The following is a 56,772-nucleotide window of genomic DNA, read 5'->3' as shown; positions in this document are numbered from 1 at the left end:
ACCAGCCAGCCCTTTTCCATGCCCACATGGCCGGCGGTGACCACAGTACCCTGACTGTCGACGAGGAAGCCGCTGCCGGAGGCGACGGGCTCCGGCAACTCGTCCTTCTTGCGCTGGTTCTTCGTCGGCGCGTTGTGCACCACCAGCGTCACGTAAGTGGTGTTGGTCTGGTCGACGAGATGCTGGATCGAGCCGGCGATCTGGGCCGAAGCGGGGGAAGGGGTTGCCGCTATGTTGATGATGCGAGGCTTCAGCGGCTGAGACGAAGTGCAGCCGGCAAGGGTCAATAACCCAAGTATGGTGAAAGCTAGCCGCTTCATTCTTCCCCTTCCCTCAGGGCTTCGATCAATGGTGCGAGTTCGCGCTCGTAACGCCGCCACTTGCCGATGGCACCGGCATTGATAGGCTGGCGAACCTGCCACACGCTGGCGGTGTCAATCGGCCGATCACGATGCTCGGTGCTGAGGCATTCCGCATCCCAGGGCAGCCCGACATAATCAACCAGCGCGCGGGCGTGAGGCTCGGGTTCGCGCACCAGAGCTTCGTAGGCGACGGTGTGGATCGGCACCGGAGAGGCCCTGAACCAGTGGCTCATGAGCCGCTCATGCAGCCGGTAGGCATGGGCGAAGGCGCGAAGATCGGTGGAAAAGCTAATGTCCAGCTCAAAATTCTGCTCGAAGCAGGACAGGCCGTTATCGAGCGGATCGCGCTTGCAATAGATGATGCGGGCCCGTGGGAACAGCCAGGCGATGAGCCCGATGAACATGTAGTTGCCGGGCGCCTTGTTGGTGGCGAAGGGCTTTTCCGGCGCCTCGGCGCGCATATCGGCGAAGATCTCAAGCGCGTTGCCGCGCGCCCAGTCGGAGGCCACGATGCCGGCCTGCTCGGGATAGCCGGACATGCTCCGCGCCAGCCTGTTCAGGTCGTTGCGCTCGCCACCCGGATGGACTTGGGGGTAGGCGGCGAGGATCTGCTCGACCAGGGTGGTGCCGGACCTGGGCATGCCGAGAATGAATATGGGGCCGGGCTCGTCCATGCCCTCGCCGAAGCGCGAGGCGAGGAAATCCCGGTCGAAGGTGGCCATCACCCGATTGGCCAGCTGCTCGTGGTAGTCCGGCTTGTAGGGCCGCTGCTCCGCACGCAGGGCATTGGCTTGCGACAGGGCGGTGAAGGCAGCGGGATAATCGCCGCGCCGGTCGAGCAGCGCATAGAGGGCGAAGCCGGCCGTGGCGCGCTGCTCCGGCGGTAAGCTCTTATCGCCGAGGATACGCCGGAGAGGCTCCATGGCATCCTCACCCAGCCGCCGCATGGTGGCGAGCCTTTGATAGCTGTCGGCATGGCGCGGATCGAGCTTGATGATGGCGCGGGCCACCTGCTCCGCCTCGTCGAAATGGCCCTTGCGCTGCAGGACCGTCGCCTTGACATTGAGAGCAGTCAGCTCCCGCGGGTCCTTGCGCAGGGCCTCCTCGGCAATGCTGGCGGCATCTTCCCTGCGGCGCAGCGAAAGCAGGATATTGGCCCAGCGGCCCAGCATCACGGCCGGCAGGGCGGCGCGATCGCTCTCGGCGAACAGACGGTCGGCCGCCTGGTAATCCTGCCGCTCCGCCAGCAGCGCCGCCAGGTTGCAGCGCGCGTCCTGGTAGCGGGGATCGGCTGCCAGTGCCCGGCGGAAGGCCTGCTCCGCATCATCCTGATGCCCGTTTTCCTCCAGCGAGATGCCGAGGCAGTTGAGGATTTCCGGATCCTGAGGCGCCAGCTCGTGGGCCCGGATCAGAAAGGGCAGGGCCTCCTCCTTGCGGCCGAGCAAGCGGAGCGACTCGCCCAGGCCGTAATGGGCATCGGCATGGTCGGGCGATGCCGCAATGGCCCGGCGGTAGTGCCGCTCGGCCAGAGCGATGGCGCCGGCCTGGCGGGCGAGCTCCGCGAGGTTGTAGTGGATATCGGGATTGCTGGGGCTGAGCTTCAGCGCCTTTTCCAGATGGCGCCGCGCCGCAGCAGCGTTTCCGGCGGAGGCCTCGAACACCCCCACCTCGGTGAGCAAGGCAGCATCCCGCTGGGCTTGGGCCAGCAGCGCCTTGTAGGCCTCGCGCGCGGCCGCGACATCGCCACGCGCGGCAAGCGCCCTGGCGCGGCCGAGATCACGGGATGTGGAGGTCGACAGAAGTGCCATTACGCCCGCAGGGATCGCTATCGGGTCATTCCATTCGCGATCTCTGGCCGGCAGCTCTCTTCAAGTGCCGGACCGGGTCGCAACAACGGATATAGCAACTCTCCCCGCAACGCTCCACCACCCTTTAGGCTGAAGGACGGTCAGGGCAATGTGTCGGTTGCATAAAGGGCACAGCGCCAAGCGGCCGAGGCCCGCCGGCCTGTGCGGGCGGGCTGCTCGATCTGCCCGTGAACGCCTTCCGGCCGAGGATCAGAAATAGAACCAGGCGCCGAATTGGGCGCGCCAGACGTCGGCCTTCTCGATATCGCTGACCGGCCCGTCGACCTCGAGGAACTTGCGGTCGGCCCACATGACTTCCCAGCCAAGCCGCAACTGCTCGACCGGCTGCCACAGGATGTTGGCATGGGCCGACATCACGTCGATGGTGGTGTTATTGGCGTTAGCACGCAAGACCTCGCTTTTCTTCATATCCGCATAGCCCCAGGAGAGGTTCAGCGAGGTTGCGTCCGTGAGCTCGAAGCTGATGCCGGCATAGAGGCCCAACGCTTCCGTGGTGTGGATATCGCCATCAATATCCACATAGGCGCCGATGGTGTTGCCGAACAGGAAGCTGCCGATGCCGTCGCCATACATGACCGATGTGGTCAGCAGCGCGACATCGGCCAGATTGATATTGACCGCGCCCTGCACGCCCCAGCCGACTGCGCTTTCGCTCTCGCCGCCCAGCTCGGAATCCGTGTGATAGTTCTGGACCACGCCGGACACCAGGAACTGGTGCCCGCCAGGCGCGTCATACTGCCAGCGCGCGGTGAAGTTCGGGACGTTGTTCGAGGAATTGAACGCGGCAACAAACGCCTCGCCGCCCTGGTCGATCAAGTCGCCGGCGTCACCTAGCGGGTTCTCGACGGCCAGGGCGAAAAGCATCGGCCCGGTCGTATAGGTGACGCGGACCTGGTCGGTACGGGACGTGCCGATCAGGCCCACGTCGCCGTTGAAGTCGACCGTGGTCGTGCCGGTAAACGGCGACATGAAGTTGGTGTCGTAACGACCTGCGCCGAAAGTCCAATTCGGCATGAAGTCCCACTCGCCCCAGGCATAGCGGAGGCGGAAATCGGTGTTGCCGAAGCTGCCGCCGGAGAGGAAGTCGCCCTCGATCACCGTGCGGATCTGACCGATCGCGGTGTCGGACTTGGACTTGATATTGAAACGGGTCTGGCGGGCATGCAGGCGCACATGCTCCTGGTTCTCGCGCCCGGTGATCGCGGTATAGCTGAAGAAATCGCCGAGATCCTCGTCGAAGTCGTAGATCACGTCGCCCTTGACGTAACCGGCAACGGTGACCTCGTGCACCGGCGCGGGAAGATCGGCCGTGGGCGTGATCGAGATGGTCATCCCCCCTGTGGTCGGGATGTCATCGCGCAGCCGGCCGACCCGCCAGTCGGCGGTCGCTTCCGTGCCGCGCCGGAAGGTAATCCAGCTGGTGCCCTCCGACACCACTGGCAGGGAGGGCTGAGCCTCGAGCTGGTCGACACGCGCCTGAAGCTGCTCGAGCTGCGCCTTGAGGGCGGCCAGCTCATCGGCGTGGCCGGCGGACGCCATGGCTGTCAACGCAATGCCGGCCAACAGCGACTGACCCAACCCCTTCGTCCGCATGCTCGATCTCCCCTCAACTGACACGGCCGCCTCGGGCAGCCGGCATCTCCGCGAGATCTATTCACAGTCAGAATTGAAGGAAAAGAGTCAAAATTGAACAGTCGCATAACTTGCAATACGAACGAAAAAGGGTGTGTTTTCTCAGCAACATCTAGGGCGTTTCGCCTAGTGCTTTCTGGTCAAAAGATGAGCAGCTGAATGAGAAATGGACAAGCCCAGTACACCACAGTTATCCGGGTGTTGCGAAAGGGCGCGCCCCGCGCGCTGTGTCGCGACACAGGCGAATCGCCCGGGGACTCCGATGTCCATCGGTCCCCGGGGCCGTGCGGACTTGCGTCCACAGATGGTCAGGCTGCCTCACCCTGATTGTGCGCCCGCGTGTCGAAGAACAGCGCCTGGCTGATCATGGCCTTCACCATGTCCGGCTGGAACGGCTTGGTGATCAGGAATGTGGGTTCGGGGCGGTTGCCGGTCAGAAGCCGCTCGGGATAGGCGGTTATGAAGATCACCGGGACCTCGACGCCGCCGAGGATCTCGTTGACCGCCTCCAGGCCGGAGCTGCCGTCGGCAAGCTGAATGTCAGCGAGGATCAGGCCCGGGCGCTTCTGCTTGACCGCGGTGACCGCTTCCCGATGGGTGCGGGCGATGGCAGAGACGGAATGGCCGAGGCCCTCGACCAGCGCCTCCAAATCCATCGCGATGATCGGCTCGTCCTCGATGATGAGGATATCGGTTGCGACCTGCCGCGCGATCTCGCGGCCGGCGGCGTCGAGCAGACGGTCCAACTCGTCCGGCGAGACATCGAGAATGGCCTGGACCTGGTCCGGCGAAAAGCTTTCGACCGCGGTCAGGAGAAAGGCCTGGCGCGGGCGCGGCGGCAGGCGCTCGAGCCGACGCTCGGCCGCTGCGGCGGGATTGGCGCTCGGCGCTTCCTCGCGCTGGTTGATCTCGAGCGACTGCCAGATCTTGAGGAAGGTCTTGAACAGAGCCACCCGCGGATCCTGGTTGGATGAAAACGACTCCGGATCGGCAACGATCGCTTCCAGGGTCGCTGCGACGTAAGCATCACCGCTGCTCTGATTGCCACAAAGCGCCCGCGCGAAGCGTCGCAAGAACGGAATATTGGGGGCAATCTTCTCGGATAGCGGCATTGGTTCCCTCTCTGATACCAAGGAAGTGGAAGCCACGGGCGGCAGCCCACGCGAGACCAAGGCAGCCACCCCGACTCTAAACCGGCAACCCCTAAACTGGCGAGCCCTCAAAAAGTTCCCGAAGATCGTGGAACCGCTTCGGCAGACCCGGCGTTTAGTTCTACCAGTGGGGCGGGTGAACCCAGGCCTGGATATCAGGGGGCCCTTACGACAATGGACGAAGATGGTGACAAGGGAAAATGATGAGATGGGGGCAAACGTCGATCCCTCTACCACCCTCGACCGGCGCGGCGGCGAAGAAGGGCTGCCCGGCGTGGACAAGAAGATACAGGAGCGGCTCGGACGCCAGCTCAAGGCACTTTACGACGATGTCGTCAAGCAACCGATCCCGGACCGTCTGCTGAGCCTGATCGCTCAGCTGGAAAAACAGAAAAATGGGCCGGAGGAAGAATGACGGTGTCGGGTAACTTACGGTCGCTGTTGATTGGCCAGATCCCCAATCTGCGCGCCTTTGCCTATTCGCTATGCGGCAATGGCGACGAGGCGGACGATCTGGTCCAGGAAACGCTGATGCGCTCGTGGGCCAATATCGAGAGCTTCGAGGAGGGGACCAATCTCCGCGCCTGGCTGTTCACGATCCTGCGCAATGCGTTCTATTCGGAGCGGCGGCGACGCCGCAATGAGGTCGACAACGGCGAGGGGGAGGCCGAGGCGCGCCTGGTCGATATTCCACGCCAGGACAGCCATATGGACTTCCAGGACTTCCGCGAGGCGCTCGCCGACTTGCCGGAGGAGCAGCGCGAGGCGCTCATCCTGGTGGGGGCATCCGGCTTCTCCTATGAAGAGGCGGCGGAGATCTGCGGCTGCCGGGTGGGCACCGTCAAGAGCCGCGTCAGCCGCGCCCGACGGCGGCTCATCGAGCTTCTGGCGCTGGAAAGCGCCGGCGAGTTCAGCAACAATCCAACGGCCGAGGCGGTGCTCGGCCTTTCCGAAAACGCGACCTCCCAGTTCCAGCGGCGGTGACATCGCCCTTTTCCGCCGGCGACTTCTTCCGATCCTGACGCAAGCGACCACCGACCAAGCGGAGCCGGGTGCAGATCAGAGCGCCTTTCGCTGAGGCATGCTTGTGCTAAGTTGCGCGGCTCGCGAACAGGAGAGGGTATGCCGATGGTCGAATGGAACAGGGATGCAGACGGCATGATCGTTCTCCGGGCGCTTGTCGGCTATGAGACCGCCGTGGTGGCGGAGACCGCCTGCGCGCTGCGGCTCGAGCATGCTTCGGGGGAGAAGGTCGCGTCCGATCTCGAAGCGCTGCAGCTGGTATTGACGTCGGCGCAAGCGCGGGCGCTTGCCGGCGCGCTCCTCCGCATGGCGGAACGGGCGGAGCAGCCACCGCCACCCGGAACCCGCACGAACTAGGCGCGCGCTGAAGCGGCTGCCGTCCTGTTGCGCTTTCTTTGCTGATCGTGCCTTCGTTTCGTGACACTATGCGAGCGTGGAGAATCAGGGGCAGGTGTTGCGGGCATCGGGCGTTCGCGGGGAAACACGAGGCATGAGACACTATGTTCTGGCGCTGGCCTTGGTGCTGGGCACTTCAGGGCTGAGCGGCTGTGGACCGTCGCTGCGCGACGAGGCCCCGGCGCACAGCTGGGTGGCCAAGCGCAGCTTTGAGAGAAGCATTGCCTGCGTGGCGGAGGCGCTGGACCGCAGCTTCGGGGTGACATCGCCATTGGGCAAGCCGATCGCCCACAGGATCGTGGTCCAGGAGCCGGACGTGATCGTCAAGATCGAACCTGAGGCGACCGTGAGCCAGGGGCCCTTGGGGCGGCACAAGCCTTATCGGGTGCGCCTCATGGTTCTGGCGCAGTATGAGACGGTGATCGATCTCTACAGCTATCCGGAGTGGGACGGCCTGGTGCTGGAGGCGCTGCGGCCCTGTATGTGAACGGAGCCTGCTCCAGCCTTTGCAACCGGCGCGAGGCAATGATAGAACCCCGCGAGCCTGACCGGCTCTCGCGGGTTCGCTTCGCCGGTCCCATATACCCGTCGACATCGCCTTTGGAGGGGTGGCCGAGTGGTTTAAGGCAGCGGTCTTGAAAACCGCCGTGCGTGCAAGCGCACCGTGGGTTCGAATCCCACCCCCTCCGCCACACCTTGTTCTTTAGAGGGCTGACTTTACTGGGCCAATCGCGATCAGCTTGACGTTGTTGTTTCGCCCGTGCCCGCAGTCTTTTGCGCAGCATACCGGTTCCGCACGAGTGGAGATGTACTGCCGCCGTTGGTGATGGTCACCGAGGCGCCTGAACCCGATTGAGGAAGTCGCGGATCAGCCCGACCACCTCCTCGAGATTGGTCTCAAGCAGCCAGTGGCCGCCATCGAGCAGGTGGAGCTCAGCATCGGGAAGGTCGCGAAGATAGGCGCGAGCCGACGCTTCCGGCATGTACCCGTCCTGCGGCCCCCACACGATCAGCGTCGGCGGCCGGTTTTCGGCGAGATAGTTCCGATGGTGCGGGAACCAGGCTCGGTTCGCCTTCAGGCCCGCAAGGAGGTCAACCGCGATCTCCTTGCGTTTCGGCGTCATCAGCGACCAGTGCAGCTTCCAGAGGTCTGGAGGGATGCGCTGCGCGAGCTCCCGGCTCACGTCGTTCAGGAACTCCTCCTTGAACGTCTCCTCGCTCACGGCTTCAGCCAACTTCTCTCTCATCCGGGAGTGCGGCAGCTCCCATGTCTGCTCGATCTCAGCGTATTTCGCGCCGAGCGCGTCCTCGTAGGGCACGTCGCCGTTTTGGATGATGAGGGCCGTTACGCGCTCCGGCGCCTTGATTGCCAAGCGCACGCCGATGGGCGAGCCGAAGTCGTGAAGATAGAGCGCGAAACTTACGATGCCGAGTGCCTCCACGAAGCCATCGAGGAAGTCGGCATAGCCGTCAAAACTGTAGTCGAAGTCGTCGGGCGTGGCGCTGTAGCCGAAGCCGGGATAGTCGGGCGCGAGTAGCCGCCAGCGGTCGGCCAATCGCGGCATGAGGTTCCGGAACTCGTATGACGAGCAAGGATAGCCATGTGGAAGCAGGACCACGGGCGCGTCGTCCGGTCCTGCCTCGCGGTAGAACGTGTCGACCTCACCGACCACGATGCGACGGTGCCTCACGCGTGCGTCCATGCCGATCTCCTTGCTTGCTCCTCCAGGGCATGCCCTTCGCAGGTCCTGGACTGCGTGAACCATCCGCCCGCGACCCATAACACTCTGGTGGCCCAAAAGTTGAACCGGGGGTTCTTTTTTCTTCCATGTCCATGGCAAGAGCCGCGGTTCCACTCCCGGCCCAATGAGGGCCGTAGGCACTTGCGACCTAGCAGATTTGAGCGCTGCCTTCCCTCACGCAAATCAGCCAAGCCCCATCGCGTAACCTGCTATTTGACTTGCACCGTTGATATTGGCAGGCAAAGAGAGAGTGCATGGACCCGACCTCTCTCAGGATCTTGATCATTGACGAAAACCGCATTCGTGCGGCCATCATCGAGGAGGGATTGCGCGAGGCTGGTCACGCGCAGGTAACAGCGATCCACGATGTTACCGGCATCGCACGGCGCATTGCCGAGACAGAGCCGGACGTGATCGTCATCGATCTGGAGAATCCTAATCGCGACATGCTCGAAAGCATGTTCCAGCTCACCCGGGCCGTAAAGCGCCCGATTGCCATGTTCGTCGACCGGTCCGACCGCGCGTCCATAGAGGCGGCGGTAGATGCGGGCGTGTCCGCCTATGTGGTCGATGGTCTGCGTAAGGAGCGCGTCAAGCCGATCCTGGACATGGCGATCAGCCGCTTCAACGCCTTCTCGCGCATGGCGCGCGAGCTCGAGGAAGCGCGCACCCAGCTGGAGAACCGCAGACTGGTCGAGCGTGCAAAGGGGATCCTCATGAAATCGCGCGGGCTCTCCGAGCAGGACGCCTATGCGCTGCTGCGCAGGACGGCGATGAACCAAAACCGCAAGATCAGCGAGATCGCGCAGAGCCTCATCATGGCGGCGGGATTGCTCGCACCGGGGGACGACACATGACGGCGAGCCATCGCGTCACGGCCGGCTTCCTACCGCTGCTCGACAGCGCGCTGCTCGTCGTCGCGCGTGAAGGAGGTTTTGCCGAAGCAGAAGGCCTCGAGCTCGTGCTCGTCCGCGAGAACTCTTGGGCGAGCATTCGCGATCGGCTCGCCGTCGGGCATTTCGATGTCGCGCATATGCTGGCGCCGATGCCGATCGCATTCAATCTCGGCCTTGCCCCTCTGGCCACACGTACCATTGCGCCCTTAGCCATGGGTCTTGGCGGGAATGCGGTCACGGTCTCGCGCGCCCTATGGGCCGCGATGAGGGACAATGGCGCCGGTCCCGGTTTCGAGGCGCTTTCGAACGGAGCGGCACTCAAGCGCGCCGTCGACGCCCGCGGGGACAGGGAACGCCTCCGCTTCGCCGTCGTCCACCCTCATTCCGGCCACAATTACGAACTGCGCTACTGGTTGGCGGGCTGCGGCATCGCCCCCGACCGCGATGTGGAGATCGTCATCGTTCCGCCGCCGCTGATGGCGGATGCGTTGGAAGCCGGCCGCATCGACGGCTACTGCGTCGGCGAACCCTGGAACACGGCCGCCGTCGCAAGGAGGGTCGGGCGCATTGCAACGGTCAAGGCGGCCATCTGGCGATCGAGCCCCGAAAAAGTGCTCGGTGTCTCAGCCTCCTGGGCAGATGCGAACCCGGATGCCCTCGCCGCGCTGCTCAGAGCGCTCTACCGCGCCGCCCAGTGGTGTGGTGACGCGGCGAACCACCAGGCGCTAGCGGAGCTTCTTTCACGACCCGACTATGTGGGATGCCCCGCCGAATGGCTTCGCCCGGCGCTCTCCGGCGAGATCGAGGCGGGCGATGACAGCACCGTGATCGCGGCCGACTTCTTCATACCGCACGCGCGCGCGGCGACCTTTCCGTGGAAGAGCCACGCTCTTTGGTTCTACAGCCAGATGGTGCGCTGGGGGCAGATTGAGGCAAGCGCCGCGCATGAGGCGGTCGCGCGCGACACGTATCGGCCGGAGATCTATCGCACAGTGCTCAAGTCGCTCGGCGTGGCGCTGCCCGGCGCCAACGCCAAGGTCGAGGGCGCGCTGCAAACCCCCATGCCCGTCGGTTCCGCCGGCGCGAGCCTCCTTCTCGGTCCCGACGGTTTCTTCGACGGCAAGACCTTCGATCCAGACCGGCTGGACGATTATTTAGCGATGTGACGCAGCGGCTGAATGTTCCGCGTACCCTGCCGCCCTATGGTGCGCTGCACAAATATTGTGCGCGCATTGCGAGAAAAACTGGCAGGCTTTTGGCTGCGCAGGCGAGGCCTACGAGGTTCTTACCTGATAAACGCCTGATTTCAAAGACTATTCGTCTCCACGCCGGAGCTGGCACGGTTTCTGCGTGGTAATCGCTGGGCCCAACGATGGGCCATCATATTCGCGTCCAAGGGCGGGCGCTCCAGGCAAAGCTGCCGATCAGGTCAATTCGCGATCCCGCTTGCGTGGGATGCGGGCGACCTGGCCGGCGGCTTTTTCTTTTCAGCCAAGCGCAGCGCCGCCTCGTGCCGCTCAAGGAGCCAGCGATGAGCCAAATCACCGAAGCCGTGCCTGTTCCCGAACCTTCCGCAACGCGCACCCTCTCGCTGTCCACCATCGCCTTCACCGTGTGCTTCGCCGTGTGGACGATCTTCTCCATTATCGGCGTTCGCATCAAAGATGCGCTCGGCCTGACCGACACCGAATTCGGTGTCCTGGTCGGCACGCCGATCCTGACCGGGTCACTGGTGCGCATCCTGCTCGGCGTCTGGACGGACCGGCTGGGCGGCCGGCTGGTCTATACCGGCACCATGCTGGCCGCCGCGCTCGCGACCTTTTTGCTCGCCTTCGCCAGCACGTTCGCGGAGCTGCTGCTAGCGGCACTTGGCGTGGGTCTCGCCGGCGGGTCTTTCGCCGTCGGTGTCGCCTATGTCTCGCGGTTCTATACCGCCGAAAGACAGGGGACGGCGCTCGGGATCTTCGGCGTCGGCAATGTCGGCGCCGCCGTCACCAAGTTTGCAGCGCCTTTCGTGCTCCTCGCCTGGGGCTGGCAGACCGTGGCGCTGATCTGGGCGGCCGCGCTGGCGATCATGGCCATCGTGTTCTGGTTCACCACCGAAGACGATCCGGTGATCCGCCGCCGGCGGCTATCGGGCACGGGGCAAACACGTAGCTTCGCTGGCGAGTTCGCGCCACTCGCCGACATGCGGGTGTGGCGCTTTGCTTTCTACTACTTCTTCGCGTTCGGCGCCTTCGTCGCACTGGCGCTCTGGCTGCCGCGCTACCTCGTCGGCGTATACGGCTTCGATCTCGCCACCGCCGGCATGATCGGGGCGGCCTACTCGGTTCCCGCCTCCATCTTTCGCGCCTATGGCGGCGTCCTGTCGGACCGCATCGGGGCGCGAACGGTTCTCTACTGGACCTTCTCGGTCTGCGCGGTCTGCTGCGCGTTGCTGTCCCTGCCGGCGGCCGACTATACGGTCCAGGGCATCAACGGCGCGATCAGCTTCCGCTTCGCGATAGGCCCCACGGCCTTCGTCATCATCGCCTTCGTGCTCGGCTTGTTCATGAGCCTCGGCAAGGCCGCGGTCTACAAGCACATTCCCGTCTACTACCCCGACAATGTCGGTGCGGTGGGCGGCCTCGTCGGCATGATCGGCGGTCTCGGCGGCTTCGTTCTGCCGATCCTGTTTGGCGCGCTCAACGACCTGACAGGCATCTGGTCGAGCTGCTTCCTGCTGCTGTTCCTCATCACCGCCGCTTGCCTGGCCTGGATGCATGGCGCGATCCGGCGGATGGAACGAAGGACCGCCGCCGATCGGACCGACATGCTCGCCCCCGCAGCGGAATGAGAGAGAAGGACCACGCCCATGACCGAACGACTCGTCATCATCGGCAACGGCATGGCCCCCGGTCGCATGCTGGAGCACCTGCTGGATGCCGCACCCGACCGCTACGCCATAACCATCTTCAACGCTGAGCCGCGCGTAAACTACGACCGCATCATGCTGTCGCCGGTCCTCTCGGGCGAGAAGGCCTTTGAGGAAATCGTCATTCACGGCGACGGGTGGTACATCGCCAACGGCATTACCCTGTATAAGGGGCACCGCATCGTCGCGATCGACCGCGCCGCCAAGACGGTGACCTCCGACCAGGGCGTGACCGAAGCCTATGACAGGCTCGTCATTGCCACGGGCTCGGTGCCGTTCATTCTGCCGGTGCCGGGGAAGGATCTGCCCGGCGTGTTGACCTACCGCGATCTCGACGATGTCAACGCGATGCTGCTCGCAGCGCAATCGCGCGAGAAGGCCGTAGTGATCGGCGGCGGACTGCTCGGGCTCGAAGCCGCTGCGGGCCTCAAGGAGCGCGGCATGGACGTGACCGTGCTGCACGTCATGCCAACGCTGATGGAACGTCAACTCGACCCGGCGGCCGGCTACCTCCTTCAGAAAGCCATAGAGGCACGCGGCATCAAGGTCGTGACCAAGGCCGACACGAAAGCCATATTCGGCAACGGCCGGGTCGAGGGCGTGCAGCTGGCCGACGGTTCCGTCATTCCGGCAACCCTCGTGGTCATGGCGGTGGGCATCCGGCCGAACGTCGCGCTCGCCCAGGAGGCGGCTCTCGAGGTCAATCGCGGCATTGTCACCGATGACCGTATGCAGACCTCCGATCCGGACATCCTGGCCATCGGAGAATGTGCCGAAGTAGGCGGCAACGTCTACGGTCTCGTCGCCCCTCTATACGAAATGGCGCGCGTAGCAGCGGCCACACTTGCGGGCTCAGGGGATCGTCGCTTCGTCCATGTGGAGACGCCGACCAGGCTCAAGGTCACCGGCATAGACCTGTTTTCGCTTGGCGACTTCGCCGACGGCGATAACCGCGAGGAGATCGTGCTGCGCGACGCCTCGGCCGGGGTCTACAAGCGCGTGGTCCTTCAGGAGAACCGCATCATCGGCGCGGTGCTGTTCGGAGACACGTCTGACGGCGCCTGGTTCACCGATCTGCAGAAGAAGCAGACGGACATATCCGAGATGCGCGAGACGCTGATCTTCGGTCAGGCATTTCAGGGGAGCGCCTCGCCGGACCCTTTGGCCGCCGTTGCGGCCTTGGCGGATGACGCGGAAATCTGCGGCTGCAACGGCGTATGCAAGGGCAAGATTGTCTCGACCATCACGGGCAAGGGCCTGACGACCCTGGACGATGTGCGCGCACACACGAAGGCCTCGGCATCCTGCGGCTCATGCACCGGCCTGGTCGAAAAGCTGATGTCGCTGACGCTCGGCGCGAGCTACAGTCCGGCAGCGATCCAGCCGATGTGCTCGTGCACTAGTTTGGGCCATGACGAGGTTCGCCGGCTCATCAAGGCGCGGCGTCTCAAGTCCATCCCCGCCGTCATGCAGGAGCTGGAGTGGACGACCTCGTGCGGCTGCGCTAAATGCCGGCCGGCGCTCAACTATTACCTCATGGCGGAATGGCCGGACGAGTACGCGGATGACTACCAGTCCCGCTTCGTCAATGAGCGCGTGCACGCGAACATCCAGAAGGACGGCACCTATTCCGTCGTCCCACGGATGTGGGGTGGGGTCACGTCCGCGAAGGAGCTGCGTGCCATTGCCGATGTGGTCGACAAGTTCGCCATCCCGACCGTGAAGGTGACCGGCGGGCAGCGCATCGATATGTTGGGCATTCGCAAGGAGGACCTGCCTGCCGTCTGGGCCGATCTCGGCAAAGCGGGATTCGTCTCGGGCCATGCTTATGCCAAAGGACTGCGCACGGTGAAGACCTGTGTCGGCTCGGATTGGTGCCGCTTCGGGACGCAGGACTCCACCGGTCTCGGCATCCGCCTGGAGAAGTTCATGTGGGGGTCCTGGACCCCCGCCAAGGTCAAGATGGCGGTGTCGGGCTGTCCGCGAAACTGCGCCGAGGCGACCTGCAAGGACATCGGTGTGGTTTGCGTCGAGTCCGGTTTCGAAATCCATTTCGCGGGTGCCGCCGGCCTCGACATCAAGGGTACCGAGGTGCTCGGCCAAGTGAAGACGGAGGACGAGGCGGTTGAGGTGATCGTGGCACTGACCCAGATGTATCGCGAGCAGGCCCGCTATCTCGAGCGCATCTACAAATGGGCGAAGCGCGTCGGTTACGACGAGATTCGCCGTCAGATCATGGACGACACCTCCCGTCGCAGGGCGTTCTACGAGCGGTTCGTCTTCAGCCAGAAGTTTGCCCAGGTCGATCCGTGGGCCGAGCGCGTCTCGGGCAAGGACCAGCACGAATTCAGGCCGCTCGCCAGGATCCCCGCTCAAAAGGCGGCAGAGTGAAGAGCATGACCTGGTTCGATGTTGGCATGCTCGAGGATATTCCGCGGCGGGGTGCGCGGTGCGTGATCACGCCGCTGGGCCGCATCGGCGTTTTCCGCACGGCTGACGACAGGGTCTTCGCCATCGAGGATCACTGTCCACACCGCGGCGGGCCGCTCAGCCAGGGGATCGTCCATGGCGCTTCTGTGACCTGTCCCCTGCACAATTGGGTGATCTCGCTCGAAACCGGCGAGGTGCAAGGCGCGGATCAAGGCTCGGTCAACACCATTCCGGTGCGGGTCGAGAACGGCCGGATCTCGGTCGCGCTGGAACCGAACGCCGTGGCGGAGTGATGGTGATGGGCATGGAGCCGGCAATCGAGACGAGGACCACCTGCCCCTATTGCGGCGTGGGTTGCGGCCTGCTGACCCGTGTGGCGGCGGATGGTTCGGTGTCCGTCCGCGGAGACCCCGACCATCCTGCGAATTTCGGCAGGTTGTGCTCGAAAGGTGCAGCGCTCGGCGAGACGACCGGCCTGGAAGGACGCGTGCTTTTCCCGGAAATCGGCGGGTGGCAGGCGAGCTGGGACGAGTCGCTCGATCTGGTGGCGAGACGTTTCAGCGAAGCCATCGCTCGGCATGGTCCGGACGCCGTCGCCTTCTACGTCTCCGGGCAACTGCTGACCGAGGACTACTACGTCGCCAACAAGCTGATGAAGGGGTTCATCGGCTCCGCCAATATCGATACCAATTCGCGGCTCTGCATGGCATCGAGCGTGGCGGGGCACCGGCGCGCTTTCGGCGAGGACATCGTCCCAGGCATCTATGAGGATTTCGAGCAAGCCGATCTGGTCGTGCTCACCGGCTCCAACACCGCCTGGTGCCATCCAGTGCTCTACCAGCGGCTTCTTTCGGCGCGGCGCGAGCGCGGCACGAAGATAGTCGTTGTCGACCCGCGCCGGACGGCAACGACTGACGAATGCGACCTGCATCTCGCCATAGATCCGGGCATGGACGTCCTGCTGTTCAATGGGCTGCTCGTGCATCTCACGCGCAGCAACGCCATCGACCAGGACTATATCGCCCGATCGACAACGGGCTTCGCGGAGGCACTCTCCGTCGCGATGGCGGATGCGCCTTCGGTGCATGAGGTTGCAGCGCGCTGCGGGCTCGGGGCCGCCGACATACGGACCTTTTATGAGGCCTTCGCCGCGACCGAGCGCTCGATCACCGTCTACAGCCAGGGCGTGAACCAGTCGGCGCACGGTACCGACAAGGTGAACGCCATCCTCAACTGCCATCTTGCGAGCGGGCGTATCGGCCGACCTGGCTCCGGCCCATTCTCGGTCACTGGCCAGCCGAACGCCATGGGCGGGCGCGAAGTGGGCGGCCTGGCGAACCAGCTGGCAGCGCATATGGATTTCGGCGATCCTGAGGCGGTCGATCGCGTCGCGCGTTTCTGGAACGCGCCGAACATCGCCCGCTCGCCGGGACTGAAGGCTGTCGACATGTTCCGGGCCGCCGGGGACGGCCGCATCAAGGCGCTGTGGATCATGGGCACAAACCCGGTCGTCAGCATGCCCGATGCTTCACGGGTGCGTGCGGCGCTCCAGGCCTGCGACTTCGTCGTCGTCTCCGACGTCACCCGCACCGACACCACCCGTTTCGCTGATGTGCTGCTGCCCGCGGCCGCTTGGGGAGAGAAGAACGGGACGGTGACGAATTCCGAACGGCGCATCTCGCGGCAACGGCCATTCCTACCCCTGCCGGGCGTGGCCCGGCCGGACTGGCACATCATATGCGATGTCGCCCGGCGCATGGGCTTCGGCGATGCATTCGCCTATGACGGGCCCACAGCCATCTTCAGCGAACACGCCGCACTCTCGGGCTTCGAGAACGATGGGCACCGCCTCTTCGACATCGGCGCGTTCGCCGCGATGGGGGAAGCGGAATACGACCGGTTCGCGCCGCGGCACTGGCCGGCGCCCTGTGATGGCGCCCGCGCGATGCGGTTGCTCGGCGCGGGGCGTTTCCCAACCCCGGACGGCCGCGCCCGGTTCATCGCTGTGCGGCAGGAAGGGTTGGCCTGCCCGGCCGATGCACGGCACCCCATCGCGCTGAATACCGGACGCTTGCGCGACCAGTGGCATACCATGATGCGGACCGGCCGCGTGCCGCGGCTGATGTCCAATGCGCCAGAGCCGACCGTGGAGATCAGTCCTGCCGATGCCGCCCTCAACGGGCTTGCCGATTGCGATCTGGTACGACTGGAAGGCCCGTGGGGCTTTGCGCGCGCCAAGGTGGTCATCACTGATGGCCAGAAGCCGGGCACGGCATTCCTGCCCATGCATTGGAGCGGGCTTTACGCGGCGAATGCCGCAGCGGGAACGCTCGCCAGCCCGATCTGCGATCCCTTTTCCGGGCAGCCCGAGCTCAAGCACGCCCCCATCAACATCCGGCGCGAAGAGGTCGCCTGGGCTGGCGTTTTGCTAAGCCGTCGCGATATTCGGCCGACGGGCTTCGTGCACTGGAGCAAGCGATCCATCGAAGCCGGCTGGCTTTATGAGCTGTGCGGCACAGAGACGCCGGACGAGGGTATCCTGCTCTCGCAACGGCTGCTCGACGGCTTCGCGCGCAACCGCCTCGTCGAATACACCGACAGGCGGGGCCGGACCTACCGGGTCGCCGCGCTGGACGAAGATGGAGCGCTCGCCGAAGCGCTGCTTGTGGCTCCAGTCGGCCAGCTGCCGCCTTGCGACTGGCTGACCGCCCTGCTTGCATCGCGGCAGCCGCTATCCCCGAAGGACCGCCTGGCGCTGCTCGCCGGCCGTTCACCGGTGCTGCTTCCTCCCATCGGCCGCGTGGTCTGTGCTTGCTTCAATGTCGGCGTCAACCAGATCGCGGACGCCGTCGCGTCGGGTTGCGCGAGCATTGAGCAAATCGGCGCGCGCCTGCGTGCCGGAACCAACTGCGGCTCGTGCCGCGTGGAGATCAGGACCCTCATCAATGCAGATCGCCTCAACGCAGCCGAGTGAGGCCGCCCCGCAAAGGATCCGTGAGCTCAGCGTCCTTCCGGTATTTCTCGACCTGGCGGGCAAGCGTGCCGTCGTGGCCGGGGGCAGCGCGGCTGCCGCCTGGAAGGCAGAGCTTCTCTGCGCTGCCGGCGCGCGCGTGGAGGTCTACGCCCCGCCGGAAGAGGTCGCGGAAGAGCTGCTGGATCTCGTCGCGCGCGGCGTGGGTGCGACGTTGATCACTACGCCATGGGACGCCGATGGTCTCCGCGGCGCGGCCTTGGCGATCGCGGACGCTCGCTCGCAGGAGGAGGCGGCTGCCTTCAGTGCCGCGGCCAGGGACGCCGGAGTTATCTGCAACATCATCGACAGGCCTGAATTCGGCCAGTTCCAGTTCGGCACGATTGTCAACCGTTCGCCCGTGGTGGTTGGCATATCGACGTCGGGCGCCGCTCCCATTCTCGCCCAAGCGATCCGCCGGAGGATCGAAGCCCTTCTGCCGCGATCCCTGGCGCAGTGGGCCGGATTCGCGCGGGACTGGCGTGATCGCGTCGCTGCGAGGCTGCAGCTTGGTTCTGTGCGCCGCGCCTTCTGGGAACGCTTCGTCGATCTAGCCTTCGGGCCGGCACCCAACGCCTCATCGCATGCTACCCTTGATCACGTGCTGGACACCGCATCAGGAACGAAGGGACACGGGCATGTGACTTTCGTCGGCGCAGGGCCGGGCGATGCCGAGCTTCTGACGCTCAGAGCCATGCGCGCGCTCCAGGCGGCCGATGTGATCCTGTTCGATGATCTTGTCTCCGGCGAAGTCCTCGAGCTCGCGAGGCGAGAGGCCAAGCGCATCCGCGTCGGCAAACGCGCTGGGCGGCCGAGCTGCGCTCAACACGAGATCAACAGCATGATGGTCGCTCTTGCCAAATCGGGAAGACGGGTCGTACGCCTCAAGTCCGGTGACCCAATGATCTTCGGTCGAGCCGGGGAGGAAATCGAGGTGCTCGAGCAGGCTGGCATCGGCTATGATGTGGTCCCCGGCATCACGGCAGCGCTGGCGATGGCGGCAAGACTCGGCGTATCGCTGACCCACCGCGACTGCGCTCGATCGGTCCGGTTTGTGACGGGTCACGCGAAGGACGGCGGCCTGCCGCGGGACATCGACTGGTCCGCGATCGCCGACCCTTCCGTCACGACGATCTTCTATATGGCTGGCCGGAAGGGCACCGAGATTTCCGCAATGCTGCATGCGCAAGGCCTGCCGGCAGAGACGCCTGTGGCGATTGCCGCCGAGATCGGACGGGCCAACGAGACCACCATGATCACCGATTTGGCCGGATTGCCCGCGTCCATCGCTGTCCTGGACCGGGAGATGACCGTCTTGATTGGCGTTGGCAGCGTATTCGGTCGACGTGCTGGATCATCTACGCGACTCCTCGGCTCGCAGCATTATGCGCCGACGGAGCAGCCTGGCCTTCGGCCGGGAAGCGCGCGACCCGTTTTGCCGATTGTCTTGAGGGGTGGCGTAGCTCACATCTAGTCGCGAACCGCGCTCCTGAAGGCGGCCGAAAGCGCGGCGAGGGCATCGCGCGGTCGGTTCTCCTTGACCCGCGAGTGCAGTATGATCGGCAAGCGCGGCAAATCGGGAAGCCCGAGCTTGGGGCCGACATCGACCGCACCGAATGGCAGCATACGCCGCGCCAAGGCAGCGATGCCGAGTCCGGCCATCACGGCGGCAGAAACCGCCGCGACGCCGCCACCAACGAACACTTCCGTCCACGGCACGCCCGCTTCGTCGAGGATCTGCCCGGCCAAGACACGCACGCCGCAGGGCTCGGGCATCGTGGCAACCGGCAGGGACTCGCCCGCGCGATGCTGCCAGCCCGGCGCCGCATACCAGCCGAATTTCTCCTCGGCCAGAATTTCCCCGTCGCTCCTCCCGGCATGCAGGCGAACGATCACCGCGTCGAACTCGCGCCGGTCGTAGCCTTGGAGCAGGTCGCCCGAGGATCCGATCCGGATTTCGATCAACAGCTTCGGGTCTTGCGCGTTCATGCGCGCGATCAGCGCCGGCAGCTCCGGCCCGGCGACGTGATCGCTGATGCCAATGGTGAGACGCTGCCGGGCCCCGGCGAAAATGGTGAAGGCGCGATCATGAACCTCCAAGAGCTCACGGGCGTGCGCGAGGAAGGCCGCGCCCTGCACCGAAAGCTCGACATATCGCGGCGTCCGCTCGACCAGCCGGCAGCCAAGCCTCTCTTCCAGCCGCTTCAGCTTCAGGCTGACCGCGGATTGGGTGGTCCGCATGGCTTCAGCCGCGCGCGTGAAGCTGCCAAGCTCGGCGATGCGGATGAATGCCTGAACGGCATCCAGGTCGAGGGGACGGCCAATCATTTTCAAACATTATCACTGATATCGTCATCTATGGAATTCAAAAATGACGATGGCAGCGGCTATGTAACCTCGTGACCAATGGAAGGAACCTGCGATGCCGCTCTCTCACATCTCGCTGCGTGCCGGCAAGCCGGACAGCTACCGGCAGGCGATTTGCGACAGCCTTTACCGCGCGCTGCGCGATGCGCTGGATGTTCCCGAAGACGACCAGTTCATGATCATCACGGAACATGAGGGCGCGAATTTCCGCTATGGCGCCGCCTTTGGCATAGCGCGCAGCGATGATCTCGTTTTCATCCAGATCACGGTGTTCAACACGCGCACCTCAGACCAAAAGAAGGCGCTATTCCGGCAGATTGCGGAGCTTCTTGGCCAAAGCCCCGGCATTCGGCCGGAGGATGTATTCGTGACCCTTACCGAGTCCGCGAAAGAGAACTGGTCCGTCGGCCACGGACTTGCGCAATTCGCCTAATGGAAGGGCTCAACCGAGCCTCGCGAAGAATTCGCCCAGCCGGTCCGCCGTGACTTCGGGGATCTCCTCGGGGAAGAAGTGGCCGGCGTCCAGGGCCTGGCCTGAAACGTCCGCGGCCCAGGCGCGCCATATGGCCAGCGGGCCGCCGCTCTCCGCATACCACGTCTCCAGCGCCCCCTTGCCGCTCCATAGCGCGAGCACCGGACAGGCGATGTGTCGGCCCGCGTGGCGGTCCGTCGCATCATGGGCGTGGTCCAGAGTGGCCGCCGCCCGATATTCCTCGCAAATGGCGTGGATATGCACGGGATCGCTCAGCGCCGCGGTATAGGCCGCGCGCACGTCGGCGGTAAAGGCCCGCGGCGGCGAGCCCCAGGCGCTGAGCGCGTCGTCGATGATCGCATCGGGCGCGGCGGCGATCAGCCGTTCCGGCAGGGGCTGCGGCTGGGCGAGGAGCGACCACGGCCAGAACGCCAAGGCGAAGCGCTTGTCCGCGCGCTCCCATGCATCCGCAGTGGGCACGATGTCGAGCACGGCGAGCCGGTCGACCCGCTCGGGGTGGTCGAGCGCAAGCCTGTAGGCAACCCGCCCGCCGCGATCGTGGCCGGCGACGGCAAAGCGGGGAAAGCCGAGCTGCTCCATGACGGACGCCATCTCCTCAGCCATGGCCCGCTTGGCATAGGGGCCGTGATCGGGCGCCGATGGCGGACAACCACTGCGGCCGTAGCCGCGGAGATCCGGACAGACGACGGTGAAGCGCGACGCCAACAACGGCGCCACGAACCGCCACATCAGATGCGTCTGGGGGAAGCCGTGCAACAGGAGCAAAGGCGGGCCTGCGCCGTGCTGACGCAGAAAGACCGGTGTCCCCTTGGGACTGACCTCAATCGTCGCGAAATCGTCGAATGTCACGAGGTCCGCCTCCCGATGACGCCCTGGCGCCTCGATTTGCCCCCAGTTCACCGCCGCCTGGATGAATTCCCGCCGCGATCGACGCCTGAACTTGCTCCCGCACATAAACCAACGGAGGTTCACATGGGTTTCTTCGATGGCCTCATCGATTTGATACCGCGCCGGAATGGGCAATCTGATCAGTCGGATCGTGCCGAAGAGGTGCATTCCGTTCCGGCTGGACCAGACGCAGAGCGCCCGGAACCATCCGAGAGCGCGTCCGACATCGACTGGGGCTTATAGACCCCTGGCCTATGTGCTGATTTGCGACTTAATCCCGGCCGACTCGGCCGTGGTAATCTGCCGGCCTCGGCGACGGCGGGGTGCGGAGAGGGCGCCGGATCGTTTTGAACCTTCCTTGAGGAGTTCACATGGCCGACAGCCCGAACCTGGCAATGCCCTATATCGAGGCGGCCCAGGCCCAAAAGCACGTTACCCACAACGAAGCCCTCGATGTGCTGGACGCGGTGGTGCAGCTCTCGGTGCTCGACCGCCACCTGGCCACGCCGCCCGCCAGCGCCAGCGAGGGCGACCGCTACATCATCGCCTCTGGCGCGACGGGCGCCTGGGCGGGACACGACGGCAAGCTCGCCGCCTTTCAGGCCGGGGCCTGGGTGCTCCGCGTACCGCGGGAAGGCTGGCTTGCCTGGGTTCAGGACGAGGACCTGGCGCTCGTGTTCGACGGCATCGAGTGGCTGCCGTTTGCGGGCGATGCCAGCGTGCTGCAAAATGTGCAACTGCTCGGGATAGGGACGACGGCCGATCAGAACAACCCGCTCTCCGCAACTGTGAACAGTGCGCTGCTCAATGCGCTTCCTGCCGGCGCGGGCGGCACCGGTGACCTGCGTTGTATCATGAACAAGGAGACGCAGGCCAACACGGTCTCGGTGCTGTTCCAGGACAATTTCTCGGGCCGTGCCGAGATCGGCCTGATGGGGGAGGACGCTTTCGTGCTCAAAACCTCCGCGGATGGCTCGGCTTGGACGGAGGCCCTGCGTGCCGGGACCAACGGTACAGTCGCGCTTGCCGCGAACCCGAAATTCGCGGCCTTTCTCGATGCCGACCAGCTGGTTGCGGCAGACAGCTGGACCACCATCTCTTTGAACCAGACCGAATTCGACAACCGCTCGGCCTTCAATACGACCAGCCATCTGTTCACCGCTCCGGTGGCAGGCGCCTATCTCTTTGGGGCAAGCTGCCTCTACAAGATCGATGCGAGCGCGAATGCGCGCATGCGAGCGAGGCTTTGGAAGAACGGCGCCACGGTCATTCCGGGGTCGCTGGGCGGCATCACGGGCACCCACACGACGACGGTGACCGCCCTGTGGCTGAGCGTCGCGACCATGCTCGCGCAAGGCGATACAGTGGCGCTGCAAGGGTTCTTCGCGGCGGAAAGCGGTCTATTCGCCGCCATCCATACGCGGCTCTGGGGCATGCTGCTCACCTGAGACGTCCTGGCGCCACAGCAGGGGCATGTTTGGGCCGGTAAGTCGCCGCAGTTTGCCTCTCTCTGATCCGTTGTTGCACGATTGGACATTAAAGAGGCCGGTGGATGACGGATCGCCCCAATTCGCCCGAAGAAGACAGGCAAGTCACGCCAGCCGAGGGATCGGAAGCCCAGCAGGCCCTGCCGGTGGCGCATGGACAGGAGACCGGGGGCGGCATCCTTGCCGAGCTCAGCATGGCGTTGCGCTGGGTTGACTGGGAGGCGGAGCGAAGCAGGCCTCTATCGGCCATCGGTGCCCTGAAGGAGATCAATGACAGCGACCCCCATCTCCGCATCGATCCCGCGGTTCTGGGTGCCCGCATGGCCTTGGGCTCGGCCGATCTCGCCAGGATCTTCTCCCGCGGGGAGGGCCATTTCCTCGACCAGGCGGCCCTGTTGTTCAGCAGGGTGCGGCCGCAGGAGGTTTCCGCTGATCCAGACTCGCCGATTCGGCTTTCTGCGCTGCGCAAAGTCTTTCTCGAAGCGCTTGGGCGGGAGTGGCTGAAGAGCCAGATGTTCAAGCCCGCCAGCGGGCACCAGGGTGACGACACCGCTCCGCGCCTCGAGCAGGGCACGATCATCAACGCGATGGGCAAGACCATCAGTGCGCTTGCCGATGATCCCGCCCTCGCGCAGGTGCCGGGGATGGCACGGCTCGGCGTTACCGAACGTCAGCAGCTGGTGGCGGAATGGGCGGCGGAAAACCACCTCGACAGCCATTACAAGATCGGCACGCCCGCCTTCTCGCTTGCCTGCATCGTGAGGCAAAGGGCGGCAAGCCAGGCCACAGAGGCGCCGCCGGGCCTGGAGGACCGTGCCACGCTGCTGCGGGCCTTTCTGGACGAGGTGAAAAGCTGGCAGAAGAACCCGCACGGCTCTGTCAATCCTTATGTCGAGACCGCGTTCCACCTCGCCCGATCAAGCGGTTATTCGCCCAAGGGCGAGGCGCCCGACGAGATCCTACAGGACGCGCTCGCCTATTTCGGCGAGCGCTGGACGGCCAATTTCGGCCATCCGCCGCGCTTCAACCGCGTAGACGCGGCACTGGACATCCTGCAGAAGGCGACCGGGCACTCCCGGGAGGACCTGCAGTACGAGGAGCAGGTGTTCTCGAAGACCCACGCCTACGGGCTGACCGAGACCATTTCCGCCACCCCTCTGGACCGGTTCCTGCAATTGGCGGATCTGCCGGGGGTGGGACACACCTTGGCACTTCGCTGCGAACATGACGAGCGGCACCCGACGCATGTGCTCTACCCGCGCGCAGCTCTGCACGACGCGGAAGCGGCGTTCAACGAGAATTTGAGCAGACACCCGTGGGTGATCGCGCGGGCCAAGGAAAACCTTCGCGAGGTCGGACGGCCCCTCTCGCCAGAGGCCATCACGCAGGAAATCGCGCGGCTGGTCGAGCGCTATGACGCCGAAACCGAGGCCCATCGCCATTTCGTCAGCGATCTCCAGTTTCTCAAGAACTGGGTCATCAGCGAAATTCCGGTGGTGGGCGGCGTCTACAACCTCGAACAGGGCATAAGCCATCACAATGTGAAGCAGATCATCGGCGGTGCCTTGGGATTGACGGTCGACGGCGCCCTGGCGGTGGCCGCGCGGCGCGGCGGCGGGGCATTGGCGGAGATCGCGCCTGCAGGCAGAGCGGAAAGCGCTGCGCCCTCCAGCGGCATGGACATGGCGCCGCTGCTGCCGGGGCCCTCATCTGAGGAGATGCAGTCGATCAGCCCCATCCCCATGACGGCGACTTTCAGCGATGTGCCGCGCCGCTTCGCCAATCTCGAGCCGGGCGCGAAGGAGACCTGGCAGCATCCGGTAACGCAGGACACGCTGACGGTGACCAAGATCAGGAGTACCGGCGAGACCGTGGCGCTGCGCAGCGTGCCTGGTCAACAGCGTACGTTCCACACGGTGGACTGGATCAGCGGCGAAGCGCGCCGGGGCGCCGAGCTCGACGCCTATCACATGGACCCGGAAACCGGCCTCATCGAAAAAGGCGGAAAGCTCAAGGGCGGCGGACAATGCTGCTCACAGCTGCCGGGCCCGCCGGAGAACTATTATAGCCTCTATGTGCCGTTTCACCGCCGGATGGCTGGCTTGTGGGAGCGCGCGAGAGAGATTGTGATCATCAGGCACAGTGAAGAGGGTCATGTCTCGAAGCAGGCCTATCTCTACGACATGGCCGGCCTGGACCGCTTGCCCGAACGCTGGTCGGGACCTGCCGAAGATGATGCCGACAGCCAGCCGCTCGTCATCAATGGGCCCACGGCCGGGCTGATCAGAGAGCAAGGGATCGTGACTAGGGGCGACGTGCTGGGCAGGGCGTATCTCTTCGAGGGTCGCTACTGGTCGTTCGTCTTCGGGATTCACGAAGAGCTGGCGGCCTACCGGGCAAAACTAGCCGCCAACCAATGGAACGCGACTTATGGGAAGCTCAGCTTCGGCCGTGCCGATGCGCATCACCTGGGGGAGGGGCAGTATGCGATCAGCACACCACCCATTCCCGTCGCGGAGGGCTTCGCCCGCGGCAACAGCGATCCTGACGGCTATTACGTCTTACCCCCGAGCAGCGACAGCGCTTTGGTCGACCCCGAGGAAATTTTCACACCGCCCCCCGCCGAGCCGGGCGACATCGCCGATCGGGCTGTGGTGGCAACGGGCGGATATTCGGTTCATCCGGACGTCTATTGGTATGGCAACGCGTTCTGGACGTTCCAGAGCGGCATCGATCTTGGCGAACGCTATGTGCATGGTGTGGAATTCGCCAGGCAATGGGATGCCGCCTTCGCTGCGGCCGTGGACAGCAAAGCCGTCGTGAAGGTGCTGTGGGGCGACCAGTCGGTGGCTGTGCTCACCAAGCCGATCAAATCGAAGGTTCTGTCGAGGGCGCAAACGGAGGCGGAGAGCCTCAGCGGCGAGTTCCAGCAGATGGACCATGCGCCGCCCGAGGCAGAGTCGCGGCCGGAACCCAGCCGGCAAACGACGCAAGTCGAGGTCTATCTCGAGATCGAAGGAGGCAGCGTCCATGACACGGCCTATCTGCATTAGCAGCATCGATCCGACCATGATTTTCGATCCGCAAGGGCTTTGCGATCGGGGATGCCTGACGAGCCGCGGCGGTGATATATACTGCCGCTGACCACGAGCGGCATGCATTCCACATGTGATTTGTTGCTGCGGCAGCCGCGGCACGGGATGGCCTCCGGGACGGCCATGCCGATGCCCGTCGTGCGCGAAAATTTGGGAGCGCGTTCCGTTGAACAGAGGAGTGCTCATTCTCGGCAATCACCGCCCGGCGCTAACGGCTGCCCGGGCATTGCACAGGCAGGGCTACCGCGTTGTACTGAGCGCGAGCTCCAAGGCGCCGTTTGCGGAATATTCCCGGGCGGTGGACGAGCTTTGGTACGGGCCAGAGCCCGCGGCATGCGACTTTGCCACGCAACTTGCGGCATATAGTCAGCGGACGCCGGACCTGATCGCCGTCCTGCCGGTGAACGAGCCGATGCTCGAGGCTCTTGTTGCCGATCGGGATGTTCTGGCGAGGCTTGCCATGGCCGGGGTCCGGGCTGTCATGCCGAAACCCGAGCTGGTCGCGCTTTGCCACGACAAGATCGCGATGCTCGAGCTCGTCAGAGGTCTCGGGCTCGGCTGCCCTCCGTTTGCGGTGGCAGAGACGCCGCCCGCGCTGAACGCCGCAGCCGCGTCCACCGGCTTTCCCCTCGTGATCAGGCCGCTGCGGCCGGGAACCCGGATTGGCGAGCTCAAGGCCGTGACCGTGGCTTCGGAAGAGGCGCTGAAGAGGCTGCCCGCGAAGGATATCGCAGATGCCGGGCCGCTTCTGCTGCAGCGCTTCTTCGAGGGCGGGCGCTACAATGTGTGTTTTGCAGCGCGCAACGGGGAGATCATCGACAGCCTGCATATCCACAACACGCGCACCGACAGGGCCGACGGCACCGGCCTCGCCGTCGAAGGCGTGACCATAGCGCCGGTGCCGGAACTGGCCGAGGATACGGCGGAGATCGTGCGTTCGCTCAAATATACCGGCGTGGGCTGTGCCCAATACCTCTTCGACGAGGCAAGCCGCGCGCGGTGCTTTCTCGAAATCAACCCGCGCTTTGATGCGGACTATTCCGTTGTGGAGGCAGCGGGCCTGCCGCTGACGGCCCTGGCGATGCGGCTTGCCGGCGCCGTGCCTGGGGAAGATGGGCAGCAATCCGGCCCGAAGCCCAAGCGCTGCCTCCGCTTCGTATGGACCTATGGCGATCTTGCCGGGTTATGGTTCTCGCTGCGAGGCGGCCTCGTCGGGGCGGGCGGAGCTATACGGTGGCTATGCAACGCCATGGTGGCCGCCTTCCGTGCCGACGTCCACGTCACCTGGGACTGGCGCGACCCGAAGCCCACCATCATGGCCTATTTGGGACGCATCATCCGCTGGCTGAAGCCTCGCGCGGCATGAGCAGGATCGCGCTCTGGCCGAGGAGATTTCCTATGGACATGCACACTACTCTCCCGCCGAAGGTGAGAGCGTTTGTGGAAGCGTGGCGCCTGACCCCTGACGGCCCTCTATTGACCACCCGATCCAGCTGGGTTGCTCCTGTCCTGCAAGAGGGCTTGCCCGCAATGCTGAAGGTTGCGCGCATCCCCGATGAACACTCGGGCTATCGTCTCATGACATGGTGGGACGGCGAGGGCGCCGCCAAGATCTTCGCCTGCTCCACGGACGCCCTGCTCATGGAACGGGCGGCGGGCGGCCGCGACCTCGCGGCGCTTGCCCGGGCGGGCCGGGACGATGAAGCCTGCAAGATCCTGTGCGAAACGGCGGCTCGGCTGCATGCACCACGGCGCAGCCCGCTACCGGTGCTGCACCCGCTGGAGAGCTGGTTCGAGCCGCTCTTTCAACTCGCCCGACAATGTGCATTCCTTGCGCCCGCTGCTGATGCCGCATCCCAGCTCCTGAGCGCTCCACGCGCCGTCGGGCCGCTGCATGGCGACCTCCACCACGAGAACGTGCTCGATTTCGGCGAGCGAGGGTGGCTGGCGATCGATCCCCATGGACTGCTGGGCGAACGGACCTTCGACTACGCCAACATCTTCACGAACCCGGATCTCAGCGATCCGAACCGGCCGCTCGCCACCTTGCCGGGCCGGCTGGAGGCCCGACTAGAGGTCGTGATCAGCATGACGGGTATCGAACCCGAGCGGCTGCTTCGCTGGATCATCGCGTGGACGGGGCTGTCGGCGGCCTGGTTCATCGGCGACGGTGACGATAAGGGCGCTGCCATCGACCTTACAATCAACGCGATGGCTCGTCGCCTGCTCGGCTAGTACCATGTAAAGACGAAAGCATGCAGGAGCACACACCAAGAGCCCCGGCCGAGGCGTTGGCCGCGTTGAAAATCGTACGGGATCTGTTGGAGGGCTCGCTCGTGGCCGTCTATCTCCACGGATCAGCCGTATCGGGTGAACTGCGGCCGCAGAGCGATGTGGATCTGCTGGTCGTCATCGAACATCCGATGACTGATGCCGTGCGGGAGGGCCTTCTGGCCGCTCTGATGCGTATTTCCGGTCGCCACCCTGTCGATCCCAAGGGCCCGCGCTGCATCGAGCTGGTGGTGTTCCTCATGTCCGACCTCGAGGCAGCGGACTATCCGCCGCGTAGCGAGTTCGTTTACGGCGAATGGTTGCGGGACGCCTTCGAGGCAGGCGCGCTTGCAAGGCCGGTTGCGGACCCTGAACTCACACTGGTGCTGGCGCAAGCGCGGGAGGGCGCCAAGGCCCTGCTCGGTCCTGCCGCGGCGGAGCTGCTGCCCCAAATCCCTGATGACCACGTCCGTCGGGCCATGCGCGACGTGCTTCCTTCACTGCTCGACACCCTGGCGGGTGACGAACGGAACGTCCTGCTGACACTCGCCCGCATGTGGCGGACGGCAGCGACAGGAGCGTTCGTGACCAAGGACGCCGCCGCCAACTGGGCTATTCCTCGCCTGCCCAAGCAAATTGCCGAAGCTCTCATCCGCGCGCGAGATGCATATCTCGGAAAAAACACGGACGTCTGGGCAAGCCACCAGACAGAAGCACGTCGCGCGGCAGACTACTTACATCGGCAGGTCGCGGCCATGCTGTGACCATTCAGGCTCCGGGCGTACCATCCAAGGTTCGGGTTTCGCAATGGTCGAGCGGGAAAGAGATGGATAAGCCATCCGGCTGGTGCAATCGCTTCGATCTTCTGACAGCCAGAGAGGCTGTACGATGCCAGACCATGTGGAAAAGCCTGGCGGACCCTACGGGAGTCGAACCCGTCTTTTCAGATTGAAAATCTGACGTCCTAACCGATAGACGAAGGGTCCAGGCGACGGCCGCCTTCTTAAAGGCGTTCGCCGCTGAGCGCAAGCGTCCACCACGGCATTGCGTGGAAAACCGCATGCGCTTGGGACGTCACGAGCCGGACCCTTTCAGCCTGGCGAGGTCTCAGAACAGGACAGCTGTCGCGGCGTTGCCCGCATGGGTGGCGTGCGCGGTGCCAATAGCGAACAGAACAGCCGTCACGATCAGCGCGGTGGTGACCGACAGAGCGCGGGTTATGATCATTGGCCTCTCCTTGCCGTTGTCCTTTGAATCCCGCTCGGATTCATAAGTTACTAACAAAGAGCGGCAAGAATCGGGCCAATAGGGGTATTTTACCAGTGGCCGGTGTTCGGCATGGAGGCCCATGGCTCCCGCGGCGGCAACGCTCCGCCCTTCTGCAGGAGCTCAATCGATATGTTGTCCGGCGAGCGGATGAACGCCATGCGGCCGTCGCGCGGCGGGCGGTTGATGGTCACCCCTTGCGCCGCGAGGCGCTCACAGAGTTCATAGATATCGTCCACCTCGTAGGCGAGATGGCCGAAATTTCTGCCCTCCCCATAGGGTTCCGGATCCCAGTTGTAGGTCAGTTCGAGCTCGCCGCCCTGATCACCTGGGGCTGCGAGGAAAATCAGCGTAAAGCGCCCGGCGGGCACTTCCTTCCGGCGGCGTTCCTCGAGCCCCAGCTTGTTGCAATAGAAGTCGATCGACTGATCGATATCGCTGATCCGGACCATCGTATGCAGGAATTTCATCCAACGCTCTCCGTTCAGATACACTCCTGTGCCAGGATGCGACGCCAGATGAGCTCACGCAACACGGGAGGTGCAGGACTTGGAATGGGGTTTTCGTTGCCAGGCAGGAATACGTCCTCATGCGTCGAGGCCGCATGTACAACAAATCAATAACACAGCAGAACAGGGATACGGTGCCTCCAGAAGTCAATATATAAGAAGTTCATTTAGAGGTGGAAAGTGGAATTTTCCACCAGTATAGTTGTCGACGGCATCGCATATGTATCTGTTATGGGCCGGATTTCCGCACTTCTGCTGGGCAGCCGGGGTGGCGGGTTCCACTTGGCGTTGCATAAAAACGGCCATAGGACCTTTTTCTCTTCTGGTGGAGGCGAAGGGCTATACAAAGCCGCTCCACTTGTTCCAAACTATTAATCGAGGATTAAGAGTAGGGTTTGCAGCCCTTGCGCTTCTGCGAGAGCTGAGGGGCAGATCGCGGGTCGTATGGTTGCGTAGGAGCCGCCTGGATCGGCGTTGATGCCGAAGGCGCTTCATCGGGGGACTTGGGGAAACTACGATCAGCGTAGCTGCGGGCTTAGGGGGCCTTTGCCACGTGGAACGAGTGCAACAAGCAATCGAGATGAGCGGCGAGACGCCGGTCGAGGTGATCCGCATCTCGGGTTTCGTGAAATGGTTCGACATGGTCCGAGGCTACGGCTTCGTGATTCCGGACAACGGCATGCCCGATGTGCTCCTGCACCTCAGCTGCCTCAAGCGGGACGGCTATGGCGCCGTCCTGGAGGGCACTCGGGTCATTTGCGAGGCTGTCCGCCGGCAGAAGGGCTTTCAAGCGCTGCGCGTGCTCGCCATCGACACGACGACAGCCATCCAGCCGCCGCCGCGAGCGCCGCGCACGCATGTGACGGTCACGCCGACCAGCGACTGGCGCTCGGCCCGTGTCAAATGGTTCAATCGCGTGCGCGGATTTGGTTTTTTAACTTTCGGCGACGGATCTCCGGATATATTCATCCACATGGAAACCCTACGGAAGTACGAGATCACGGAACTCCACCCAGACCAGGAAATTCTCGTGAGGTTCGGCACTGGCCCGAAGGGCTTGATGGCGGCCGAAGTCTCCCTGCCCGATGCGGAAGGAGCGCCGTCCTCGTCATGAGGCGTTCGACATGTGGAACAAGCAAGCCGCGACGCCAACTCGGCTGCTCGCGGCCCTGAGCCTTCTCGCCATCGCGGGGTGGTTGCCGAGCGGGGCGATCTTCACCGGGCCTGAGGCACGCGCGCAGTCCACCGCATCGGATGCGCCCGCGCAGACCGCCGCGACGACGGAGACGCTCACCCTGGCGGCGGACGATCGGTATGTGGTCATCAACGTGGAAGTCGCCCGGACGCCGACGGAGCGCGAAAAGGGGCTCATGAACCGGAGCACGCTGCCTGAGGACCGCGGCATGCTGTTCCTTTGGGAGCAGCCGACCCAGGTGACGATGTGGATGCGGAACACGCCCATCTCGCTCGACATGATCTTCATCCGGCCGGATGGGGTGATCCACAAAATCGCTGCGAACACGGTGCCGTTTTCCGAGGATCTCATTCCGTCCAACGGAAAGGTTCTGGCGGTTCTGGAAGTGCGCGGCGGCTTGACCCGGAAGATCGGGCTCAGAGCCGGACACCGGGTGCACCATCGCGTGTTCGACGGCCCGGACTGACAGAGGCGGGTCAGCTGGCGGAAGCTCCCGCACCGGCCGCAACCGGCGCGGCGATGGTTCCCTTGGCCGAATGCAACCCGGTCCGGGTGCCGGCCGACCGAGCCTCGGACGGCAGCGCGGCATCGCCGGCCAGAGCCTCGATGAGCCACCCCGACGCGGCCTCGACCGAGGATGCGACAGCGTCAGCCGACATCTTGCGGGCCATCTCGGCCGGACGCTCCGCATCCGCCGGTGCATTCCAGATACAGGCGATGATCTTGAGCCCTGGCGAGCGCCGCCGCAGCCTGCGGCAGATCTGGCGGGCAAAAACTTGCGGCCGCTGCGAGAGATAGGAGAGGCAGACGGCGTCGATATTGTCGAGCTTCAGCTGGGGCAGGGTCTCATGGCCGATCGCCGCCGGCGACAGGACCAGCGCGGGTATCCCGTGATCGCCCAAGCGACGGGCCACCATGGTGGCGGCCGCCGAGTCGAGCTCGGTCCTGCCGCCGATGCACAGCACCCGCGCCTCGGGGGACACGGGGGATGCGTCTTCGTCCGAAAGCGGCTCGTCCTCCTCGATAAAGTCGGCGATTTCGTCCACCAGCTCGATCATACCTTGCGCAACCATGCGGCGCTGGACGAGATCGGCCGGCTGCTGGGGCCGCGTGCTCTGGGCAAGACACAGCGCCGGTATCGCGACATCGTCATAGAACTCCGGCAGCGAGTGCTCGGCCACGTAACGCTCGGCGATGTCGATCGCCTCCTCGGTGTTGCCCGACAGCAGACGCTGATAGAGGCGCTCCTCCGGTTCGAGTACCGGGTCGCTGCCCAGGAGCACGCCCAGGAATTCCAGCCGCGGCACATAGCGGCCGATGACGATCAGGCACACCGTCAGAGGGGTTGCGAGCACCAACCCGACGGGCCCCCACAGGGTCGTCCAGAAGATGGCGGCGAGGAGCACCGCAAGGGACGAGAGCCCGGTGCTCGAGCCATAGAGCCAGGGCTCCATGAAGTTGTTGCTGATGAGCTCGACCACGAGGAAGAGCGCACCGGTCCACAGCAGCATGGACCAGCCGGGGTCGACGGCAAAGGCCAGGGCCAGGGGAAACAGGGCGCCGAGAACCGGGCCGAGATAGGGAATGAAGCGCAGCACGGCTGCCAAAAGCCCCCACAGCACGGCGTTGGGCACCCCGATGAAATAGAGCCCGATGCCAATCGGGATGCCGTAAGTTATGTTGACCGTGAGCTGCATCAGGAGATAGCGGCTGACACGGCTTGCCGCTTCGTTCAGGGCTTCCGTGCTCTTGCGCAGATCGCCCTTGCCCACCAGCTTGATGAAGCGGTCGCGGAGTTCATCGCGCTCCAGCAGCACGAAGACCAGGAAGACGATGGCGATGCCGCCGGTGATCAGCGGCTCGATCAAGGGCAGCGCCACCGTCTGCAGCAGATCGAGGGGCGCGGTTTCCGTCGACTCGATGATGACCGGCACTGGCCTGGACTCGGCCGATGGCGGCTCGCCGGGCTGACCAGTGACCGTCTCCTCGGTTTCGGCGATGTCCTCGGCGATTTCCCTGAATGTTCCCGTAAGCCGCCCGATGATGCCGCCCCTGCCGTCGACGGGAAGGAAGGTGTGCAGCTTGTCTCTGATATTCGTCTGGTAGCGCGGGACATTTTCCGCGAGCTGCACCAGCTGGGCGCCGACGACGAGCGACACCGCGCCGATGACCAGGCAGGCGAAGCCGACTGCGACCAGCACCGCCGGGACGCGGGGCAAGCGCCAGCGTCTCAGCCAATTGACGATGGGCGCGAGAACAAAGGCCAGCAGAATCGCCAGGGCGAAGGGAATGAAGATGTCCTGGCCGAAATAGAGGGTGACAACGCCCAGCATGACGGCCACGGCCGTCAGCAGCGGGTTATCGGATAGCGTACCGGCCGAAGCGTTGAACTGCGGCAGCGGCGGCTCGGGCATTGGGCCTCCTGGCATATCTCAGGACTAAACGCCTGATGCAGCCGATTCGATCCGCAATGTCAGGTAGAGACGGGTTGCGCGATGCCAGGATTTGGCGCTTTTCCCCTCAGCCGGCCAGATAGTCCCCGCATCTCACCACCTCGCCACTACCGCCCCAGGGCACGATGGGCACGGTGGAGGTGGAGTTCTGAGGGCTACCCTCGATGAGCTTGTCGGTATAGGCCAGATAGACCAGCACGTTGCGCTTGGCGTCGCAGCCGCGCACGATGCGCATCTTCTTGAAGAACAGCGAACGGCGCTGACGATACATCTCATCGCCCTGCTCGAACTTGCCCTTGAAGCTGATCGGACCGGTCTGGCGACAGGCGATGGACACGTTGGACAGCTCTTCCGCAAGGCCCGCCCAGCCAATCCAGCCGCCCTTCTCAGGGACGGTGAAGTAGCAGGCAACCCCGTCCACGAGCGGATCATCCAGCGCGTAGGTGGCCAGCTTGTGGTCCGGCGAGAGGAACTTCCACACCGTCGAGCGCTTGAAGATCAGCTCCGGGTCCTCGTTCGCGGCGGCGGGCATCGCAATGGCCGTCGCAAGCATGAGGGCGGCGCCGATCAGTGACAGCCACGTCTTCAAGGGTTGGTCCTCCTCCTTCACGAGCCGGAGCAAAGGTAATGTGCTTGGGCCCGGGATCAATAGCCGCTAGCGCGGCGTATCGAGGCGGCGAAAGCCGGCGTCGAGGTCGGCCATGAGATCGTTCACCGACTCAAGTCCGACGTGGATGCGCAGCGCAGGGCCTTTCTCCCACCGGGTGGCGGTGCGATAGCCGCGCGGGTCGAAGGGGATAATGAGGCTCTCGAAGCCGCCCCAGCTATAGCCCATGCCGAACAGCTCGAGGCCATCCAGCATGGCGGCGACGGCTTCTCGAGTCACTGGCTTCAAGATCACCGACAACAGCCCGGAGGCGCCCGTGAAATCCCGCGCCCAGAGCGCATGGCCGGGGTCGCCCGGCAGGGCGGGGTAGAGCACCTGATCGACCTCCGGCCGCTGCTCGAGCCATTGGGCGAGCGCCAGCGCATTCGCCATGTGCTGCTGCAGGCGGACATCCAGGGTGCGCAGCCCGCGCAGGGCGAGATAGGCATCGTCGGGCCCGCAGCAGGCGCCAAGCGCGTGGTGGCCCAGGTCGATCTGGCGCGCCAGCGGCTCGCTCATGACGATGGCGCCGAGCATCACATCGGAATGGCCGCCATAATATTTCGTGCCGGCGGTGACCACCACGTCGGCGCCGTGGGCGAAAGCCTTGAAAAAACGTCCGGTGGCCCAGGTGTTGTCGATGACGACGAGCGCGCCGGCCCTGTGGGCGGCCGCGGCAATCGCCGGGATGTCCTGGATCTCCATGGTTTGCGAGCCCGGCTGCTCGGTATAGACGAGGCGGGTATTGGGCCGGATCAGCCGTTCTATGCCGGCGCCGACGAGCGGGTCGTAATACTCCGTCTCCACCCCGAGGCGGCGCAGGACCGTCTCGCAGAAATGGCGGGCAGGGCGATAGACGGAATCGGTCATCAGCACGTGGTCACCCGCGGAGACGAGCGACAACAAGGTGGTGGCGATCGCCGCCATTCCCGAAGGGCAGAGCAGGGCGGAATGCCCGCCCTCGATCACGGCGATGGCCTGTTCGAGGGCGCGGTGGGTGGGCGTGCCGTCACGCCCGTAGACATAAGCTTGGCTTCGGGCGGCGAGCGTCTCTACGTCAGGAAAAAGCACCGTCGACGCATGATAGACGGCCGGGTTGACGAAACCATGCTCGGCATAGCCGGCGCCAGCCCTGATCAGCTGCGTTGCCGGATCATATTGCGAGAACCGGCTATCTTTCTCTTTCATGCTGACTTTATCCAACAACTACTTGTGAGGCACGCTGAAGTTCCTAACACAGAGACATAGCAAGCTCTAGAAAGCTTCGATCACTTCGGCGCAATAAGACCATCGATCCACTTGACCCCCGATCTAAATTCAGTTCCGATTGGTTGGCAAGGTCGCGCGGGCGCTCTTGCCGATTGAGAAGAAGCCGGGTCGGGGGTATCGCTCATAGGTGCCTGGAATGGTCCGTTCAGGGGGGCGGACCACAAAGGGCGAGCGATGACCCTGGGATGCAAAAGGGACAGATCATGAAAAAAACACTGCTTTCGCTGGTCTTGGGTGCGACGTTGGGGCTGGGCGTCGCGGGGGCTGCCGCAGCGGCGACCCTTGATGACGTAAAAGCCAAGGGCTTCATTCAGTGCGGCGTCAACCCGAGCCTGCCCGGCTTCGGCTTTCCCGACGACAAGGGGCAATGGTCCGGCCTCGACGTGGATTTCTGCCGGGCGGTGGCGGCCGCTGTGTTCGGCGATCCGGAGAAGGTGAAGTATTCCCCGCTCTCCGCCAAGGAGCGGTTCACCGCGCTGCAATCGGGCGAAATCGATCTCCTGGCGCGGAATTCCACCTGGACGATGCAGCGCGACACCGCCTTGGGACTGACCTTCGCGGGCGTGAACTATTACGACGGCCAGGGCTTCATGGTACGCAAGTCGCTTGGCGTGGACAGCGCGCTGAAGCTGAACGGCGCCTCCGTATGCACGCAGACCGGCACAACCACCGAGCTCAACCTCGCGGACTATTTCCGCGCCAACAACATGACCTATCAGGTGGTCGCCTTCGAGAACAACGAGGAGGTGAACCAGGCCTATGATTCCGGCCGCTGCGACGTTCTGACCACCGACCAGTCAGGGCTCTATGCCACCCGGCTCAAGCTCACCAATCCCGACGAGCACGTGGTGCTACCGGAGATCATCTCCAAGGAGCCGCTGGGCCCGGTGGTGCGCCAGAACGATCCGCAGTGGTTCAACGTGGTCAAGTGGACGCTGTTTGCCCAGCTCAATGCCGAGGAGCTGGGTGTGAACTCCCAGAACGTGGACGAGATGAAGAACTCGACCAATCCGGAGATCCGGCGGCTGCTCGGCCTCGAGGGCGATTTTGGCACCAGCATCGGCCTCAGCAACGACTGGGCCTACAACGTCATCAAAAGCGTGGGCAACTACGGCGAAGTGTTCGACCGCAATATCGGCCCCGAGACGCCGCTGAAGATCAGCCGCGGCTTGAACGCCCTGTGGAACAAGGGCGGCATCCAATACGCACCGCCGGTCCGCTGATCGGCTGAGGTTTCGGCACTCGCGCCCGGTGATGGCGGGCGCGGGACCCCACGCGAAGGCGAGACATGACTGCAAAAAGCAGCCGCTCGCGAGGAACGGCCCCAGGGGCCGAGGGGGTGAGGAGATTGAATGAGCGTTGTCTCTGAACGGACACGCCTGCGCCGCCCCCGGGTGGCGTTCTGGAACAATCCGCGGGTTCGAGGGCTGCTCGCCCAGGCGCTGCTGCTGATCGTGGTGGGCTGGTTCGCCTGGGAAATCATCGACAACACGGTCACTAATCTGCAGCAGCGGCGCATCGCCTCGGGCTACCGGTTTCTCGAGAGCACCGCCGGCTTCAGCATCATCCAGACCCTCATCCCTTATTCCGAGGTGTCGAGCTACGGCCGGGCGTTCATCGTCGGCCTGTTAAACACACTTCTCGTGGCCGGGCTCGGCATAGCGGTGGCCACGGTGATCGGCTTTGTCGTCGGCATCATGCGGCTGTCGAGCAATTGGCTGATCTCCAGGATCGCCGCGGCCTATGTCGAGGTGATCCGCAACATCCCGCTGCTCTTGCAGCTGTTCGTCTGGTACCGGGCGGTGCTGAAGGCCATGCCTGCGCCGCGCCAGAGCATCGCGTTCGGCGAGATCGCGTTCCTGAACAACCGCGGCCTTTATCTGCCTTATCCGGTGTTCGGCGAGGGCATCGCCTGGGTGGTCGCCGCGTTGGGCGTGGGGATCGCAGGGTCGATCCTCTATTCCGCCCATGCCCGACGGGTGCAGGAAGAGACGGGGGAGCAACGGCGCAGGCTGCCGGTCTGGCTCGGTCTTCTGATCGGCTTGCCGTTGCTCGCCTTCCTGTTCACGGGCACGGATGTCAGTTTCGACTATCCGGCGTTGCAGGGCTTCAATTTCGTCGGCGGGCTCAATGTCATTCCGGAATTCGCCGCTCTGTTCCTCGGCTTGTCCATCTACACGGCCGCCTTCATCGCCGAGATCGTGCGCGCCGGCATCCAGGCGGTGAGCAGGGGCCAAACAGAGGCGGCGCGGGCGCTGGGGCTGCACAACGGGGCCACGCTGCGGCTGGTGGTGGTGCCGCAGGCCATGCGGGTGATCATTCCGCCGCTGGCCAACCAGTATCTCAACCTCACCAAGAACTCGTCGCTGGCGGTCGCCATCGGCTATCCCGACGTGGTGGCGACCGGCGGCACCATACTCAACCAGACGGGCCAGGCGGTCGAGGTGATCTCCCTGTGGATGGCCGTCTATCTCTCGCTCAGCCTTTTGACCTCGGCGTTGATGAACTGGTTCAACGCCCGCATGGCCTATATGGGACGATGAAGGCATGACCGACCAGCCGGCGGACAAAGCCGTTCTTCCCTATGTGCGGGGCGCACCCGTCGCTCCGCGGCCGGCGCCGGTTTCGGAACGGGGCATCATCGGCTGGATCCATGCCAACCTGTTCTCCACCTGGCTCGATGCCCTGCTGACCCTGGTGGGCCTCTATGTCGTCGTCTCCGTGGCATGGATGGTGATCGATTGGGCGATCCTGCGCGCCACCTGGTCCGGCGCCAACCGCGAGGCCTGCCTCAGCAGCGACCCCAACCTGCCGGCGGGGGCCTGCTGGGCCTTCGTGCGTGCCAAGTTCAGCCAGTGGGTCTACGGCCTTTATCCCATCGAGGAACGCTGGCGGGTGAACCTCGTCTACGTGATCGGCGCGCTCGCCCTGGCGCCGATGATGATCCCGCGGGTGCCCTACAAGCGCGCGAACGCCGTGTTCCTGCTGGCGGTCTATCCGGTGCTCACGCTCATCCTGCTGGACGGCGGGCGTTTCGATATCGACCTCGAGAGCTGGCTATGGCTGCTGGGGCTGCTCGCGGCAGCGCTGGTGGTGATCGTCTTCCTCGCCAAGGTGGCCGGTATCATCGACTTGGCGCCGGCTCTGCGTGGATGGGTGATCACTGCCGTCTCGCTGATCTTTCTCTATGCGGTGCTGGGCTTCGATTTCGGCTTGCGGCATGTGGAGACGGCGCTATGGGGCGGGCTGCTGGTCACCCTCGTCGTGGCGATCACCGGGATGGTGGCCTCCCTGCCGCTCGGCATTCTCCTGGCGCTGGGCCGCCGCTCGCGGCTGCCGGTGGTGCGGCTGTTCTCGGTCATGTTCATCGAGCTGTGGCGCGGGGTGCCCCTGATCACCGTGCTGTTCATGGCGAGCGTCATGCTGCCGCTGTTCATGCCCGAGGGCTCGTCGGTCGACAAGCTGCTGCGGGCGCTGATCGGGGTCGCCCTGTTCACGGCCGCCTATATGGCGGAAGTCATCCGCGGCGGGCTGCAGGCCATTCCGAAGGGGCAGTACGAGGCAGCGGAGGCACTCGGCCTGAGCTATTGGCGCAAGATGCGGCTTATCGTTCTGCCCCAGGCGCTGCGCATCGTCATTCCCGGAATCGTCAACAGCTTCATCTCGCTGTTCAAGGATACGACCCTCGTCTCGATCATCGGCATTTTCGACCTGCTCGGCATCCTGCATGCCGGGCTCGCGGACGCGAACTGGTCGACGCCGCAGACCGCTGCCACGGGTTATTTCGCGGTGGCGTTGATTTACTGGCTGTTCTGCTTTTCAATCAGCCGCTATTCCATATTCATGGAGCGCCGATTGGGCGCGGGGTTCAAACGCTAGGGATCAGTCATGGCCGAAGTTGCGCCCGCCGTTGCCGCCGATAGCCGTTCCGCCGGTAAAGCCGCTCAGCAGGATGTCGCCATCCAGATCATCGACATGAACAAGTGGTTCGGCGAGTTCCACGTGCTGCGCGATATCAACCTGACGGTCTACAAGGGTGAACGCATCGTCATTTGCGGCCCCTCGGGCTCCGGCAAATCGACGCTGATCCGCTGCATCAACCGGCTGGAGAGCCACCAGAGCGGCACCATCATCGTCGATGGCATCGAGCTTACCGACGACTTGAAGAAGGTGGACGAGATCCGGCGGGAAGTGGGCATGGTGTTCCAGCACTTCAACCTGTTCCCGCACCTCACCATTCTTGAGAACCTGACGCTCGCGCCGATCTGGGTGCGCAAGATGCCGAAGAAGGATGCGGCCGAGCTGGCCATGAAGTATCTGGAGCGGGTGAAGATCCCGGAACAGGCGCACAAATATCCCGGGCAGCTTTCCGGCGGACAGCAGCAGCGGGTGGCGATCGCGCGGGCCCTGTGCATGAACCCGCGCATCATGCTGTTCGACGAGCCGACCTCGGCTCTCGATCCGGAAATGATCAAGGAAGTGCTCGACGTGATGGTGGACCTGGCCCAGTCCGGCATGACCATGCTGTGCGTGACCCACGAGATGGGCTTTGCGCGCCAGGTCGCGGACCGGGTTATCTTCATGGACGAGGGCCAGATCGTCGAGCAGAACGAGCCCAAGGAGTTCTTCACCAATCCGCGCAGCGAGCGCACCAAGCTGTTCCTGAGCCAGATCCTGCACTAGCTCGCCCGTTACCGAGGAATGGACAATCGCGCCGGCGGTGATCGACTGCGCAGATGGCGATCTTTCTGAAACGGCGCAATCCCTACTATGCCGGCCCTCGAAGCGCGGAGTTCGACGGCCTGCGGTTCCGCGCGCCCGTACAGGGCCGGGACAAGTCGCTGGCCGAGACCTATCAGCTGCTGTTCCGCACCGAGCGCGCCGCTTGGCCCGTGCACTTTCCGAGCCCGTTTCGCGACCGGCCACCCGAACGGGTGGACGACTTGCGGGTGACGCTGATCGGCCATGCCTCCTTTCTCATCCAGATCGCCGGCCGGAACATCCTGGTCGATCCCGTGTGGTCAGAGCGGGCAAGTCCCTTCCGCCGGTGGGGGCCGAAGCGGGTGAACCCGCCCGGCATCGCCTGGGAGGATCTGCCGCCCATCGATCTCGTGCTGATCACCCACAATCACTACGATCATCTCGACCGGCACACCCTGGTGGCGCTGCACGACCGGTATCAGCCTCGCATCATCGCGCCGCTGGGCAACGACACCATCATTCGGCGCTTCGGTGATGATCTCGCCGTGGAGGCCTATGGCTGGGATGTGTGTGTGGACTGCGGGGCAGGCTTGCGGGTGCATCTGAGGCCCGCCTATCACTGGTCGGCGCGCGGCCTGTTCGACAAGCGCATGGCGCAATGGTGCGCCTATGTGCTGCAGTCCGACGCCGGGACCGTCTACCACATCGGCGATACGGCCTATGGGGACGGCGAGATCTTTCGTGCGGTCGCGCGCGAGTTCGGGCCGCCGCGGCTGGCGCTGATCCCGATCGGCGCCTACGAGCCGCGCTGGTTCATGAAGGATGTTCACGTCTGCCCGGAGGAATCGGTGCAGATCATGCTGGATTGCGGGGCCCGCCAGGCGGTCGGGCACCACTGGGGCACGTTTCAGCTCACGGCAGAGCCGATCGACGAGCCGGCACAGCGGTTGGCAGCAGCCCTTGCCGCGGCGCGCATTGCGCCGGAGCGGTTCCCGAGCTTCCGGCCGGGCCAGGTGCTGGTGCCGGACAACCAGCCCGTCCAGGCTCTCGCGGCACGCGCCTTTCCTCTTGGCCCCGGATCACCGGCTCGAGGCCGGTGATGATGTAAGCTGCTGAGGATACTAGTCAACTAATCCAAAAGCTCCATGACCTTGTGCTTCTGCGCATAGGGCACGAAGCCAAGCTTCTGGTAGAGGGGCAGGGCGCGCGGATGATCGAGCGTGCAGGTCTCGACCCTGACGACATCCGGCCCCTTGGCCCAGGCGGCGGCAATCGCCTCGGACAGAAGCCATTTGCCGACCCCGATGCCGAGGAAGTCCGGGATGACGCCGAAATAGGCGAGCCAGACCTCCTGGGGATCACGGGCGTTGAGCTCGAAATAGCCGGCCGGGCAGCCGTTCACATAGGCAACGAAGATCTCGACGCCATCGGCATGGATCTGCTGCGCGAGCTCGTCATCGCTCATCTTACGGCGATCGACCCAGGCGTGGTTCGCGCCCACCACGTCGTAGAGGTAGCGGTAGAAGTGCATCGGCGGCCGTACCGCCTCCATCAGGGCGATCTTGAAATTGCTGGGCGGATGCACCGTGTGGCGAGGAGGCGCCGTCATCTCCAGGAAGGTGACTGTAGTCTCGACCGTGCTCGGCATCGCGTGTTTCATTCCTTTGCAATCGGAAGCTCGTGGCGGGAGCCCCATTCCGCCCAAGAGCCGTCGTAAAGGCCGCTTTCCGGCGCGCCGAGAACCGAGAGCCCCAGGCTCAATATGGCGGCGGTGACGCCTGAACCGCAGGTGGTGATGACGGGCCGGTCCGCGTCAATGCCTGCGGCCGAGAAAGCCTCGCGCAGCCGGCTCGGGGATTTGAGCGTGCCATCCGGGTTGAGCAGACTGGCATAGTGGACATTGCGGGCGCCGGGCATGTGGCCGGGCCGCACCCCGGGGCGGGGTTCTGGCTCCTCGCCGCGGAAGCGGCTGGGGGAACGGGCATCGGCTACCTGCTCGGCGCCGGTCTCCAGCGCGCGTGCAACCTCCTGCCAGTCGCGCAGCAACAGCCTGTTCAGGCGGGCAGTGAAATGCCGGGTCTGGCGGGGCGGCGGCGGAAGATCCTCCAACGCCCGCCCCTCCGCCTTCCACTTTCGCAAGCCCCCATCGAGGACCGCCACTTCCCGATGGCCAAAGACCCGGAACATCCACCAGGCGCGGGCCGCCGAAAACAGGCCGGCGGTATCGTAGACCACCACCGTGTGGCCGTCGCCCACGCCCATGGCCCGCATGGTGGAGGCGAATTTCTCCGGCGGCGGCAGCATGTGCGGCAGGGCGTGATCGCTATCGGAAATGGCATCGAGGTCGAAAAACAGAGCGCCGGGAATATGCTCCGCCAGATATTCGGCATAAGGGTCGCGGTTGTCAGCCGGCAGGTACCAGGAGGCATCCATCACCACCACGTCGGGGGCCGACAGATGCTCGGCGAGCCATGCGGTCGAAACCAGGTCTTCGGATCGGCCGTTCATGGGCTCTCCTCCACGAAGCTTATGCGAATGCGCCGGTTCTGCCGGCCTTTCTTCTCGATCTTGCTGACGGCGACGCGACCGATCTCCGCCGTGGAGCGCACATGGGTGCCGCCGCAGGGCTGGAGATCGATGTCGCCCACCGCGACGAGGCGCACCCGGCCCGCGCCCATAGGCGGCTTCACCGCCATGGTGCGGACCAGCTGCGGATTGGCCATGAGCTCCTCGTCGCTGATCCAGCGCTCGGCCACCGGGTGGTCGGCCGCGACCAGTTCCATCAGCCGTTCCGTCAGCTGCTCCTTTTCGGCAATCCCCGCTTCCGGAATGTCGAAGTCGAGCCGCCCGCCGTCCGTCGCGATCTGGCCGCCGGTGACCGGAAAGGGCACCAGCGCGCAGAGCAGGTGAAGGCAGGTATGGGCGCGCATATGGCGATAGCGTGTCGACCAATCGACCATAGCCCGCACGGCAGCCCCTGCGGGAACTTCGCCCAATGGGCTTGCGGGGACGTGAACGATGGTCTTGTCGTCGTCGTAGACGGTGGTGGCGATCTCGACCGGGCCCAAGCCCTCGATCTCGATCACCCCGCGATCGCCCGGCTGGCCACCGCCCATCGCGTAGAAATTGGTACGGTCGAGCTTGAGGCCGCCGCGCTCGTTCACGCCCAGGACGCGTGCCTCGATCTCGCGGGCATAAGGATCGGTTCGGAACACCATCTCAGTCATGCGGGAGCAGCCTCGAAAACTTGCGGCAAGGGGGCAGCGGCCTCATCGAGCCAGGGAGGCACCGGAAGACCCTTGGCGCGCAGAAATGCCGGGTTGAACAGCTTGGACTGATAGCGGTTGCCATAATCGCACAGCACGGTGACGATGGTTTGGCCCGGGCCCAGGGACCGGGCGAGGCGGATCGCGCCGGCGATGTTGATGCCCGAGGATCCGCCGAGGCACAGGCCTTCCTCCTGAACCAGGTTGAAGATGATCTCGAGCGCCTCCGCATCGTCGATGAGATAGGCGTCGTCCACCACGACGTTCTCCAGGTTCTTGGTGATGCGTCCCTGGCCGATGCCCTCGGTGACGGAGGAGCCGGATGCCTTCAGCTCGCCGGTGGTGTAGTAGCTGAAAAGCGCCGCGCCATGCGGGTCGGCCAGGGCGATGCGGACGCTGCGGTCGTATTCCTTGAGCCGGTCGCTGACGCCGCCCAGGGTGCCGCCGGAGCCGACCGAGCAGCAGAAGCCGTCGATGCGCCCTTCGGTCTGGCGCCAGATCTCCACGGCCGTCGTCTCATAATGGGCTTGCCGGTTGGCCACGTTGTCGAACTGGTTGGCCCAGATGGCGCCATGCGGCTCCGTCTTGGCCAGGGCCTCAGCCAGACGGCGGGAATATTTCACGTAGTTATTGGGGTTGGCGTAGGGCACCGCCGGCACTTCCACCAGCTGTGCGCCCATCAATCGGAGGGCGTCTTTCTTTTCCTGTGTCTGGGTTTCGGGAATCACGATGACGGTGCGGAAGCCCAAGGCGCCGCCCACCATGGCAAGGCCGATGCCGGTGTTTCCGGCGGTGCCTTCCACCACAACGCCGCCCGGCTCCAGAAGCCCCCGCGCGATCGCATCCTTGACGATGAACAGGGCCGCTCTGTCCTTGACCGACTGGCCGGGATTGAGAAACTCGGCCTTGCCCAGGATCGTGCAGCCGGTTTCCTCCGAGGCGCGCCTGAGTTTGATGAGCGGCGTATTGCCGATGGCATCGACTATGCTTGGCTTGATGTCCATGGCGCCCGCGCTGCCTTCCGTGGAGTTATTCCTAGAGAAAGGCAAACTAGCCAGGGCTTGGCGGTGACGCAAGCGGAGGCCGGTCGCAGGAGATCGTCAAAATCGACGGTGCACGAATGTGGTGCAGACGTATTTCGGTCCGCTGGCCGGCGGCGCGCCGCGATGGCGATAGGTCCAGGCCACGGGGAAGAAGGCGAGCCGGCCCTCCACGCAGTCGATGCCCATGTCCTGATCCTCGAACTCTGTGCGCCCGCCTTCGGCCACGTCGTTGAAATACCACTGGGCCGCCAGCACCCGGGTGTGATTCTGGGCGGAGTTGCAGTCGATGTGCCATGAGAACTGGCCGCCGATGTCGTATTTCTTGATGCGCAGCGGCTCGATATAGAGCTCCTTGTGGTCGCTGCCCGCCAGGAACTTGACTTCGCGGGTATAGGTCTGCAGGGTCTGGATCAGGTTTTGGGTCAAGGCCTGCTTGATGTCGGCCCAGCCGTCATCCGGCAGGATCAACTCGGTGGTCTGCTTGGCCTTGAGGTCGACTTCCGGGCCCATATTCCCGGACACCTTGCCCACCATCTTGCGCTTGTCGCCATCGAAACGGCTGATGATGTCCCGGCACGTCTCGGGCGAGAGCACCTTGTCGTACCAGCGGATGAACGGGTCCATTCTTCCCCCTGCCTCTCTGTCAGAGATCCGCGTCTGTGCGGCGTAAGCCTTGCTTGCCAATCGGCGGCACGTTCTGTCTATTAGCGCATGCTCTTAGGCGTGGGGAAGTTGGTTTGACGGGGGCGTTCATGAGTTTGGCGCTTGCAGGCCTGCGGATCGTCGCGCTCGCTTTGGCTTTCGGCGCATTTTCGCTGACTGCCGCAGCATCCGCTGCGGCTGCGGAACCGGCGCCCATGGTCGATGCGGTCAAACTGCTCGGAGCGACCGCGAAGGGGCCGAATTACGAGGTCGAAAGCCCGGTGGCGTCCGATGGCATGCTCTACGTGTTTCATCTGGATACGCCCTATGGTCGGTATACGGTGTTCGGCGAGCAGCTGCTCAAGCTGAGGCTGCATGAGCTGGCGGCGCTTCAGCAGCTCGAAAATGTTTCCCAAGGCGAGGTCTTCACGAGCTCGGTGGCGAGCGCGGTGGCCAAGCCGGTGGAGGCGGCGGGCCGGGTGCTCGCCAATCCCATTTCGGCCGTGACCGGGACCATGTCGGGCCTCGGCGAGGCCTTGAACAGGGTAGGTGCCCGCCTTGCCGATCCTTACGCCAAGCGGGGCAATCCGGTGGATGGCCTCATTGGGACGGCGGCGGCCAGGCGGGCGCTTGCCCATGAGCACAATGTCGATCCTTACACCACCTTTCCGCCGCTGGCAGCGCGCCTTGATGAGCTGGCCCAGGCCAGCGCGCTGGGCAGCGCGGCGGTAAGGGGCGCGAGCATGGCTGTTCCGGGGGCGGTGGGCCTCGCGATCGGGGGCGTCCGAGCCGCCGGCAGCCTCGGCGACCTCGTCAAGAACAAGACGGTTGCGGAGCTTGACGAGATCAATGAGGGCGATCTCTTGAAAATGAGCATCGACCCGCGGGTGGTGCAGGCGTTCATGGCCAATGGCAACTACACGCCGACCGACAAAACCTTCATCGTCGCCGCGCTGAAGTCCATGCCCGAAACCGAAGACAAGGCGGCCTATCTCGCCACGATCGCCCAGGCAGGCCGCCCGGATCTGGCGTTCTTCCACCGGCTGCAGGCGCAGTGGATGGCCGCTTATCACGCCAAGGTGGCGCCGCTGGAAGGGTTTGTCTCGATTCTCGGTCTGGCCTTCGTGCGTCGGGCGGATGGCAGGCTGGTCGGCTTCTTCCCGGTGGACGCGATCGCCTGGACGGAGACGGTGCAGAAGGCGGTGGCCAACCTGAACGCGCAGGCAAAGGCCGAGAAGGCCAATGGTCTCGAGCTCAGAATCACCGGCACGGTGACCGAGCAGGCCCGGCAGGGGTTCCGCAAGGTGGGCTGGCGGGTCTATGAGAAGGACACGAGCCTGGTCGAGGGGCAGTGAGGCTCGCCAAGCACAAGTCTGAGACCTGCGCCCTTCATTGCCGGAACGGATCCTCGACCCGCGGCCAGTAGGGCCGTTTGTGTTTGGTGTAGGGCAGGTTGGCGAAATCCGGGCTCAGGGCACCCGGCGTCGCCGCATAGAGGATCCTGGCGGCAATGGGCGCGAAGCCCGCGTGGAAGTGCTGGATCGACTTGACCACCACGATCTTGCGCTGGCGCACGTCGAGACCAAGCGCCGCGAAGCCTTCCGGATGGAACACCTGCGTGCGCAGGCTGTTGAGCACGAGATCGAGCCCTTCCGCCTCGACCCACGCGGCCGCGCCCAGCGGCCCCACCGCCCGGCCGAAGCGCTGGGTCGGGTTCTCGGCCAGTCCCCTGACCGTCACGTCGAGATCCACGGGATCGCCGGAGCTCTCTCCGCATTTGCCGCCCAGCCGCAGGCGGAAGCGCGCCCCAAGCCCCGCATCGAAGCAGAACTTCACCGCCATCGGGTCCCAGTAATAGCCGCTGGCCGCGTTGGTGATCCGACGCTCCAGCATGCGGCGCAGGCAGAAGGTGGAATCACCCGGCGCGCCGCCGCCGGGATTGTCGGCCACATCGGCGATGACCACCGGCCCGCCGTCCGTTGCCAGCGCCTCGTCCAATGCTGCATCGAAATCGACGAAACGCGGTGCCAGCGCCCGGCGCATGGCGAAGAATTCATCGCGGAGCGCATCGGCCAGCGCTTGCGCCTTGGCGCGGTCGCCGTCCGCCACCACCAGCACCTTGGCGCCCACATCCGGGTTATCGGCCCAGGGGAAGGAATGGCTGAGCGAGACGGAGAGGATGCCGTCGCGGCCTTCCAGTGCCTTCATCCGGTCCACGAAGCCGCGCAGCGGCTGCTCGGTGGTGCGGAACGTGCCGATCATGCGGCAGTCGGAGAGCGCCATCACCGGGTGGGTCGTACCGCGCGCAGCATCATAGGCCAGCGTGAACAGTTCCTCGGCCCGGTCGGGAATGTCGACATGCGGGTATTCCTTGTAGCCCACCAGGATGTCCGCATGCCGCACCATCGTCTCGGTCAAATGGGCGTGAAGATCGAATTCCGCACCGATGACGGCGCGCGGCCCGGCAACGGCCCGGGCGCGGGCGAGAATGTCGCCCTCGCAATCGTCGCAGCCCTCGGCTGCCATCGCCCCGTGCAGGGCGAGCAGCACCATGTCCACGGGGGCCGCCGCCTTGAGGTCGCGCAGGATCTCGTTGCGCAGATCCTCGTAAACGGAGCCCACGATCAGTCCGCCCGGCTCCGCGTAGGTGCATAGGGATTCGACGACTTCGATGCCGCGCTCCTCCGCTCGGCGACGCCAGATATGCAGCTGGGCCGAGCAATAGTTCTCCGGACGCCGCGTCGCATCGCCATGCGCCATGAAGCCTTCCTCGAAGCCGCGGCGGCCGGTCGGCAGCGGCGCGAACGTGTTGGTCTCGGTATCGAAACCAGCAATGAACAGCTTCATTGAAGGGAATCCCGGAGCATTGGTGATTGGGGGCAACATCCTGCCATGAGGCAGATTGGTCAACCCCATGATCCTCCACGCTTGTATTCTTCCGTGTTGCGCGCCAATTTGCTGCCTTTGGGGGATGCGGCGCAGCGTTGCGCCGATGGAGCTGGGCGTGGAGCAAGAAGCGACCGACATCGTCATCTTCCGTGTTCGGAATGTCGACTGCGCGTTCAGACGCGCCGAGATCCGGGAGGTTCTGCCGCTTCCCCGCCTGTCGCGCTGGCCTGGCCTGCCGGCGGTCGTTCAGGGATTTTTCAACCTCGGTGGGCGCGCAGTGCCCGTGCTCGATGCCGAGCTGCTGTTCGGCTTGGACGACGAGATCCTGGAAGAGCGCGATGCGGAGGCGGTCATTTATCAGCATCTGATCCTCGTGGATGTGCCTTCGACATTCGCGCTGCTGGTCGACCGTGTGATGGACCTGGCCACGGTCCAGACGACGCAGCTCATGCCCGTGCGCGATCGGCACACGCTGAACGGCTGCGTGGGCGCCGAGCTGGATCTCGACGGCGAGCTAATCCACGTTCTCGAGCCAAGGCATCTGCTGCTGGCCGAGGAGCAGGCGGTGATGGCGGATCTCACCCGGCAAGCAGAACAGCGTCTGAAGGCGTGGGAGGCGCCTGCATGAAGCAATTCCCGCTTCCCAGCGCGGCGCCGGCTCAGGATCCAGCGTTCCAGGCGATCAAGCAGCGGATCATCGACCGCACCGGGCATGCCTATTACGACGACAAGGACCCGGCGCTGTGGGAGCGGATCAGGCGCCGGCTCACCGCCACGGGCCGGGCGACCTGCGCGGAATACATGACCCTGCTCGATCACCAGGACCAGCTCATGGCCGCGGCGGAATGGCAGGCACTCGAATCCGAGATCACCATCGGCGAGACCTTCTTCTTCCGCTATATCGACCAGTTCCATGCCCTGCGGCAAACCATCCTGCCCGATATCCTGGCCCGCAACCGTTCGTCGCGGCGGATCCGCATCTGGAGCGCCGGCTGCTCCACCGGTGCCGAGCCCTATTCGGTCGCCATCGTGCTGCGTGAGCTAATGGGACCGGAGGTCGACGAATGGTCGGTCCGCATCATCGCCACCGACATCAACGAAGCCTTCCTGGAGATCGCCCGCAGCGGCCACTATGGCGGCTGGGCGCTGCGGGCGGTCACACCGGAGCAGCGCGCGCGTTACTTCACGCCCGAACCAGGCTCCGGCCGCGTGGCGCTCAAGCCAGAATTCCGGGGCATGGTCATGTTCCAGCAGCACAATCTCATGTCGCTGTTGGACGATACCTCGCCCCTGCAATTCAGCGATTTCGATCTGATCCTCTGTCGGAACGTCCTGATCTACTTCCGCATGAACGATGCGATCCGCATCATGACCGAGCTTGCCGCGAGGCTGAGCGTGAATGGATGGCTGCTCGCGGGAACCGCCGATCCCGGGCCCGTACTTGCCGGTGCCATCCGCTATGTGCCACTGCCGGGCACTGCCGCCTACCGCCGGCTGGCCGAGGACGTGCGGGCCCAGGCGGCGGCCCCGCGGATCGAGACTATCATGGGCGGAGATCCGCGCCCACGTCCGCACGGCCGCACGGCCGCGCCAGCGGGATCGCGCACACGGGCTCAGCCCAGCCGGACCAGGCCCACGCCCTTTCCCGGGCGGACCGAGCCAGCGATGGTGGCCACAGGTACGCAGACCGATTTGATCGAGAGAATCCGGGTGCTCTCAGGGTTGGGCGAATTGGATGAGGCGCGCGCCTGTTGCCGCACAGCGATCGAGGCGGATCCCATCAACCCGGTGATCTATTTCTACGAGGGGTTGATTGCCCTGGCCCTCGCCGAGGATGCCGATGCCGCCCGCGCCTTTGGCAAGGCGCTCTATCTCGACAGGCAGTTCGTCATGGCCCATTACCAGCTGGGGGTCCTGCACATGCGGAATGGCCAGGCGGCTGCCGGCACACGCCACGTCAAGAACGCCATACGCCTTTCACGCACGCTCGCGGACGACGAGCCCGTGCCCGAAGGCGGCGGCATGACGGCGGCGGAGTTTCGGTCAGGCGCGATGCTTTATCTCGAGGCAAGCGGCCGCAGGCGATGACGAGCGAGGACACTCCACCTGAACCCGGCGAGCTACGGCGACGGCTGCGCCGCGAGATCATCGGCACTCTGCGCGAGGCGAAATCCAACGCGGCCGCCCGCATCGAGCGGCTGCTGGATGAACGCACCCGCATGCTTGCCGCGCGCGGTGACGTGCTTTCCCGCGACGCTGCCTTCGACAGCGGCGGCCGTAAGGTGCTCGTCTGTGCCGTCGGCGGCGAACGGGTAGGGCTGCCGATCGAGGCCGTGGCCACCGTGCTCTCCCATGTCACGCCGGTACCGGTTCCAAGCCGCGTGCCCGAGGTGGTCGGAACCATCGCCTCCGGTGCCGAGATCTACAACGTCCTCGATCTGGGACGTCTTTTGAACACGGGCGCGGGGGAGCGGCAGCGGGAGGGCATGCTGGTGCTCCTGCGCCGGAAGGCCCCTGCGGTTGCCTTGCTCGTCGATCGGATCGAGGAGGCCGTGTCTTTCGCCGAGACTGCGGCAATGCCAGGCCGCCAAGCCTTACAGATCCGCGGGATCGCCGAATATCTGATCGACCCGCGTGAAAGCGACGAGGGGGGAATTGCACTCCTCGACGTCGATGCTCTTCTCGCCCCCCTCTTGTCTTCAACGCCAACGCCGCAATCGGGAGCCGCCTAGCCGTGGGCCTGTCAATCGGAAATAGAATTCTGCTCGGCTTCGCCGTGATCATCGCGGTGCTGATCGGGCTCGTCATCTACATCCTCGCGCAGTTCGGCACCGTGCGTAACGCCACCGACCTGATCGTGACGCGGGACTTCGCGACCCTACAGCTGTTCGACCGCATCTTGAGCCAAGAGCGTACCCTTGCCGCCGTGCAGGAAGACGCCTTGACGAGCTTTCTCATGCGGCAGCTCGGCGAGACCACCGCGGGTGAGGATTTCATTGCCGCTTGGCGCCGCCAGGCGGCAATCACCGAGGGTGTTCTCGACGAAGCCTTGGCCACCCTGACCGATTATCGCGACCAGGCGACCATTGCCGAGCGCAAGGAGGTGTGGACCAAGCTCGTCCAGCTGGTCGAGCAGGCGAGGGCGCGCCTGGCCCAGCTCAGAACGGAGACCGAGAACCAGTTTGCCGCGATCGCTGCCAATGACCGGGTGGGGGCCTTGGCGAACCAGGACCAGATCCAGGCCGAACGGGCGGAATTCCTGCGCAATTTCAACGACGCCCGGGCGGCGATCGAGGATCTGGTTCGCGCCGGCCAGCAGCGTTCCCAGCAGGTTTTCGAAGCCAGCCGTCAATCCATCATCCTCGCGCTGGTCCTGACGGTGCTGCTCGGCATCTTGATCAGCTATCTGCTGCGCCAGTCCATCGTGAACCCACTCAGCAACTTCATGGGGTTCGCGGAGCGCGTTGGCAAAGGCGATCTCGGCGCCCGCGCGGAAGCGGGCCGGGACGAGCTCGGCCATCTCGCGGCCTCCCTGAACGACATGGTTGCCGGTCTGAGGGAGATCACCTTGCAGAACCGCGAGACGACAGCCAATCTCAACGCGGCGGCGGAGGAGATCCGCGCGTCGACGCAGCAGCAGGCGGCAAGCGTCGCCGAGCAGCTGGCGGCGGTTCAAGAGACGGCGGCGACCGTGGACGAGATCACCCATGCTGGCGTGCAGATCAGCAAGCGTGCCCAGGAGGTGATCAGCAGCGCGCAGACGACGGCCCAAAACAGCGGCGCCGGGGTCAGAGCGGTCGAGGATGCCTCGCGCGCCATGGATCTGATCCGCGAGCAGGCCGAGGCAGTGGCCGAGAACATTGTCGCCCTCAGCGAGAAGACCCAAGCCATCGGGGATATCATCGCGACGGTCAACGACATCTCCGAACGCTCGCACCTCCTGGCGCTAAACGCGGCCATCGAGGCTGCTGCCGCGGGCGAGGCGGGGCGCAGCTTCGCCGTCGTCGCGGCGGAGATGAAGACGCTAGCCGATCAGGCGAAGGAGGCGACCGGGCAGGTCCGCTCCATTCTCGGTGAGATCCAGCGGGGCATCAATTCATCCGTGATGCTCACCGAGGAGGCCGTGAAGCGGGTGGTGGCCGGCAAGACCCAGGCCGATACCGCCCAGCACACCATCGAGGAAATGACCGGCAGCATCCAGGAAAGCGTGCAGACCTTCCAGCAGATCGTCGCATCAACCAACCAGCAGCAGCTTGGTATCGAGCAGGTCATGGGCGCCTTGCAGAACATCCGTGAAGCAAGCCAGCAGACCTCAATGAGCACTCGGCAGCTGGATCAGGCTGCCGGCAACCTTGCTGCGCTGTCGCAACAGCTCGTGAGCCTGACAGAGCGCTATCGGGTGTGATCGGCAGTCGCCACAGCGCGGGCACCAGCCGCGCCCGCAAGCATCGAGGCAGCATAATGTGAAGGACATCCGGCAACAGCTTCTCGCGGTCTTCGACCTCGAGCACAGGGAACATCTCGCCGCCATGCGCGCAACCCTCGCCGCCGCGGCCGCGGGCGGTGAGGTCGATCGCCTCGACCTGTTCAGACGGGCGCACACCTTGAAGGGCGCAGCCCGGGCCGTCGACTTGCCCGCGGTCGAGCGGGTATTTCACCGCCTCGAGACGGTCCTGTCGGAGCAAGCAGACGAGGGCCGTGCGCTGGACGAACCCGCATGCCGCGGCATCGCCCTCGCGCTCGACGCGGTCGAAGAGGCTATCGCGGCCGTGATGCACGGGCAGCCGGAACCCGATCTTCATGAAGCCATTGAGGCTCTCGGCCAAGTCGCCCAAGCCGTCGCACCTGCCGGTCAGGGCGGACCCGAGGGGGACACTCCCGCGCCCCGAACCGAAGGCGAGGCGGAGAGCCCTGCGCCATCCAGGCCCGCAGCGGCCCAACCGCAGCCTTCTTCGTCCTCTCAGCCGCCCCAGGCCGCGCCGCCGGCAGCCAGCACGTTCCTCACCGTTGCCGCGGAGGCGGTCGAGCAGGTCACCGGCGCTTCCTATGAGCTGGCCCTGGCCGTGCAAGCCCGCCAAGGTGTCGACCAGCTCTACAAGGAGCTGCAAACGCAACTGCAGCAACTGGAGCGTAGTTGGGAGCAGCTTCGCGCCGCCGAGAGGCAGGCCTTGGCCAGAAGTGATCCTGCCAAGGTCTTTCAGGCCCGGCTTCGTGCCGCGTCCCGGCAGCTGGCCTCGCTCAACCTGCGCCAGAGACAGGCGTCCTGGTCTCTCGCCCAAGCGGCCGGGCAGCTTCGCGAGCAGATCGAGCATCTGTCGCTGGTCCCGGCGGAGACTGTATTTGGCGGCTTTGCGCGTATGGTGCGGGAGATCGCCCGCAGCGAGGCGTGCGAGGTCGAGTTCTCGGCGACGGGACTGGATCTGCAGCTCGACATGTCACTCTTGCGCGTGCTCAAGGATCCGGTCATGCACCTCCTGCGCAACGCGATCGGGCATGGGGCGGAGCCTCCGGAACAGCGCCGGCGCATGGGCAAGCCCGCCGCGCTCCAGATCACGCTCTCGCTCGAAGCAAGAGGAAGCCAGCTGCTGGTACGGGTCTGCGACGACGGCCGCGGCCTCGATTTCGGAAAGATTCGGCAGGTTGCGGCGGAGCGCGGGCTGATCCCACCTGGCATCGCGCACAGCCTGAGCAAGGAGCAGCTGTCGAAACTTCTCCTGCACCCGGGCTTCTCCACCGCGTCCGAGGTCAACAAACTGTCGGGCCGGGGCATCGGCCTCTCGGTGGTGCAGGACGTGGTTCGCCGGCTCAGGGGCCATTTTTCCGTCGAGGCAGGGAACCCTTGGGGCACGATCGCGTTGATTAGGGCTCCGCTCTCCGCGTCACGCCAAGCTCTGCTGATCGTGGAGGCGGAGGGGCTTGTTTATGGCCTGCCCATGACGGCGGTGGAGCGCGTCATGAGGATCAAGGTCGAGGATGTCGGCAAGGTGGGAGGTCAGCCGGTCGTGGAGGTGAAACGGGGCGAGGAGGTGCGGCCGGTACCCTTGGCGCCACTGGCCGCAGCGGTTCGAGGCGCTGCGGGAGTCCTTCCGGCCGAAGCCGGCATGATCAACATCATCCTCATGCGAATGGGCGAGCGCTCGCATGCTCTCGCCGTCGACGTGCTCCACGACGCCGGGCAATTCGTGATCGCGGCGCCGGAGCTGATTGGCACCGATCCGGCCATCGTCGCCGGCACCGTCGTTCTCCCCGACGGTTCGCCAGTGCCGGTGCTGCGTGCCGAAGGGCTGCTCGAGCAATGGGATACCCGATCCGACGCCGCCAGTCTGGTGCGGGCGTGGGAAGGCGCGGAGCATCAGCGCCGCCAGGCCACGATCCTGGTAGTGGACGACTCCATAACCACCCGCACGCTGGAGAAGAACCTGCTGGAAGCGCAGGGCTTCCGGGTGCTGGTCAGCGTCGACGGCGTCGATGCCCTGGCAACCCTCGGCGAGCATCCCGAGATCGACCTGGTGGTTGCCGATATCGAGATGCCGCGCATGGATGGCTTCGCGCTGCTGGAAGCCATGAAGAACGATGCGCGCTTCGAGGCGATTCCCGTCGTGCTGATGACATCGCGCGCTGGCCCGGACGACATCAGGCGCGGCTTGGAGCTTGGCGCCGGGGCCTATCTCACCAAGCAGAAGTTTGACCAGCGCGAGCTTCTGGCCACCATCAATCAGCTGCTATGAAGGCGAGGCGCGAACCCGTCCGGGTGATGGTGGTCGAGGACTCAACCACGACCCTTCAACTGCTGGTCCATATCATTTCCAGCGACCCCCGCTTTGTCATCGTCGCGGCGCTCGACACGGCCGAGAAGGCGCTGGAGCAGCTGTCCGAGGTCAGGCCCGACGTGATCTCGATGGACATCCGTCTTCCCGGCATGGATGGGCTCGAGGCCACCCGGCGCATCATGAGCGAGCGGCCGACACCCATCGTGGTGATTGCGGCGAGCATCGAGGATGCCTCCTTGCACATCTCGATGAATGCGTTGCGCGCGGGTGCGCTGTCCGTCGTGGAAAAACCGGTCGGGCCCGGCCACCAAAGCTTCGACAGCGTTGCGGAGACCATCCGCACCCAACTTTACATCATGAGCCAGGTTCCGGTGATCCGCCGGCGCGAGGCTTACGTCCGGGCGCTCGACCACAGGCGCCCTGCGCTCGCCGAGATCAATATGCCGGAACCGGCGCGCCCGCCCGCAATCATCGGCATTGCCGCTTCGACCGGGGGCCCGCCCGCCCTGGCCAAGATGCTTGGCGCCTTGCCCGCCGATTTCGCAACACCGCTCTTGCTGGTGCAGCACATGGGCGCCGCCTTCATGGAGGGCTTTGCCGAGTGGCTCAACGGGATCGTGCCCATGAAGGTGCGCGTCGCGGTGGACGGCGCCATAGCCGAGCCGGGCACCGTGTGGGTGGCGCCGGGCGACCGCCACCTGCTCGTCGACACATGCGGGCGAATGGCGGTGGTGGCGCAGCCCGCCTATCGCGGCCAGCGGCCGTCGGCAAACCTGATGTTCAAGGCGATCGCCCGGTTCGGCGAAGCCGGGATGGGCATCCTGCTCACCGGCATGGGCGATGATGGCGCGGAAGGGCTCGCCACGATCAAGCAGGCCGGCGGCTTCACGGTGGCCGAGCATGAAAGCAGCGCCGTCGTCTACGGCATGCCGGCGGCGGCGGTTCGCCAGGGTGCGGTGTGCGTCAGCATGCCACTCGACAGTATCGCGCCGCGCCTGCTGCACTATTGCGGGTATGGTCGATGAGAAACGGGGATCCGCTCGCTGCGGCACAGATCCTCCTCGTTGAGGACTCCGACACCCAGGCGCTCCAGATGCAGCTGCTGCTGGAGGCCCAGGGCGGGCGTGTCGAACGGGTGGTCTCCGCTGAAGAGGCACTGGACGTCTTGAACCAGCGCATTCCCGATCTCATCATCGCCGACTACCATCTGCCGGGCATGAATGGCGACGAGCTCGCCCGGCAGCTGAAGCTCAGCATGAGCACGCGGGCCGTTCCGGTGATGATGCTGACCGAGGCGCAGGAACGGGATCTCGAGCGGCACGGGCTGGAAAGCGGCGCAGATGCCTATGTGCCGAAGTCAGCCGACCACGAGCTCTTCCTGCTGCGCATGAAGGCGTTGCTGCGGCAGGCGGCCATCAGCAGCGAGGGTCGCTATGACCGATCCCTGGGCGCCTTGTTCCGCCGCGCCCAGGTGCTGCTGATCGATGATAGCCAGCCCGGCGCGGCGTCCATCGGCTCCGTGCTCGCGCAGGATGGCTACAGCACCGCGGCGCTGCAGCAGCCCGAGCAGGCTTTGCGGGTGGTGAGCGAGCAACCGAATGCCTGGGCGGCTGTGATCATCAATCTCGCCGATACGGTGGCGGGCATCGACCTGTGCCGGCAGCTCGACCAGGTCCGCAGCGGCGAGGCGGGAAGCGACGAGGCCCCGCTGTTCCAGATCATCATGATGGGCAGCGGGGAAAGCGGTGAGATGCGCGATGTCGTCGTCCGCAGTTTTGCCGCCGGCGCCGACGATGTGATCCCGCGCTCGGCAGATCCCGAAGTGCTGAAGGTGCGCATTCGCAGCCTCGTCCGACGCAAGATCCTGGACGAGGAGAACCGTCGTATCGCCGCCGAGGCGCGCGAGCAGGAACTCGCCCTGGAACGGGCGCGGGCCCGGCAGCTTGCGGCGGAGGCCAAGGCGTCCATGGCCGAGGCGCTGGCCAGCGCCAATGAGGAGCTCGAGAGCGCCAACCGGCAGCTGCGCGAGACCCAGGCCCAGCTGGTGCACGCGGCGAAGATGGCATCCCTCGGCGAGCTGGTCGCGGGTATTGCCCAT

Annotated in this window: 49 protein-coding genes and 2 tRNA genes (2 of these 51 only partly in view); 33 read left to right on the top strand and 18 right to left on the bottom strand. The window is 64.8% G+C overall.

The window, feature by feature from the left end; genetic code table 11:
• The 4 genes from E4P09_RS16420 to E4P09_RS16405 all read right to left on the bottom strand — a co-directional run.
• On the bottom strand, nt 1–320 hold the 5' end (the start) of the coding sequence (locus tag E4P09_RS16420) for a S1 family peptidase (protein ID WP_137390678.1). The gene continues 505 nt to the left of window position 1, outside the view; the window shows 320 of its 825 coding nt (coding positions 1–320); the start codon lies at nt 318–320; its stop codon lies beyond the left edge, outside the window.
• A complete protein-coding gene (locus tag E4P09_RS16415; protein WP_137390677.1) occupies nt 317–2,170 on the bottom strand; it encodes a tetratricopeptide repeat-containing sulfotransferase family protein in 1,854 nt (617 codons plus the stop codon). The genes E4P09_RS16420 and E4P09_RS16415 overlap by 4 nt, the downstream gene beginning before the upstream one ends.
• Before the next feature lie 249 nt (nt 2,171–2,419).
• On the bottom strand, nt 2,420–3,823 hold the full coding sequence (locus tag E4P09_RS16410; RefSeq protein WP_137390676.1) for a DcaP family trimeric outer membrane transporter: 1,404 nt from the start codon (nt 3,821–3,823) through the stop codon (nt 2,420–2,422).
• 347 nt (nt 3,824–4,170) lie between these two features.
• Nucleotides 4,171–4,974, bottom strand: coding sequence for a response regulator (locus tag E4P09_RS16405; protein WP_137390675.1), 804 nt, complete (start codon nt 4,972–4,974; stop codon nt 4,171–4,173).
• A gap of 247 nt (nt 4,975–5,221) precedes the next feature.
• On the opposite strand from E4P09_RS16405, the gene E4P09_RS16400 reads away from it, so the two are divergent.
• The 5 genes from E4P09_RS16400 (at nt 5,222) to E4P09_RS16380 (ending at nt 7,124) form a co-directional block, all read left to right on the top strand.
• Nucleotides 5,222–5,428, top strand: coding sequence for a NepR family anti-sigma factor (locus E4P09_RS16400; protein WP_137390674.1), 207 nt, complete (start codon nt 5,222–5,224; stop codon nt 5,426–5,428).
• Nucleotides 5,425–5,997 (top strand): sigma-70 family RNA polymerase sigma factor, encoded by a 573-nt coding sequence (locus E4P09_RS16395; protein WP_137390673.1) that lies wholly within the window; start codon nt 5,425–5,427, stop codon nt 5,995–5,997. Before E4P09_RS16400 ends, E4P09_RS16395 begins: the two co-directional genes overlap by 4 nt.
• Nucleotides 5,998–6,135: 138 nt before the next feature.
• Entirely contained in the window at nt 6,136–6,393 is a 258-nt protein-coding gene (locus E4P09_RS16390; RefSeq protein WP_137390672.1) for a hypothetical protein, read from the top strand.
• A 133-nt stretch (nt 6,394–6,526) separates the two neighbouring features.
• Nucleotides 6,527–6,919 carry a hypothetical protein gene (locus tag E4P09_RS16385; protein ID WP_137390671.1) on the top strand — a complete coding sequence of 131 codons (393 nt, stop codon included), beginning with the start codon at nt 6,527–6,529 and terminating at the stop codon, nt 6,917–6,919.
• Nucleotides 6,920–7,034: 115 nt separating this feature from the next.
• Nucleotides 7,035–7,124: transfer RNA gene (locus E4P09_RS16380), tRNA-Ser, on the top strand.
• A 138-nt stretch (nt 7,125–7,262) separates the two neighbouring features.
• Here the strand turns inward: E4P09_RS16380 and E4P09_RS16375 are convergent.
• Nucleotides 7,263–8,135 carry an alpha/beta fold hydrolase gene (locus E4P09_RS16375; protein WP_137390670.1) on the bottom strand — a complete coding sequence of 291 codons (873 nt, stop codon included), beginning with the start codon at nt 8,133–8,135 and terminating at the stop codon, nt 7,263–7,265.
• Between the two features lie 293 nt (nt 8,136–8,428).
• Between E4P09_RS16375 and E4P09_RS16370 the strand changes: the two genes are divergently transcribed.
• The 7 genes from E4P09_RS16370 (at nt 8,429) to cysG (ending at nt 18,898) form a co-directional block, all read left to right on the top strand.
• Nucleotides 8,429–9,031 (top strand): ANTAR domain-containing response regulator, encoded by a 603-nt coding sequence (locus E4P09_RS16370; protein WP_137390669.1) that lies wholly within the window; start codon nt 8,429–8,431, stop codon nt 9,029–9,031.
• Nucleotides 9,028–10,236 (top strand): CmpA/NrtA family ABC transporter substrate-binding protein, encoded by a 1,209-nt coding sequence (locus tag E4P09_RS16365; RefSeq protein ID WP_137390668.1) that lies wholly within the window; start codon nt 9,028–9,030, stop codon nt 10,234–10,236. The genes E4P09_RS16370 and E4P09_RS16365 overlap by 4 nt, the downstream gene beginning before the upstream one ends.
• Before the next feature lie 365 nt (nt 10,237–10,601).
• Nucleotides 10,602–11,906: an MFS transporter gene (locus tag E4P09_RS16360; protein ID WP_137390667.1), complete on the top strand. Its 1,305-nt coding sequence runs from the start codon at nt 10,602–10,604 to the stop codon at nt 11,904–11,906.
• A gap of 18 nt (nt 11,907–11,924) precedes the next feature.
• Nucleotides 11,925–14,375 carry a nitrite reductase large subunit NirB gene (gene nirB / locus E4P09_RS16355; RefSeq protein ID WP_137390666.1) on the top strand — a complete coding sequence of 817 codons (2,451 nt, stop codon included), beginning with the start codon at nt 11,925–11,927 and terminating at the stop codon, nt 14,373–14,375.
• A 5-nt stretch (nt 14,376–14,380) separates the two neighbouring features.
• Nucleotides 14,381–14,707: a nitrite reductase small subunit NirD gene (nirD, locus tag E4P09_RS16350; RefSeq protein ID WP_137390665.1), complete on the top strand. Its 327-nt coding sequence runs from the start codon at nt 14,381–14,383 to the stop codon at nt 14,705–14,707.
• Nucleotides 14,708–14,712: 5 nt separating this feature from the next.
• Nucleotides 14,713–17,388: a nitrate reductase gene (locus E4P09_RS16345; RefSeq protein ID WP_137390664.1), complete on the top strand. Its 2,676-nt coding sequence runs from the start codon at nt 14,713–14,715 to the stop codon at nt 17,386–17,388.
• The gene (gene cysG / locus E4P09_RS16340; protein WP_137390663.1) at nt 17,360–18,898 is read left to right on the top strand and encodes a siroheme synthase CysG; all 1,539 of its coding nucleotides are present in this window, start codon (nt 17,360–17,362) and stop codon (nt 18,896–18,898) included. The genes E4P09_RS16345 and cysG overlap by 29 nt, the downstream gene beginning before the upstream one ends.
• Here cysG and E4P09_RS16335 read toward each other — a convergent pair.
• The gene (locus E4P09_RS16335; RefSeq protein WP_137390662.1) at nt 18,895–19,752 is read right to left on the bottom strand and encodes a LysR family transcriptional regulator; all 858 of its coding nucleotides are present in this window, start codon (nt 19,750–19,752) and stop codon (nt 18,895–18,897) included. The two genes, cysG and E4P09_RS16335, sit on opposite strands and share 4 nt — an antisense overlap.
• 94 nt (nt 19,753–19,846) lie before the next feature.
• On the opposite strand from E4P09_RS16335, the gene E4P09_RS16330 reads away from it, so the two are divergent.
• Nucleotides 19,847–20,224, top strand: a complete 378-nt coding sequence (locus tag E4P09_RS16330) for a tautomerase family protein (protein WP_137390661.1) — start codon at nt 19,847–19,849, stop codon at nt 20,222–20,224.
• 9 nt (nt 20,225–20,233) lie between these two features.
• On the opposite strand, the gene E4P09_RS16325 is transcribed toward E4P09_RS16330, so the two are convergent.
• On the bottom strand, nt 20,234–21,133 hold the full coding sequence (locus E4P09_RS16325; RefSeq protein ID WP_239025234.1) for an alpha/beta fold hydrolase: 900 nt from the start codon (nt 21,131–21,133) through the stop codon (nt 20,234–20,236).
• Between the two features lie 410 nt (nt 21,134–21,543).
• On the opposite strand from E4P09_RS16325, the gene E4P09_RS16320 reads away from it, so the two are divergent.
• The 5 genes from E4P09_RS16320 (at nt 21,544) to E4P09_RS16300 (ending at nt 28,789) form a co-directional block, all read left to right on the top strand.
• Nucleotides 21,544–22,620 (top strand): DUF2793 domain-containing protein, encoded by a 1,077-nt coding sequence (locus tag E4P09_RS16320; RefSeq protein WP_137390660.1) that lies wholly within the window; start codon nt 21,544–21,546, stop codon nt 22,618–22,620.
• A 104-nt stretch (nt 22,621–22,724) separates the two neighbouring features.
• Entirely contained in the window at nt 22,725–25,712 is a 2,988-nt protein-coding gene (locus E4P09_RS16315) for a hypothetical protein (protein ID WP_137390659.1), read from the top strand.
• Nucleotides 25,713–25,920: 208 nt separating this feature from the next.
• On the top strand, nt 25,921–27,120 hold the full coding sequence (locus E4P09_RS16310) for an ATP-binding protein (RefSeq protein ID WP_137390658.1): 1,200 nt from the start codon (nt 25,921–25,923) through the stop codon (nt 27,118–27,120).
• Nucleotides 27,117–27,989 (top strand): APH(6)-I family aminoglycoside O-phosphotransferase, encoded by an 873-nt coding sequence (locus E4P09_RS16305; RefSeq protein ID WP_428977720.1) that lies wholly within the window; start codon nt 27,117–27,119, stop codon nt 27,987–27,989. Before E4P09_RS16310 ends, E4P09_RS16305 begins: the two co-directional genes overlap by 4 nt.
• Before the next feature lie 20 nt (nt 27,990–28,009).
• Nucleotides 28,010–28,789, top strand: a complete 780-nt coding sequence (locus E4P09_RS16300) for an aminoglycoside adenylyltransferase family protein (RefSeq protein WP_137390656.1) — start codon at nt 28,010–28,012, stop codon at nt 28,787–28,789.
• Between the two features lie 147 nt (nt 28,790–28,936).
• Here the strand turns inward: E4P09_RS16300 and E4P09_RS16295 are convergent.
• A tRNA-Glu gene (locus E4P09_RS16295) sits at nt 28,937–29,011 on the bottom strand.
• Nucleotides 29,012–29,341: 330 nt separating this feature from the next.
• Complete coding sequence (locus tag E4P09_RS16290) at nt 29,342–29,761, bottom strand: VOC family protein (RefSeq protein WP_137390655.1); 420 nt, start codon at nt 29,759–29,761, stop codon at nt 29,342–29,344.
• Nucleotides 29,762–30,380: 619 nt separating this feature from the next.
• On the opposite strand from E4P09_RS16290, the gene E4P09_RS16285 reads away from it, so the two are divergent.
• Together E4P09_RS16285 and E4P09_RS16280 are read left to right on the top strand one after the other, a co-directional pair.
• Entirely contained in the window at nt 30,381–30,914 is a 534-nt protein-coding gene (locus E4P09_RS16285) for a cold-shock protein (protein WP_137390826.1), read from the top strand.
• Between the two features lie 10 nt (nt 30,915–30,924).
• A complete protein-coding gene (locus E4P09_RS16280) occupies nt 30,925–31,461 on the top strand; it encodes a DUF192 domain-containing protein (protein ID WP_137390654.1) in 537 nt (178 codons plus the stop codon).
• A gap of 10 nt (nt 31,462–31,471) precedes the next feature.
• Here the strand turns inward: E4P09_RS16280 and E4P09_RS16275 are convergent, their stop codons facing one another.
• The 3 genes from E4P09_RS16275 to metC all read right to left on the bottom strand — a co-directional run bounded on the left by E4P09_RS16275 (nt 31,472) and on the right by metC (nt 35,282).
• Complete coding sequence (locus tag E4P09_RS16275; RefSeq protein WP_137390653.1) at nt 31,472–33,409, bottom strand: AI-2E family transporter; 1,938 nt, start codon at nt 33,407–33,409, stop codon at nt 31,472–31,474.
• 106 nt (nt 33,410–33,515) lie between these two features.
• The gene (locus E4P09_RS16270) at nt 33,516–34,001 is read right to left on the bottom strand and encodes a CreA family protein (protein WP_137390825.1); all 486 of its coding nucleotides are present in this window, start codon (nt 33,999–34,001) and stop codon (nt 33,516–33,518) included.
• A gap of 102 nt (nt 34,002–34,103) precedes the next feature.
• The gene (gene metC, locus E4P09_RS16265) at nt 34,104–35,282 is read right to left on the bottom strand and encodes a cystathionine beta-lyase (protein ID WP_137390652.1); all 1,179 of its coding nucleotides are present in this window, start codon (nt 35,280–35,282) and stop codon (nt 34,104–34,106) included.
• A gap of 284 nt (nt 35,283–35,566) precedes the next feature.
• On the opposite strand from metC, the gene E4P09_RS16260 reads away from it, so the two are divergent.
• The 5 genes from E4P09_RS16260 (at nt 35,567) to E4P09_RS16240 (ending at nt 41,164) form a co-directional block, all read left to right on the top strand.
• The gene (locus tag E4P09_RS16260) at nt 35,567–36,586 is read left to right on the top strand and encodes an amino acid ABC transporter substrate-binding protein (RefSeq protein ID WP_137390651.1); all 1,020 of its coding nucleotides are present in this window, start codon (nt 35,567–35,569) and stop codon (nt 36,584–36,586) included.
• 129 nt (nt 36,587–36,715) lie between these two features.
• Nucleotides 36,716–37,906 carry an amino acid ABC transporter permease gene (locus E4P09_RS16255; protein ID WP_137390650.1) on the top strand — a complete coding sequence of 397 codons (1,191 nt, stop codon included), beginning with the start codon at nt 36,716–36,718 and terminating at the stop codon, nt 37,904–37,906.
• Between the two features lie 4 nt (nt 37,907–37,910).
• Nucleotides 37,911–39,242: an amino acid ABC transporter permease gene (locus E4P09_RS16250; protein ID WP_137390649.1), complete on the top strand. Its 1,332-nt coding sequence runs from the start codon at nt 37,911–37,913 to the stop codon at nt 39,240–39,242.
• A gap of 9 nt (nt 39,243–39,251) precedes the next feature.
• Complete coding sequence (locus tag E4P09_RS16245) at nt 39,252–40,046, top strand: amino acid ABC transporter ATP-binding protein (protein ID WP_137390648.1); 795 nt, start codon at nt 39,252–39,254, stop codon at nt 40,044–40,046.
• Between the two features lie 53 nt (nt 40,047–40,099).
• The gene (locus E4P09_RS16240) at nt 40,100–41,164 is read left to right on the top strand and encodes an MBL fold metallo-hydrolase (RefSeq protein WP_137390647.1); all 1,065 of its coding nucleotides are present in this window, start codon (nt 40,100–40,102) and stop codon (nt 41,162–41,164) included.
• 29 nt (nt 41,165–41,193) lie between these two features.
• Here the strand turns inward: E4P09_RS16240 and E4P09_RS16235 are convergent, their stop codons facing one another.
• The 5 genes from E4P09_RS16235 to E4P09_RS16215 all read right to left on the bottom strand — a co-directional run bounded on the left by E4P09_RS16235 (nt 41,194) and on the right by E4P09_RS16215 (nt 44,997).
• Nucleotides 41,194–41,712, bottom strand: a complete 519-nt coding sequence (locus tag E4P09_RS16235) for a GNAT family N-acetyltransferase (RefSeq protein WP_239025233.1) — start codon at nt 41,710–41,712, stop codon at nt 41,194–41,196.
• 8 nt (nt 41,713–41,720) lie between these two features.
• Nucleotides 41,721–42,572 carry a 3-mercaptopyruvate sulfurtransferase gene (sseA, locus tag E4P09_RS16230; protein WP_137390645.1) on the bottom strand — a complete coding sequence of 284 codons (852 nt, stop codon included), beginning with the start codon at nt 42,570–42,572 and terminating at the stop codon, nt 41,721–41,723.
• Nucleotides 42,569–43,291 carry an alanyl-tRNA editing protein gene (locus E4P09_RS16225; protein WP_137390644.1) on the bottom strand — a complete coding sequence of 241 codons (723 nt, stop codon included), beginning with the start codon at nt 43,289–43,291 and terminating at the stop codon, nt 42,569–42,571. Before E4P09_RS16225 ends, sseA begins: the two co-directional genes overlap by 4 nt.
• A complete protein-coding gene (locus E4P09_RS16220; RefSeq protein ID WP_137390643.1) occupies nt 43,288–44,334 on the bottom strand; it encodes a cysteine synthase A in 1,047 nt (348 codons plus the stop codon). The genes E4P09_RS16225 and E4P09_RS16220 overlap by 4 nt, the downstream gene beginning before the upstream one ends.
• A 96-nt stretch (nt 44,335–44,430) precedes the next feature.
• The gene (locus tag E4P09_RS16215) at nt 44,431–44,997 is read right to left on the bottom strand and encodes a 2OG-Fe(II) oxygenase family protein (RefSeq protein ID WP_137390642.1); all 567 of its coding nucleotides are present in this window, start codon (nt 44,995–44,997) and stop codon (nt 44,431–44,433) included.
• A gap of 128 nt (nt 44,998–45,125) precedes the next feature.
• Between E4P09_RS16215 and E4P09_RS16210 the strand changes: the two genes are divergently transcribed.
• Nucleotides 45,126–46,370, top strand: coding sequence for a hypothetical protein (locus tag E4P09_RS16210; protein WP_137390641.1), 1,245 nt, complete (start codon nt 45,126–45,128; stop codon nt 46,368–46,370).
• 34 nt (nt 46,371–46,404) lie between these two features.
• Here E4P09_RS16210 and E4P09_RS16205 read toward each other — a convergent pair whose 3' ends face one another.
• Nucleotides 46,405–47,862, bottom strand: a complete 1,458-nt coding sequence (locus E4P09_RS16205) for a M81 family metallopeptidase (RefSeq protein ID WP_137390640.1) — start codon at nt 47,860–47,862, stop codon at nt 46,405–46,407.
• 157 nt (nt 47,863–48,019) lie between these two features.
• Here E4P09_RS16205 and E4P09_RS16200 point away from each other — a divergent pair, with 157 nt between their 5' ends.
• The 7 genes in view from E4P09_RS16200 to E4P09_RS16170 are tightly spaced (at most 58 nt apart) and all read left to right on the top strand, a layout consistent with a single transcriptional unit that may run on beyond the window.
• The gene (locus E4P09_RS16200; protein WP_239025232.1) at nt 48,020–48,532 is read left to right on the top strand and encodes a chemotaxis protein CheW; all 513 of its coding nucleotides are present in this window, start codon (nt 48,020–48,022) and stop codon (nt 48,530–48,532) included.
• Nucleotides 48,529–49,992, top strand: coding sequence for a CheR family methyltransferase (locus tag E4P09_RS16195; protein WP_137390639.1), 1,464 nt, complete (start codon nt 48,529–48,531; stop codon nt 49,990–49,992). The genes E4P09_RS16200 and E4P09_RS16195 overlap by 4 nt, the downstream gene beginning before the upstream one ends.
• Nucleotides 49,989–50,636, top strand: a complete 648-nt coding sequence (locus tag E4P09_RS16190) for a chemotaxis protein CheW (protein WP_137390638.1) — start codon at nt 49,989–49,991, stop codon at nt 50,634–50,636. Before E4P09_RS16195 ends, E4P09_RS16190 begins: the two co-directional genes overlap by 4 nt.
• Before the next feature lie 2 nt (nt 50,637–50,638).
• The gene (locus tag E4P09_RS16185; protein ID WP_137390637.1) at nt 50,639–52,309 is read left to right on the top strand and encodes a methyl-accepting chemotaxis protein; all 1,671 of its coding nucleotides are present in this window, start codon (nt 50,639–50,641) and stop codon (nt 52,307–52,309) included.
• A 58-nt stretch (nt 52,310–52,367) separates the two neighbouring features.
• Complete coding sequence (locus tag E4P09_RS16180) at nt 52,368–54,632, top strand: hybrid sensor histidine kinase/response regulator (RefSeq protein ID WP_137390636.1); 2,265 nt, start codon at nt 52,368–52,370, stop codon at nt 54,630–54,632.
• Nucleotides 54,629–55,699, top strand: a complete 1,071-nt coding sequence (gene cheB, locus E4P09_RS16175) for a chemotaxis-specific protein-glutamate methyltransferase CheB (protein ID WP_239025231.1) — start codon at nt 54,629–54,631, stop codon at nt 55,697–55,699. Before E4P09_RS16180 ends, cheB begins: the two co-directional genes overlap by 4 nt.
• Nucleotides 55,696–56,772, top strand: the 5' portion of a protein-coding gene (locus E4P09_RS16170) for a response regulator (RefSeq protein ID WP_137390635.1). Its footprint extends 705 nt past the window's final position; 1,077 of the gene's 1,782 nt are visible here — the first part of the coding sequence; it begins with the start codon at nt 55,696–55,698; the stop codon falls past the right edge of the window. The genes cheB and E4P09_RS16170 overlap by 4 nt, the downstream gene beginning before the upstream one ends.

The sequence above is a fragment of the Rhodoligotrophos defluvii genome, assembly GCF_005281615.1.
Taxonomy (GTDB): domain Bacteria; phylum Pseudomonadota; class Alphaproteobacteria; order Rhizobiales; family Im1; genus Rhodoligotrophos; species Rhodoligotrophos defluvii.
The sequence above is the reverse complement of the archived record's forward strand: the minus strand, read 5'-3'. Positions and strand labels throughout refer to the sequence as shown.

Excerpts from the sequence above, each read along its gene's own strand:
- E4P09_RS16215 (WP_137390642.1), bottom strand. The coding sequence starts at position 44,997 with ATGGACCCGTTCATCCGCTGGTACGACAAGGTGCTCTCGCCCGAGACG.
- E4P09_RS16360 (WP_137390667.1), top strand. The coding sequence starts at position 10,602 with ATGAGCCAAATCACCGAAGCCGTGCCTGTTCCCGAACCTTCCGCAACG.
- E4P09_RS16375 (WP_137390670.1), bottom strand. The coding sequence starts at position 8,135 with ATGGACGCACGCGTGAGGCACCGTCGCATCGTGGTCGGTGAGGTCGAC.
- E4P09_RS16285 (WP_137390826.1), top strand. The coding sequence starts at position 30,381 with ATGAGCGGCGAGACGCCGGTCGAGGTGATCCGCATCTCGGGTTTCGTG.
- E4P09_RS16225 (WP_137390644.1), bottom strand. The coding sequence starts at position 43,291 with ATGACTGAGATGGTGTTCCGAACCGATCCTTATGCCCGCGAGATCGAG.
- E4P09_RS16245 (WP_137390648.1), top strand. The coding sequence starts at position 39,252 with ATGGCCGAAGTTGCGCCCGCCGTTGCCGCCGATAGCCGTTCCGCCGGT.
- E4P09_RS16275 (WP_137390653.1), bottom strand. The coding sequence starts at position 33,409 with ATGCCCGAGCCGCCGCTGCCGCAGTTCAACGCTTCGGCCGGTACGCTA.
- E4P09_RS16330 (WP_137390661.1), top strand. The coding sequence starts at position 19,847 with ATGCCGCTCTCTCACATCTCGCTGCGTGCCGGCAAGCCGGACAGCTAC.
- E4P09_RS16345 (WP_137390664.1), top strand. The coding sequence starts at position 14,713 with ATGGGCATGGAGCCGGCAATCGAGACGAGGACCACCTGCCCCTATTGC.
- sseA (WP_137390645.1), bottom strand. The coding sequence starts at position 42,572 with ATGAACGGCCGATCCGAAGACCTGGTTTCGACCGCATGGCTCGCCGAG.
- cysG (WP_137390663.1), top strand. The coding sequence starts at position 17,360 with ATGCAGATCGCCTCAACGCAGCCGAGTGAGGCCGCCCCGCAAAGGATC.
- E4P09_RS16210 (WP_137390641.1), top strand. The coding sequence starts at position 45,126 with ATGAGTTTGGCGCTTGCAGGCCTGCGGATCGTCGCGCTCGCTTTGGCT.
- E4P09_RS16410 (WP_137390676.1), bottom strand. The coding sequence starts at position 3,823 with ATGCGGACGAAGGGGTTGGGTCAGTCGCTGTTGGCCGGCATTGCGTTG.
- cheB (WP_239025231.1), top strand. The coding sequence starts at position 54,629 with ATGAAGGCGAGGCGCGAACCCGTCCGGGTGATGGTGGTCGAGGACTCA.
- E4P09_RS16395 (WP_137390673.1), top strand. The coding sequence starts at position 5,425 with ATGACGGTGTCGGGTAACTTACGGTCGCTGTTGATTGGCCAGATCCCC.
- E4P09_RS16240 (WP_137390647.1), top strand. The coding sequence starts at position 40,100 with ATGGCGATCTTTCTGAAACGGCGCAATCCCTACTATGCCGGCCCTCGA.
- nirB (WP_137390666.1), top strand. The coding sequence starts at position 11,925 with ATGACCGAACGACTCGTCATCATCGGCAACGGCATGGCCCCCGGTCGC.
- E4P09_RS16400 (WP_137390674.1), top strand. The coding sequence starts at position 5,222 with ATGGGGGCAAACGTCGATCCCTCTACCACCCTCGACCGGCGCGGCGGC.
- E4P09_RS16370 (WP_137390669.1), top strand. The coding sequence starts at position 8,429 with ATGGACCCGACCTCTCTCAGGATCTTGATCATTGACGAAAACCGCATT.
- nirD (WP_137390665.1), top strand. The coding sequence starts at position 14,381 with ATGACCTGGTTCGATGTTGGCATGCTCGAGGATATTCCGCGGCGGGGT.
- E4P09_RS16270 (WP_137390825.1), bottom strand. The coding sequence starts at position 34,001 with ATGCTTGCGACGGCCATTGCGATGCCCGCCGCCGCGAACGAGGACCCG.
- E4P09_RS16335 (WP_137390662.1), bottom strand. The coding sequence starts at position 19,752 with ATGATTGGCCGTCCCCTCGACCTGGATGCCGTTCAGGCATTCATCCGC.
- E4P09_RS16415 (WP_137390677.1), bottom strand. The coding sequence starts at position 2,170 with ATGGCACTTCTGTCGACCTCCACATCCCGTGATCTCGGCCGCGCCAGG.
- E4P09_RS16305 (WP_428977720.1), top strand. The coding sequence starts at position 27,117 with ATGAGCAGGATCGCGCTCTGGCCGAGGAGATTTCCTATGGACATGCAC.
- E4P09_RS16385 (WP_137390671.1), top strand. The coding sequence starts at position 6,527 with ATGAGACACTATGTTCTGGCGCTGGCCTTGGTGCTGGGCACTTCAGGG.
- E4P09_RS16290 (WP_137390655.1), bottom strand. The coding sequence starts at position 29,761 with ATGAAATTCCTGCATACGATGGTCCGGATCAGCGATATCGATCAGTCG.
- E4P09_RS16405 (WP_137390675.1), bottom strand. The coding sequence starts at position 4,974 with ATGCCGCTATCCGAGAAGATTGCCCCCAATATTCCGTTCTTGCGACGC.
- E4P09_RS16235 (WP_239025233.1), bottom strand. The coding sequence starts at position 41,712 with ATGCCGAGCACGGTCGAGACTACAGTCACCTTCCTGGAGATGACGGCG.
- E4P09_RS16390 (WP_137390672.1), top strand. The coding sequence starts at position 6,136 with ATGCCGATGGTCGAATGGAACAGGGATGCAGACGGCATGATCGTTCTC.
- E4P09_RS16205 (WP_137390640.1), bottom strand. The coding sequence starts at position 47,862 with ATGAAGCTGTTCATTGCTGGTTTCGATACCGAGACCAACACGTTCGCG.
- E4P09_RS16365 (WP_137390668.1), top strand. The coding sequence starts at position 9,028 with ATGACGGCGAGCCATCGCGTCACGGCCGGCTTCCTACCGCTGCTCGAC.
- E4P09_RS16250 (WP_137390649.1), top strand. The coding sequence starts at position 37,911 with ATGACCGACCAGCCGGCGGACAAAGCCGTTCTTCCCTATGTGCGGGGC.
- E4P09_RS16315 (WP_137390659.1), top strand. The coding sequence starts at position 22,725 with ATGACGGATCGCCCCAATTCGCCCGAAGAAGACAGGCAAGTCACGCCA.
- E4P09_RS16220 (WP_137390643.1), bottom strand. The coding sequence starts at position 44,334 with ATGGACATCAAGCCAAGCATAGTCGATGCCATCGGCAATACGCCGCTC.
- E4P09_RS16255 (WP_137390650.1), top strand. The coding sequence starts at position 36,716 with ATGAGCGTTGTCTCTGAACGGACACGCCTGCGCCGCCCCCGGGTGGCG.
- E4P09_RS16195 (WP_137390639.1), top strand. The coding sequence starts at position 48,529 with ATGAAGCAATTCCCGCTTCCCAGCGCGGCGCCGGCTCAGGATCCAGCG.
- E4P09_RS16280 (WP_137390654.1), top strand. The coding sequence starts at position 30,925 with ATGTGGAACAAGCAAGCCGCGACGCCAACTCGGCTGCTCGCGGCCCTG.
- E4P09_RS16190 (WP_137390638.1), top strand. The coding sequence starts at position 49,989 with ATGACGAGCGAGGACACTCCACCTGAACCCGGCGAGCTACGGCGACGG.
- E4P09_RS16320 (WP_137390660.1), top strand. The coding sequence starts at position 21,544 with ATGGCCGACAGCCCGAACCTGGCAATGCCCTATATCGAGGCGGCCCAG.
- E4P09_RS16260 (WP_137390651.1), top strand. The coding sequence starts at position 35,567 with ATGAAAAAAACACTGCTTTCGCTGGTCTTGGGTGCGACGTTGGGGCTG.
- metC (WP_137390652.1), bottom strand. The coding sequence starts at position 35,282 with ATGAAAGAGAAAGATAGCCGGTTCTCGCAATATGATCCGGCAACGCAG.
- E4P09_RS16300 (WP_137390656.1), top strand. The coding sequence starts at position 28,010 with ATGCAGGAGCACACACCAAGAGCCCCGGCCGAGGCGTTGGCCGCGTTG.